Raw genomic sequence first — 54,311 nt, forward strand, 5'->3', positions numbered from 1 at the left:
TCGTGCCGGTCGAGGTCTCTGATTCCGACGCGCTCGAGATCATGATCATCGAGAACGTCCAGCGCGAAGACCTCAATGCGATGGAAGAGGCGCAGGGCTATCACGCGCTCGCCGACGAGTTCAAACGCAGTCAGGAAGAGATCGCCAAGATCGTCGGCAAGAGCCGCAGCCATGTCGCCAACATGATGCGGCTGACCAAGCTGCCCGCCGAGGTGCAGGCGCTGATCTCGAAGGGTGATCTCTCCGCCGGCCACGCCCGCGCGCTGATCGGCGTGCCGGATCCGCTCGCTGCAGCGAAGCGCATCGTCGCCGAAGGCCTCAACGTCCGCCAGGCCGAGGCGCTGGCGCATGAGGAGGGCGTGCCGGAGCGCAAGCCGCAGAAGGCGCGCAGCGGCAGCGCGGCCAAGGTCGACAAGGATGCCGACACGCTCGCGCTGGAGAAACGCGTCAGCGATGCGCTAGGCCTTGCCGTCACCGTCAGCCATCGCGATCCCGGCGGCACCGTCCAGATCAGCTACCGCAATCTCGAGCAGCTCGACGAGGTGGTGCGGCGGCTGGAGGGCGGCTAGAACTTCCAGCATCTCTCCACGTCATTGCTTCGTCGCTTTCGCGCCTCGCAATGACGGCCGTACGAACATTGCGTCTCACCCCCGCCGCTTCGCATTCGCCGCGATCGAGAGCAGCGCGCGCTGCGCGATCACGGCGGCGAGCGAGGCCTGCTTGCGCATGTCGAGCGCTGCGGTGGCGAGCTGGTCGATCACGTTCACCAGCCGCGGCGGCGTGAAGTTGCGCAGCGCGATCTCGACTGCGGGTTTGCGCGAGAAATGCAGCCGCGGAAATCCGCCTTCGAGCACGGCTGACGCCGGCGTGCCGTCCGCGATCGCCAGCGCCGATTTGTGCAGCCATGCCGCCTGGCGCTGCGCGGCCGAGATGATCACGCCGGGATAGGTGCCGGCGACCATTGCTTTCGTGAACTCGCTCTCGACCAGCGCGGCATTGCCGGCGAAGGCGCCGTCGACGATCGGGTCGAGCTTCAGCTCGGAGGCGTCGGACACCACGGTCATGACGTCCTCGAGCGTGATCTCACCCTTGCCGTGCGCGAACAGCGCCAGCTTGCGCAGCTCATTACGCGAGGCCATGCGGTCGCCGCCGAGCAGCGACATCAGCACGGCGCGCGCATCTTGTGCGAGCCGCAGGTTCGATACGCGCAGCTCGTCCTCGATCAGCTTGGTGAGGTCGCGCTCGGTGTCGGGATAGCAGCCGATCGCCACCGCATTCTTGGCGCGCTCGCAGATCTTGCGCAGCGGCGATTCCGGCCTGAGCTCGCCGGCCTCGATCACGATGCGGCAATCCCTGAGCGCGGTGGTCTCGATCAGCGTCTCGACGCCACTCGAGAAGTTGCGCGAGCCGGCGCGGACGCGGATGGCGCGGCGGCCGCCGAACAGCGGCACCGTCATGGCCTCGTCGACCAGCCGCGACGGCTCGGCCGCAAGCTCGTCGCCATCGAGCCGCACCAGCGAGAACGGATCGTTGGGATCGTCGACCGCGGAGGCCATCAGCGCGTCGGCACGCTCGCGCACCAGCCCGAGGTCCGGGCCGTACAGCAGGATGATCGGACGGCCGGCGTCAGGCCGGGCGAGGAAGCTGTCGATCTCTTTTCCGCGAAGCGCGACCATCTAGCCTTGAACCGTCATTCCGGGGCGCCTCGCCAGAGGCGAACCCGGAATCTGGAGATGATGGATCGAGATTCCGGGTTCGCGCCGCTGGCGCGCCCCGGAATGACGCCAACGCATCAAGTTCCGGTGGAGAAGAAGGAGGCGAGCCGGGTCTGGATGTTGTCGGCGATCTCCTGCGCGGCGCGGTCCTCGGCGTCGCGGAAGGCGCGGGCGCGGGCGAAGCGCTGGTAGGAGCCGGGCATGTCATAGGACACGCGCGAGAAGGTGGTGCCGGTCATGACAGACTTGTTCGACGCGATCTCGACCAGGTTGAACTGGGCGTCGATGCCGTAGTTCTCGCTGGTCGGCAGCGCCGTGGCCTGGTCGATCATCAGCGAGGAGCGGCTGGTGGTGAAGCGCAGCACCAGCCGGTGCGTCGGCGCCACGCCGGTGGCGGTGCCGTAGAGCTTGAAGGCGAGGGCGTTGCGGACCTCGACGCCGACCCGGGCCTCGCGCGAGGCGTTCGGCTTGTCGACCGGCGGAACTTCGACGGCCATCAGCTTTTCGCGCAGGGCGGACGACTGGCCGTCGAGGGTGCGCTCGGCATACATCGGCTGGAAGCATCCGGCCGTCAGCGCGGCCAAGGCAGCCACGGCCACGAGCCGGGCGGCGATCCTGATCCTAGCCGACAACATTGACGATCCTCATGGGCACCACGATCACCTTGCGGACGGGTTTGCCGCCCAAGGCGGCTTTTACCGCATCGAGCGCCAAAACGGCAGCCTCTATATCCGCATTTTGGGCCGCCCGTGGCACGGTAACATCACCTCGTTTTTTACCGTTGACCTGGACGACCAGGGTCACGCTGTCTTCAACCAGTAAATCGCGCTCGATTTGCGGCCAATCGGCCTCGGAAACCAGCCCGGTCTGGCCGAGAACCACCCAGCACTCCTCGGCCAGATGCGGCATCATAGGCGAAAACAGCTGCACCAGGATGGTCGCCGCTTCCTTGACGGCCCAGGCCAGGTCCGGCGCCGGCTTGTCGCCTTTCGCCAGCACCTCGGACAGCGCATTGGCGAACTCGCGGATATGGGCGAGACACACGTTGAAATGCAGCCGCTCGATCCCGGACGACACCTTGTCGAGCGCGCCATGGGCGGCCTTGCGCAGCGCCAGCGCCTCGGGCCCGAACGTCTCCGGCCGGGCCGCTGGGGCGGCCTTGTTGCCGGCGATCTTGGCGATCTCGGCCGATTCGTTCACCAGCCGCCACAGCCGCTGCACGAACCGCGAGGCGCCCTGCACGCGTTCGTCGCTCCAGATCACGTCGCGGTCCGGCGGCGAGTCCGAGAGCATGAACCAGCGCGCGACGTCGGCGCCGTAGCTCGCGATGATGTCGTCGGGGTCGACGGTGTTTTTCTTCGACTTCGACATCTTCTCGATCGGGCCGATCTCAACGTCTTCGCCGGTCGCCATCAGCACCGCGCGGCGGCCATTGCCGGCAACCTCGATCTTCACCTCGGCCGGCGTGACCCAGCTGCCGTCGGCCTTCTGGTAGGTCTCGTGCACCACCATGCCCTGGGTGAACATGCCGGCGAACGGCTCGCTCATGTCGACGTGGCCGGTGGCCTTCATCGCGCGGGTGAAGAAGCGGCTGTAGAGCAGATGCAGGATCGCGTGCTCGACGCCGCCGATATACTGGTCGACCGGCATCATCCGGTTGGCGACCGCGGGCGTGGTCGGTGCGGTCTCGTTCCACGGGTCGGTGAAGCGCGCGAAGTACCACGACGAGTCCACGAAGGTGTCCATCGTGTCGGTTTCGCGCACCGCCTTGCCGCCGCACTTCGGACAAGTGACGTGCTTCCAGGTCGGATGATGGTCGAGCGCGTTGCCCGGCTTGTCGAAGCTTACATCCTCCGGCAGCGTCACCGGCAACTGGTCGTCGGGCACCGGCACCACGTCGCAGGTCGGGCAGTGGATCACCGGGATCGGGCAGCCCCAATAGCGCTGGCGCGAAATGCCCCAGTCGCGCAGCCGGAAATTCACCTGCCGCTCGCCGACCGGCGCCAACCTTCCTTCCCCTGGCAAGGCGCGCAGCTCGGTCTCCAGACGCTTGGCAACCTCTTCCTTGGCCGCTTCGATCGTCATGCCGTCGAGGAAGCGCGAATTGATCATGCGGCCGTCGCCGTCATAGGCAACGTCGGTGATCACGAACGTTTTGGGGTCCTGGCCCTCGGGGCAGACCACCGGCACGTTGCCGAGATCGTACTTGTTGACGAAGTCGAGGTCGCGCTGGTCGTGCGCCGGGCATCCGAAGATCGCGCCGGTGCCGTATTCCATCAGCACGAAGTTCGCGACATAGACCGGCAGCTTCCAGTTCGGATCGAACGGATGCACCGCCTTGATGCCGGTGTCGAAACCCTGCTTCTCGGCGGTGTCGATGATCGACTGCGCGGTGCCGATCTTCTTGATGTCGGCGATGAACTCCGCGAGCTTCGGATTCTTCGCGGCGGCCGCCTGCGCCAGCGGATGATCCGCCGAGATCGCCATGAACTTGGCGCCGAACAGCGTGTCCGGCCGCGTGGTGAAGATCTTCAGCTCGCTCTCGCCGGCCGGCGTGGTCGCCGCATCCAGCGCGAAGCGGATCAACAGGCCCTCGGAGCGGCCGATCCAGTTGCGCTGCATCAGCCGCACCTTGTCGGGCCAGCGGTCGAGACCATCCAGCGCTTCCAGGAGCTCCTGCGAGTACTTCGTGATCTTGAAGACCCACTGGCTCATTTCGCGCTGCTCGACGACGGCGCCCGAGCGCCAGCCGCGGCCGTCGATCACCTGCTCGTTGGCGAGCACGGTCATGTCGACCGGATCCCAGTTCAGCTTGCGCTTCTCGCGCTCGGCGAGGCCGGCGCGCAGCATGTCCAAAAACATCTTCTGCTGATGCTTGTAGTAGCTGGGGTCGCAGGTCGCGAACTCGCGCGACCAGTCGAGCGACAGCCCGATCGACCGCAGCTGCTTTTTCATCGCGGCGATGTTGTCGTAGGTCCAGGCCTTCGGCGCCACCTTGCGTTCGATCGCGGCATTCTCCGCCGGCAGGCCGAACGCGTCCCAGCCCATCGGGTGCAGCACATTATAGCCCTTGGCGCGCATGAAGCGCGCCAGCACGTCGCCGAGCGTGTAGTTGCGGACATGGCCGATATGGATGCGCCCCGACGGATAGGGGAACATCTCGAGCACATAGTATTTCGGCCGCGGATCGTCGTTCTTGGAGGCGAAGATCGCCTTTTCGTCCCACAGGCGCTGCCAGCGGGGCTCGGATTCACGGGCGTTATAGCGTTCGGCGGTCATGAAATCGCAAGGATTTGGGGTGGCTTTGGGTGGTTTTCGGGTCCCGTCCGGGGACGGCGGACTAGGCCACAAAAGCGCCTGCGCGGTCAACGGCTTGGGGCCTCCAAACGCCCCATCCCCTCGCGCAGCCGCCCTGCCGCCGTCGCAGGGGCGCCGTCCGCAGCCTCCTCGTCGTCCTGGCCTTCGGCCAGGACGACGCTGAATATGCGGCGTCGCCGATGGTCATGGTTTCGCGCTCATCGCGCCGCTCGACCAGGCACGATCTCAGCTCGCCAGCGCCATCCCGGCTTCGTCCAGCGTCTGCAGGAAGCCGTGCTCGATTACGGCATTCCTGCCGCGGCGTTTGGCGGCGTAGAGGGCGGCATCCGCGGCTTCGATCAGGTCGCCGGGGCGCTGGGTCTCGTTCGGCCTGGTCGTCGCGACACCAACGCTGACGGTGACGACGCAATGGCTCGAGGATGCATGCGGCACGGCGAGGCCGAGCACGGCGGTGCGCACGGTCTCGCCGATCGCGAGCGCATGCGCGGCGTCGGTGTTCGGCAGTAAGAGGCAGAATTCCTCGCCGCCATAGCGGCCGGCGAAGCCCATGGTGTCGGCGGCGATCCCGGACAGCACTTCGCCGATCCGGGTCAGGCAGGCATCGCCTTCGGGATGGCCGTAGGTGTCGTTGTAGAGCTTGAAGTGATCGACATCGATCATCATCAGCGACAGCTCGCATTCATATTGCTGCGCCCGCATCCATTCGAAGTCGAGCCGGCTCTGGAAGCCGCGGCGGTTGGCGAGGCCGGACAGCGCGTCGATCGAGGCCATCACGGTGAGACGATCGTTGGAGGCGACGAGCTCGCGCTCGCGCTGGCTGAGCTGCGCCGCCATCGCGTTGAAGGCGCGCGCCAGCGGCACGAATTCCGCCGGCAGCTTGTGCTTGGCGACCCGCGCCGACCAGTCGCCCTCGCCGAACCGTCGCGCCATGCCGGTCATCAGCTCGATCGGATGGATGACGAGCCGCTCGGCGCCGACCAGCGCACCCAACAAGACGAACAGGCAGACGAATCCGAGCTGCAGATAGGCGGTGCGGATCTCGCGGTTGATCGCCGCCGTTACCTTGGCCTCGTCCATGCTCACGATCAGCCGGGACTGCGTGCCGGCGATGCGCGCGAAGCTCAGCGTGCGCTGTGCGCCGTCGGACGCAGTGAACGACACCGAGCCGGACGGCTCATCATAGCTCAGCGCCTTCTCGGCGATCGCCGCCACCAGCGGGATGGTGTCGAGCGAGCGGCCGATCAGGCTCGCATGATCGGCGGGTGCGGCGATCACGACGCCGGTAGAGTCGACCAGCACGGCCGACATGCCGGGCTGGCCGCCGAGATTGGCCATGATCTGCGACAGCCAGTCGATATTGATGCCGGCGACCACGACGGCATCCTGCTCCGGATTGATCGCGGCCACCGGATAGGCGGCCATCATCATCGGGCGGCCATTGGTCCTGCCGCGCAAATAGTCGCTGAACACGAAGCCGCGGTTGTCCTGCGCCTTCTTGAAATATTCGCGGTCGCCGACATTGAGGCCGACCTGGACGTTGAGGGTCGAGCACTGCACCAGCCCGTCCCTGGAGACGAACATGATGCTGCGGATCCAGGGCAGCACCGTCGGCAGGCTGGCGCGCAGCACCTCGCAGCTCTGCGCGATGCCGCCGGAAGCGCGGATGTAGGCTGCGGATTTCAGCATGGTCTCGACCGAGGAGACCACCTCGCGCTGGGTTTCCGCGGCATGCGCGGTGAGGCTGGCATAGCCGGCCGCGGCCTGCGCGATCTGCTTGCTGCGGGAATCCTCCAGCGTGCGGACGCGGTCCAGCATCAGGGGCGCGACCAGCATCAGCGCAAGCAAGGCCAGCCGGGCACGAATTCCCAGAACCTTCTTGAGCCTGACCCGGTTGCGGTTGAAAGTGACGCCCGACATTCTGTTCCCTTGCCCGTGCGCAAGGTAGAATGCAGGGCTTCAAAAAGCCTTTCCCGAATTTGGTAAAATTCGAGCCAACCCCCCGCACCTGTCAGAGAACGGCACAAGCATGACGCAAAGCCCGACCACGCCGTTACCGGCCGATTCACCACATGGCCTAGCCGCCGTCGAACGCGAGATCGCGCATGCCTGCAAGGAAGCGCGGCGCGATCGTGCGTCGGTGACCTTGATCGCGGTGTCGAAGACGTTCGCGGCCGACGCAATTTTGCCGATTATCGGCGCCGGACAGCGCGTATTTGGCGAAAATCGCGTGCAGGAGGCCAAGGGCAAGTGGCCGGCGCTAACCCAGGCTCATCCGGGACTGCAGCTGCATCTGATCGGACCGTTGCAGTCGAACAAGGCCAAGGAGGCGGTTGCGCTGTTCGATGCGATCCATTCGGTCGATCGCGCCAGCATTTGCGAAGCGTTAGCCAAGGAAATCAAAAATCAAGGCAAGCACCCGGAACTGTTCGTCCAGATCAATACCGGTGAGGAGCCGCAGAAGGCCGGCGTCGCGCCGCAGGATGCGGATACCTTCATCGCGGCATGCCGTGACACCTACGGCCTGTCGATCTCGGGACTGATGTGCATCCCGCCGGTCGACCAGGCGCCGGCGCCGCACTTCGCGCTCTGCGCCAAGATCGCCGCGCGCAACGGCTTGACGAATCTCTCGATGGGCATGAGCGCGGATTTCGCGGTGGCGATCCAGATGGGCGCCACCCATGTGCGGGTCGGGTCGGCGATCTTTGGCACGCGGACGGTGCCGCATAACTGACTGTCGTCCTGGCCAAAGCCAGGACCCATAACCACCGTTGTCGCTTGCAGGATGAATGTCTCGCCGCGCGCCCTTTTCTGAGGCCGCGGTGTATGGGTCCTGGCCTTCGCCAGGACGACATTGGTGCATGTGGCGGGTGCGCAGCCTACGCGAACTTCACCGACACATTTCCGATCGCGCCGAAATCGGCCGCGAATTCATCGCCGGCGGCAATCGGCAGCGGTGGGTGGCAGGTGCCTGTGGTGACGACCTCGCCTGCCCGTAAGGTCAGCCCCAGCGCGCGCAGCTCGTTGGCGCACCAGGCGAGCGCTGCGCGGGGATCGCCGAGCACGTTCTTGCCATGGCCGATATAGCGCTCGCCGCGCAGCGTGATGACCGGGCGGTCCTCGACCAGGTCGATCGCACGCCAGTCGGCTGTCGTTGCGGGTCCGAGCACGAACAGATGCGCACAGGCATTGTCGGCGATCAGCTGCGCCTCGCCAGCGGCGACGAAATCGGCGAAACGCGAATCCGGAATCTCGATCGCCGGATGCAGCGTCCCGACGGCCTCCAACACCTCCTGCACGCTGTAAGGCGTCGTGCGCGGCGCGAGATCGCGCGCCATGCGGAAGGCGTATTCCGGCTCGCCGACGCGCATCTCGTTACCCTGCATCGACGCGGTGCCGCCATCCGGTATCACCGTCTCGGCAAGGATGCGCCCGGCGAGCGGTCCGGTGACATTGATGTGCTTCTGGCCGGCCGCGCTGGTCGCCGCGATCTTCCAGCCGAACAGTTTTTCGCGCGACGTCTTTTCCAGCTCGGCCTGCACCGCATAGCCCTCGGCGCGATCGCGCGGCCGAATTGCGCCATCGAGCGCTGTGAGCTTGGTGCCGGCGTGCCAGTGATCGTGCAGGACCTTCGAGGCGGCGGCGATCCGGTTGTTGTCGAGCATGCTGTTTCGTTCCCCGCGGGAATTATTCTCTGTTGTGCAGGATCTCAGCACAAACGCGTCGCGTCTGTCGCGTGGGAAAAGCGATGTTCGGCCATTCGACAGCTCTAGCCGATGATGATCCTGGTCTGCGGCGACATCCGCCGCAACAGCCGCAGCATCGAGGCCTTCGTCATCGAGACGCAGCCCGCGGTAGGCGAGAAATTCGGCCGCGCCAGATGCAGGAACACAGCGCTGCCGCGGCCGGCGACGCGCGGTGCGGCGTTGTGATCGATCTCGATAATGAAGTCGTAGAGATGGTCCTCGCGAGTCAGGCGGTCGCCGCCCTGCGCGCGATCGAGCCGGATCGGCTGGTTGTAGTGACGGTCGGCGGGGTCCTCGCACCAGGCGTCCTCGCGGCGGATCGGCCGGGTCGGCAGGAAAGTCGTCGGACGCTGGTGCCGGTCGGCGCGCCACCAGAGCTGGCGCGGATGGAAGACGCCGCGCGGCGTGCCGCCGTCGCCCTCGCGCTTGTTGGCGATGATTCCGCCGCGTCCGAGCGCCACCGGCACGGTCCAGCCGTCGGCCGACAGCCAGCCCAGGCGCGGGTCGCCGGCGGCTGCTCGGACCTCGATGATGGAGAGCGGGCGATCACGTTTAACTTTCATATAAGTGATTGAAATAGCTGACCTTCCCTTAAGAATCGTTCCAAACTGAGCTTGCCTTGGAGGTTCAGAACATCCTATCTCCCGGCATTACAGGACATTCACGTCCTGCCCCGCCGGATTTGAGGTAGACTGCGTTGCCTTGTGAATCGGTAACAATCGCCTACCTGAGCACATATCTAGCCGATGTTACGGCCATAAGCGTCCTCCGCTTCTGACCGCCCCGCCCCCGAAGGATTGTACCTATGGCCAATGCCCGCAAGATCTTGATCGTGGATGACGATACCGATCTGCGCGATACGCTGGTCGAGCAGCTGTCGCTGCACGAGGAATTCGAAGCCTCCGCAGTCGACACCGGCGCCAAGGGCGCCACTGCCGCCAAAGCCAATTCCCCCGATCTGGTCCTGATGGACGTCGGCCTGCCCGACACCGACGGCCGCGAAGTGGTTCGCTCGCTCCGCAAGGGCGGCTTCAAGGCTCCGATCATCATGCTGACCGGCCACGACACCGATTCCGATACGATCCTGGGGCTCGAATCCGGTGCCAACGACTATGTGGCGAAGCCATTTCGGTTCGCGGTGCTGCTGGCCCGGATCCGGGCGCAGCTCCGCCAGCACGAGGCCAGCGAGGACGCGGTGTTCTCGGTCGGCCCCTACTCGTTCCGGCCCGGCTCCAAGATGCTGACCGGCGCCAATGCCAGGAAGGTGCGGCTGACCGAGAAGGAAACCGCGATCCTCCGCTTCCTCTACCGCGCCGGCCAGATGCCGGTGTCGCGCGAGACCCTGCTCCAGGAAGTCTGGGGCTACAATTCCGGTGTCACCACCCACACGCTGGAAACCCACATCTACCGCCTCCGCCAGAAGATCGAGAAGGACGCCGCCAACCCGGAAATCCTGGTGACGGAAGCCGGTGGCTACAAGCTGGTGCCGTGATACGCTTTGCGCTCAACGATTCGTGAAATCGAGGCGCACCGCGGTTACCGGACCTGAATGTCGATCGATGATGACGTAGCCCTGCTCGAGCGGGTCCCGACAATGCGTCTGTTGGGCGAGAGTTCCTTGCGCATGCTGGCGATCGGCTCCGAGCAACGTGATTTCAACGCAGGCGACGTGCTGTTCAAGGCCGGCGACGCTGCGGACGCCGGCTATGTCGTGCAGCGCGGCACCTTCCGGGTCGAGGAAGGCGGCGCCGAGATCATCGCCGGCCCCGGCGCGCTGATCGGCGAGCTCGCCTTGATCGTCGCGATGAAGCGGCCGTCGACCGCCACCGCGCTGGAGCGCGGCTCGGTGATCCGCGTCGCACGCAGCCTGTTCCAGCGCGTGCTGGAAAGCGATCCCGCCGCGGCCCGCCGGCTGCGCGACGAGCTCGCGCTGCGCACCAGCCAGCTGGCAAGCGATATCCTGATGGCGGGCGGGAAGCTGAGTACGTAGTACCTCGTCGTCCCGGACAAGCGAGCATCGCGAGCGCGATCCGGCACCCATACGTTGCGGCCCATCCTTGGGCATACGGGCCGACGGCTTTGCCAGGTCCCTGCTTTCGCAGGGACGACAACCCTAAACCTCCATCACCGCCGTCACCGGCACGTGATCCGACGGGCGCTCCCAGCTGCGGGCGTCGCGGGTGATCTTGAAATCGCTGACCTGGTCCTTCAGCGCGCGCGAGACCCAGATGTGATCGAGCCGTCGGCCGCGATCGCCGACGGTCCAGTCCGCCGCGCGGTAGCTCCACCAGGTGTAGACCTTTTCCGACATCGGGATCCGCTCGCGCGCGATGTCGAACCATTCGCCATGCGCCTGCGCGGCGAGCAGCTTCTCGGTCTCGACCGGCGTGTGCGAGACCACCTTGAGCAGCTGCTTATGCGACCACACGTCGTTCTCATGCGGCGCGACGTTGAGGTCGCCGACCAGGATGTGGCGGTCGTCGCCGCGCGGATGCAGCGGCTCGCAGGCCTTCATCTCGTCGAGGAATTGCAGCTTGTGCTCGAATTTCGGATTGAGCGCGGGATCGGGAATGTCGCCGCCGGCCGGCACGTAGAAATTATGCAGCACCAGCGGCTTTGACAGCTGCGCCTTCTCGCCGAAGGACACCGAGATGTGTCGTGAATCGATCTTGTCGCAGAACGTCCTGATGTCGGTCGTCTCGAACGGCAGGCGCGAGACGATGGCGACGCCGTGATAGCCCTTCTGTCCGTTCAGCGCGACGTGCTCATAGCCGAGCCGCTTGAAGCGCTTGAGCGGAAACGCATCGTCGATGCATTTGGTCTCCTGCAGGCACAGCACGTCCGGCCGCGTGCTCTTGATGAACTTGGCGACGGTGTCGATGCGCAGGCGCACCGAATTGATGTTCCAGGTGGTGACGGAGAACCGCATGAGGACCGCGTCTTAGCATGGTTCTCGGTGCGGGTTGGCGCTTTGTCCACAAGCAAGCGCTTGTGGGATGGGTAGAGCGAAGCGAAACCCGTCATTGACGCGGCGCGCCGTGATCGCGATGGGTTTCGCTGCGCTCTACCCATCCCACGCAACTACGCAGCGCGCCTACCCCGGCGAGGTGCCGGGATAGGTCGTGAAGTCGATCTTGAACAGTGCCGGATCGGGCTTCTGCGTCGCGTCGAGATTGTAGACCGCAACGGTCGTGTCGTAGCCCTGCGGGTCGGTGACGGTCCACTGCTTGAGCTTGCCGTCCTTGGCGCCGATCATCAGCAGGAAGCGGCTGGTGCCGACCAGCGCCTGCTTTTCCTCGATCGTGATGCTGACGAACACGTCGTCGGCGGTGACGCTGATGACGTTGGTGTCCTTCATCAGGTCGATGCGGTCCGACAGCAGATAGCGCAGCGGGGTCTGCGACAGCGGATAGACGTCCTGGGTGGCGAGCCTGCGGTCGCGCACCGCGACCGAGGAGCCGTCGGCGATCACCTCGATCGGGCTCGGATCGTCATATTCGAAGCGCAGCTTGCCGGGCTTCTGGATGTAGAAATCGCCCTTGGTCTTGGTGCCGTCGGGGCCGACCTGGACGAAATTTCCGACCAGCGTTTGCAGCGACGAGAGATAGGCCGAGACCTTGGCCGCCTGCGCCTTCTGGTTGGCGTCGAAGGTCTGGAAGATGTTGGCGGGCACGTTGCGGCGCGGATCGGGAATCACCGGATTCGGCGGTGCCTGGGTGGCGCCGGTCGTCGTCGGGCCCTTGTCCGCATTGGTCTGCACGCCGGCGTCCTTCTTTGGCGCAGCCTTGGATCCGGCGTTGGGCGCGGGCTTCGGGGGCGGCGCATTCTGCGCAGTCGCCGAGCCGGCGATCGCGGCGGTGACGAGAAGAGCCAGCGCGGTGCGCGTGCCGCGGTCAATGAGGTGTTTTGCCATCAGATATGTCAGGTCTCTGTTCGACGCTCGTCCCGCTGCGCCGGATTTTATCCCGCCTCTTCCGAGGGAGATATGGTTTTTACGTGATGATCGCCCCCGATCAGAACTGGCCTTCTTCCTCCCCGACCAGGATTTCGCGCTTTCCGGCGTGATTCGCCGGACCGACGATGCCCTCAAGTTCCATCCGCTCCATCAGCGAGGCCGCGCGGTTATAGCCGATCTGCAGCCGGCGCTGAATGTAGGAGGTCGACGCCTTGCGGTCGCGCTTGACGATCGCCACCGCCTGCGTGAACAGATCGCCGCCGCCGTCGCCACCCATGCCGGTGGCATCGAACACGGCGCCGTCCTCGTCGGTCGGCTCTTCCGCGGTGACGGCTTCGAGATATTCCGGTGCGCCTTGCGTCTTGAGGTGACGCACGACCTTCTCGACTTCCTCGTCCGAGGCGAACGGGCCGTGCACGCGGCTGATGCGGCCGCCGCCCGCCATGTAGAGCATGTCGCCCTGGCCGAGCAGCTGCTCGGCGCCCATCTCGCCAAGGATGGTGCGGCTGTCGATCTTCGACGTCACCTGGAAGGCGATCCGGGTCGGGAAGTTCGCCTTGATCGTGCCGGTGATGACGTCGACCGACGGACGCTGCGTCGCGAGGATGACATGCAGGCCGGCGGCGCGCGCCATCTGTGCGAGGCGCTGCACGGCGCCTTCGATATCCTTGCCGGCGACCATCATCAGGTCGGCCATCTCGTCGACGATGATGACGATGTAGGGCAGCGGCTCGAGGTCTAGCTTCTCTTCCTCGTAGATCGCCTTGCCGCTCTCCTTGTCGAAGCCGGTGTGGACGGTGCGCGTCAGCTCTTCGCCCTTGGCCTTGGCTTCGACGAGGCGCGCATTGTAGCCGTCGATGTTGCGCACGCCGAGCTTGGCCATCCGCTTGTAGCGCTCTTCCATCTCGCGCACGGCCCATTTCAGCGCCACCACCGCCTTCTTCGGATCGGTGACGACGGGCGTCAACAGATGCGGGATGCCGTCATAGACGGAGAGTTCGAGCATCTTCGGATCGACCATGATCAGGCGGCACTGATCCGGCCGCAGCCGGTAGACCAGGCTCAGGATCATGGTGTTGATCGCGACCGATTTGCCGGAGCCGGTGGTGCCGGCGATCAGCATGTGCGGCGTGCGCGCCAGGTCGATGATGACGGGGTCGCCGCCGATCGTCTTGCCGAGGCACAGCGGCAGCTTCGCAACCGAATCGACGCTTTCCTTGGCGACCAGAAGCTCGCGCAGATAGACCTTCTCGCGATGCGCGTTCGGCAGCTCGATGCCGATCGCGTTACGACCGGCGACGACCGCGACGCGGGCCGACAGCGCGCTCATCGAGCGCGCGATGTCGTCGGACAACCCGATCACGCGCGACGATTTGATGCCGGGCGCCGGCTCGAGCTCATACAGCGTGACCACCGGGCCGGGATTGGCCTTGACGATTTCGCCGCGCACGCCGAAGTCCTGCAGCACGCCTTCGAGCGAGCGCGAATTGGTTTCGAGCTCGGCCTTGCTCAGCGGCTGGCGGTCGCTGGCCTTCGGCGCACTGAGCACGGAGACCGAGGGCAGCTCGAACTTGTCGGAATTCTTCTTCTTCGGCTTCGGCTCGGCCTTCTTGCGCGGGGCGCGCGCGGCGGGAGCTTCTTCCTCCTCGTCCTCCTCTTCCTCATCGTCGTCGAAAGCTTCCGCCTCGTCCTCATCATGGTCTTCATGCGCGGGCGCGATCGAGGGCGCCGAGCGGCCGCCGCCGATATTCGGCTCCTGGCGCTCGAACGCAGCGCTGCGACCCTGGGCTCCGCTCGAGACCAGCGATTTGTAGGCGGTGGTCAGCAGCCAGCCGAGCCGCGCTTTCGCGCTCATCAGCGCATGGAACAGCCAGCCCAGCGAAACCGAGCTGCGGTCGTTGTCTTCGTCCTCGACGAAAGGCTCGTCATCGTCGGAGATCGGCGTCAGCTCGTCGTCCTGCTCCTTGGCGCCCCAGCCGCAGGCGAACAGGAAGCTTGCCGCCATCGCGACGAACAGGATCAGGCCGAGCACGACACGATAGATGAAGCCGGGCGGGCCGAACACGACGGCCGGCGCACGCAGCAGCGCGTCGCCGACCACGCCGCCGAGCCCGGTCGGCAGCGGCCACGCAGTGTTATGCGGCCAGCAGCTGGCGAAGCCCGCCGCGATCACCGTGCACAGGATCCAGCAGCCGAGCCGCAGCGCCTCGCGATCGAACGGGCGATGCGTCAGCATCCGCCAGCCCCACACCGCGACCGGCAGCACCAGCATGATCGCGCCGAGGCCGAGAATCTGCATCAGGAGGTCGGCGCCGATCGCGCCGGGATAGCCGAGCACGTTGCGGATCGCGCGCGAGGTGGCGTGGCTCAGCGACGGATCCTGCACCGACCAGGTCATCAGCGCCGCCGTGATGGCGCCGGACAGCGCGATCAGGCCGAGCCCGGTGAGTTCGCGCAGCCGTCGCGTCAGCGCCTCGCGGAGCGAGAGCGGCAGATGGCCGACCAGGGGGATGACACGTTCGATCGCTGGCATACTCAATCTTCGCGCTTCGCGATTAACCCAGGGTTTCGACCAGGCGATGCATCGCCTCGGCCGTCGATTCACTGTCGGAGACGAGCGCAAGGCGGATATAGCCCGCGCCCGGATTGGAACCGTCGTTCTGCTGGCGCGCCAGATAGCTGCCGGGAATCACGCGCACGCCGGCGTCGCGATAGAGCCGGACCGCCGCGGCCTCGTCGCCGCCGCGCTCGGAGACGTCGAGCCAGACGCAGAAGCCGCCGGCGGGACGCTTGTAGCCGTAGCGGTTGCCGAGGATCTGGTCGGCGAAATCGAACTTGATGCGATAGAGCCTGCGGTTCTCCTCGACATGCGCCTCGTCGCTATAGGCGGCGACCGCGACATGCTGCAGCGGCACCGGCACCTGCGGTGCGGCGACATTGCGCAGCTCGTGGAATGCGGCCAGAAACTTTCTATCGCCCGCGGCGAAGCCGACGCGCATGCCCGGCAGGTTCGAGCGCTTCGACAGGGACTGGAACGCCACCACATTGCTGAAGTCGGGACCGGCGCATTCGAGAATGCTGCCCGGTGCCTCGCGGGTGTAGATCTCCGAATAGCACTCGTCGCTCAGGATGATGAAGCCGAAGCGATCGGCGAGCTGCTTCAGCCGCGTGAAATAGGCGCGCGAGGCGACCGAGCCCTGCGGATTGGCGGGCGAGGCGATGAAGAACGCGACGGTGCGCGCCAGCGTCGCCTCGTCGATCGAATCAAGGTCGGGCAGGAAACCGTTGCCGAGCGTCGTCGGCAGGTAGATCTGCTCGCAGCCGGCCGCGCGGGCGCCGGCGCCATAGGCCGGATAGAACGGGTTCGGCATCAGGATCGCCGGCCGGCCCTTGCGCGGCGCGACGTAGCGCGAGGCTGATATCGCGGCAAAGAACAGCCCCTCGCGGCTGCCGTTCAGCACCATCACCTCGCTCTCGGGATCGACCGGCCGCGGCAATTGGAACCGGCTTCCCAGCCAGCTCGCCACGGCGCGGCGGAACGGTTCGATGCCCTTGGCGATCGGGTAGCGGCCGAATTCGGCGGTATGCCTTGCCAGCACCGGTCCGACGAAATCGGGCACCGGGTGCTGCGGCTCGCCTAATGACAGCGTAATCAAGGGCTTGGCAGGCTGATAGGGCGCCAGCAGCTCGGTGGTACGCAGGAAAGGGGAACGCTCGGCCTGGCCGGCGGATGCGACATCGCCGGCGCCCTGCGCCAAGCCGGATGAGGCGGTCATTGCCATGATTGAAATGCCAGCACTTTCACTGCGGTCGGAGGGTAAGGGCGCCGACCGTAAACCGATCAAGTCACCATAGATAGGGCGAGGTTAAGACGCGATTAACCATCGGCGGTGCGGCACGATCGGCCGTCGCGTGATATCAGCGCTGACGCCAGAAAACCGCATCGAACTTGCTCCGAGACATGATCCACCGCCGCGCCGTCCGGGCGCTCATCATCACCGGCGAGCGCGAAGTCCTGCTGATGCGGATTCGCCCGCCCCACGGCGGCGACCGTTTCTGGATCGCGCCCGGTGGCGGCATCGAGGGCGACGAGATGCCGGAAGTGACGCTGCGGCGGGAACTGGCCGAGGAACTGGGACTGCTCGATTTCGAGCCCGGGCCCGCCGTCTGGCGGCGTCACCACACCTTCAACTGGGGCGGCCGGCGGATTTCCCAGAAAGAGGAATACCGGATCGTTCACACGGATCGCTTCGCGCCCGTGATGGCCGACGAGGCCGAGGCGCGCGTGCTCGATTGCTTCCGCTGGTGGCCGATCGCAGATCTATCCAGCGCACAGGAGCGCCTCACGCCGCTGTCGCTTGCCGACATCCTCGAACGCTATTTGCGCGACGGCGTACCGAGCGAACTGCCGGATGAGGAGGTCCTGATCGACTGACGCTCGACTATCTTAACCTCCCCTTGAAAAGGGGAGGTCGCTTTGCTCGCGGGAGCAAAGCGGGTGGGGATCTGCTCTCTCCGCTTGCAGCGTCGCCCGCGGCTGACCCCCATCCCGACCTTCCCCCTTTCAGGGGAAGGAGAAGCGGGACCCGTCAGCTCGATCTGTGCTTCGGCCTCGATGTCTACCGCGCCGGCAGCTTCTCGAACGACGGCTTGCCTTCGGGCAGGTGGTGGAAGGTCTGCTTGTCGCAGGTGTAGATCGTCATCTGCGGGGTGAACACCGAGGGGTCGTCGAAGGTGCCGACCTTCAGGATGGTGGCGGGCAGGCCCGGCACCTTGGTCACGAGATGCGTGCCGCATTCCGGGCAGAACTCGCGCGTCACGGCGCGGTCGAGATCCTTGCGGGTGAACTGCTTGGGCTCGCTGGCGGTGTATTTGAAGCCGGTGGTCGGCATCGCCATGAACATGTTCGGTGCGCCGCCCGTGATGTACTGGCATTCCCGGCACAGGCACTGCGCCGCCATCATCGGCTCGCCCTCGGCCTCATAGCGCACGTTGCCGCAATAGCACCTGCCTTGCACCTTCATGACGTCCTCCCGTTTTCGTTGTTTGTAGCCTGTCATTCCACAATGGCAGGCAATTCCGACAATATTTTCTCAAGCTGCGGAAAAAAGAAAGGGGCCCCAGCTTGCGCTGGAGCCCCTCAACGGCCCGGACATTGCCGGGTATGTGTCCGGACCGTAGTTCTGGGAACGACCGCTTTGGGAGGTCGTGCCCCGGGAGAACCCAAATTAACGGCCTTCAAGGGCCGTTAACTTTACATATTGTAGGCGCGCTCCGTGTGCTCGGTGATGTCGAGGCCTTCACGCTCGGTCTCGACGTTGGCGCGCAGGCCGACGATCACGTCGACGATCTTGTAGAGGATCGCCGAACCGATGCCCGACCACACCAGCGTGGTGGAGACGCCCCAAACCTGCGAGATCATCTGCGCGGCGAAGTCGTAGTCGGCGACCTTCGGCGGGATCGCGGTGTAGTCGATGATGCCAGCGCCACCGAGCGCCGGGTTGACCAGGATGCCGGTGCCGAGCGCGCCGACGATGCCGCCGACGCAGTGGACGCCGAACACGTCGAGCGAGTCGTCATAGCCGAGCGCGTTCTTCACGACCGTGCAGAAGAACAGGCAGACCACGCCGACCACGAGGCCGAGCACGATGGCGCCCATCGGACCGGCATAGCCGGCCGCCGGGGTCACCGCGACGAGGCCCGCGACCGCGCCCGAGAGCGCGCCGAGCAGCGAGGGATGGCCCTTGATGATCCATTCCGCAAACATCCACGACAGCGCCGCCGCGGCGGTCGCCACGAAGGAGTTGGTCATGGCGAGCGCCGCGCCGCCATTGGCTTCGAGGTTGGAACCGGCGTTGAAACCGAACCAGCCTACCCAGAGCAGCGAGGCGCCGATCATGGTCATGGTCAGCGAGTGCGGAGCCATCAGCTCCTTGCCGTAGCCGGTCCGCTTGCCGATCAGCAGCGCGCCGACCAGGCCGGCGATGCCCGCGTTGATGTGCACGACGGTGCCGCCCGCGAAGTCGATCGCGCCCTTCTTGAAGATCCAGCCGGCATCGGCGTTGATCTCGTCGAGCTTGGCCTGCGCCGCGGTCTTCGCCGCGCCGTCAGCCGCAGCGGCGAGCGCCTTGGCGGCATCCTGGATCGCATCCGGGCCCGGCCAGTACCAGACCATGTGCGCGATCGGGAAGTAGATCAGGGTGACCCAGAGCGGGATGAACAGCGCGATCGCCGCGAACTTCATGCGTTCGGCGAAGGCGCCGACGATGAGGGCCGGCGTGATCGCCGCGAACGTCATCTGGAAGCACATATAGATGAGCTCCGAGATGTTGGCGTCGACCGAGAAGGTCGCCGCCTTCGAGTCCGGCGTGACGCCCATCAGGAACGCCTTGGAGAAGCCGCCGATGAAGTCGGAGCCGCCGGTGAAAGCGAGGCTGTAGCCGTAGAGGGCCCAGAGCACGGTGACGAGGCAGACCGTGTAGAACACCTGCGCCAGCACCGAGAGCATGTTCTTGGAGCGGACCAGGCCGCCATAGAACAGCGCGAGGCCCGGGATGGTCATCAGCAGCACCAGCACCGTCGAGGTCAGCATCCAGGCGTTGTCGCCCTTGTTGACGGTCGGCTCGGCGTAGGCGGCGGTCGCGGCGAACAGGCCGACTGCAAGGGCCGCCAGTCCCGCGCCATAGGGACGCTTGAACGTCATGTTATTTCACTCCTGAGGTCTTAAGGTTTGAGCGCGAAATCAGAGGGCCGCGGCATCGGCCTCGCCGGTGCGGATGCGCACGGCGTGTTCGAGGCTGATGACGAAGATCTTGCCGTCGCCGATCTGGCCGGTCTTGGCGGCGGAGGTGATGGCGTCGATGGTCTTGTCGACCTGATCGGAATTGACCGCGACCTCGATCTTGATCTTCGGCAGGAAGCTCACGGCATATTCGGCGCCGCGATAGATTTCCGTGTGGCCTTTCTGACGGCCGTAGCCTTTGACTTCCGTCACCGTGAGACCGTGAACGCCAATGGCGGTCAGGGCGTCACGGACCTCTTCGAGCTTGAATGGCTTAATGATCGCCATAACAATTTTCATGAGTCCTATCCCCGCTTGGGCCCGGTGCGAATCAACACCGGGAGTTTCGACTGAGGTTCACCACGCGGAGGACATCCACTACGCGGGCACAGCCTGGCCCCTTAGAATCAAATGCCGTGCCAAACGGCCGGAGTTCGCTAATGGATTATGAATCCGGACCTTTTCCCGCTTTGCGGGAGGGGGTTGCCCCTGCGCTATTCCGCCGCGCCTAAAATATGGTCAGGCCTGTCTAGAACGCAGGCAGGGCTAACTCCGGACACAATTCTGCTCAGCCGCGGTGCAGTAGGCGGTATCCGGCGAGGGCTTCCGGGCCCGGCCCGCGATCCGCGACCACCCTCTCGATCATGTCGCCATTCGCGTCTGCCGGACGGTTGCGCGATGGGAATTTGATGTTGGGTTTCATCGGCTTGTTTGGGTTCCCACCCGAAACAGGACCGGCGCGAAGACATTTGCGGGCACCTCGCCGCGTCGTCCTGCGCGAAGCGGACAAGGGCTCGCATCAGGCGCGCCCGCCAAGACGGCAAATGCCCGACTTTTGCCGACGCTCGTTACGGATCGTTAGCTGTCTGTAGCATTGTAGTTCCGGCGTTAACGCCGCCGTTGCCGTCGTTGCGCTATTGCCGCCGCATAAGAACTTCAATGACAGGTGGGGCAACCAATGATCGATCGTATCCGCGCGCTGCTCGAGCAGCAGCCGATGATTTCGCTGGATTTCAACACAATCACCGACGACACGAATCTCTATGACGCAGGGCTGACATCCTTCGCCACGGTGCAGGTGATGCTGGCGCTTGAGGAAGAGTTCAACATCGAATTTCCCGAGGCGATGCTCACGCGACGGACCTTCTCGTCGCTCGCCAACGTCGCGGACGCCGTTTCACTGCTGACACAGCGGGCGGCGTAAAACCATGAGCGTGGTGAGAAAGATGGAGCCCGTGCCGGCCTCTGCCGCCACGCCGGCCGAGCGCATGCGTCGGGTCGCCAAGGTCGCGGCGCAGCAGGTCGATGCGGTAGACCGTGAGGGCCGCTTCCCGGCCGATACCATCGAAGCATTGAAGCGCGAGCGCCTGCTCGGCGTCGCGATTCCCGTCGAGCATGGCGGGGAGGAATTGGGCACGATGGAGATCGCGGAGCTGATCGTTCAGCTCGCCCAGGCGTGCGGCTCGAGCGCCATGATCTACGCCATGCACCAGATCAAGACGTCGAGCTTCGTCAGCCATGGCGGCGCCAGCGACTGGCATCTGGCCTATATGCGCCGCATTGCGGCGGAGCAGTTGCTGATGGCCTCGGCGACCACGGAAGCCGGCATCGGCGGCAATTTGCGCAATTCGATCTGTGCGGTCGAAGTGGCAGACGGCCGCTTCTCGCTGACAAAGGAAGCAACCGTTATTTCCTACGGCCGCCACGCCGACGCGATTCTTGCCACGGCGCGGCGCGCTCCCGACGCGGCAAGCTCCGATCAGGTGATGGTTGTCATTCCCGCGGACCTGAACCGCACGCTGGAGCGCACCTCCGTATGGGATACGCTCGGAATGCGCGGCACCTGTTCGGACGGTTTCCATCTCCTCGCGCATGGCGACGCGGCGCAGATCTTCCCCAAGCCGTTCTCGGAGATCGCGGCACAGTCGATGCTGGCGAGCTCGCATATCTTCTGGGCGGCGACCTGGTTCGGTATCGCCACCGACGCCTTCAATCGCGCGCAAGCATTCGTCAAGGCAGCGGCGCGCAAGCAGGCGGACGGAAATCTGCCGCCGGGCGCGCTTCGGCTCGCCGAGGCGGCCGCCCTGCTTCAGGAGATGAAGGGTCATCTCACGGCCGCGATTGACCGCTTCGATGCGGCCAAGGGCAATGACGACGCGCTCTCCTCGATTGGCTTTACCGCCGAGATCAACGCGTTGAAGGTCGCTGCGAGCGAGAAGGCTGGGGCGATCGTGCGGCTCGCCATGCTGGTCAACGGCATCGTCGGCTACAAGAACGGCACGCCGTTCAGCGTCGGCAGACACCTGCGCGATGTGAGCTCAGCGCCGCTGATGATTTCGAACGACCGTATTCTTTCCAACACCGCGACGCTCCTGCTGATGAGCCGCTTTGACACCAGCCTGAGAGGTTGAGATGGACGCCAAGACGTTCGATGCCAAGAGCCTGCTCGACACCCTGTTCGACAAGAGCATCCTGTTCAAGACCGGAGTAGACGGGCTTTATGGCCGCTCCGGCGTTTTCGAAGACGTGATCGAGCGCTTTGAGCGGCTCGTGACCAGCATCGGAGCGCCAGACAAGGCAACCCGCATCCACTTCCCACCGGGCATGAGCCGCGCCACGCTTGAAGGCAGTGGCTATATGAAAAGCTTCCCGCAGCTTGCAGGCTGCGTGCATTCCTTCATGGGCGGTGAGCGCGAGCATGCGCAGCTTCTCGGCATGATGGCTGCGGGGGAGGACTGGACCGAACTGCAGCAGGCGACGAACGTCGTGCTGACGCCAGCCGCCTGCTATCCGCTCTATCCGACCGTTGCCGCGCGTGGTCCGGTGCCGGATGACGGTGTGCTATTCGAGCTTTCCTCTTATTGCTTCCGTCATGAGCCTTCCAAGGATCCCGCGCGCATGCAGCTGTTCCGCATGCGCGAATTCGTCCGCATCGGGACGGCCGAGCAGGTGTGCGCCTTCCGCGAAAGCTGGCTGGAGCGCGGCAAGGCGATGATCGAATCCCTCGACCTGCCCTGCGAGGTTGATCTCGCCAACGATCCGTTCTTCGGTCGCGGCGGCAAGATGATGGCCAACAACCAGCGCGACGAGGGACTCAAGTTCGAGCTGCTGATCCCGGTAACCAGTATCGAGAAACCGACGGCCTGCTTGTCCTTCAATTATCATCGCGACCATTTTGGCCAGACCTGGGGCCTCAAATTCGCGGATGGCAGCCTGTGCCACTCGGCCTGCGTCGGCTTCGGGCTGGAGCGCGTGGCGCTCGCGCTGTTCCGCCATCACGGCCCTGAGGTCGAGGCATGGCCGGCTTCCGTGCGCGACACGCTTTGGGGCAACTGAAATGCAGAGTGCCATCGCCGGGCTCGATCCGGCCGACTACAAACCGCACCTGCTCCACGACGCGGAGCGGCGATGGCCGCAAACCAACTGCTATGTCGATCTTCTGATCGAGGTCATGCATGCGAACGGGAATGACCCGGTCGCTGCGCTCGGCTTCACCGTGGCGCAGGATTTCGAAGGCGACCAGTTCACGTTCTTCAAGTTCCCGACGGCCGACCTGCAGCGATTGGCCGGCCTGGATATCCAGGAACTGTCCGTGTTCGATCGTCTGGAGGCGCACGTTCTCAATCAGATCGAGCGCGGGCGGCTGCCGCTGATCGAGGTCGATGCTTTCTACCTGCCCGACACGAAGGGCATCACCTATCGCAGTGGCCATTCCAAGACGACGATCGGCGTCAACGTGCTCGTTCCCGGGCGCCGCCACATCGCCTACTTCCACAACGACGGCTACTTCGCCCTGGACGGCGAGGACTATGACGGCATTTTCGAGCAGCGCAACGGCGCGCCGGCCGGCGGCCTGCCGCTGTTTCCCTATGCCGAGTTCGTCAAGTTCAACGCCACGCGCCCCTCGCGCGAGCCGGTCAGTGCGGCCACGGAAATCCTCGCGCAGCATCTGCGGCGGAGGCCGAAGCGCAATCCGCTCGATGCCTATGCGGCCGTGTTCGGCGGCCATGCCGAGGCACTGGCCGCCCGATCACCGGAGTATTTTCACGTCTACGCCTTCAACACGTTGCGGCAGGTGGGCGCCAATTTCGAACTCCTCTCCAGTCATCTGGAATGGCTGGGACGGCACGGCGAGACCGGTCTGGCCGAGGCGATCGAAGCCGCCGCGGCAATCGCCGAGGGCGCCAAGGTCATGCAATTCAAGCTCGCCCGCGCCATGGCCCGGCATCGGTTCGATGGCCTCGCGGACGCCATCGGGCCGATGGCCAAGGCCTGGCAAACGGTGATGAACGCTCTGGACGGTCGCATGGCGGATCTCGCCAGCAAGGCAGCGTAGGACCGGCCTGCCGGTCATGGGAATGCATGTGTATGGACGCTTTGGTGTCGACGACCGACACGGCCGAGCCTCTGGACAGCGGCTGGTGCATGGTCGTCTCGCCGGCCGGCGCGTGGGCGTCTCCGGCGGCGATCGACGGCAGCGCCGAATGGCTGGAGGCGGCGTGCCCCGGCACGGCCGCTGCTGCGCTGGAACGGCTTGGCCGCTGGGACCGCAACCATCCCACTCCGCTGCACGACCAGGACGTCTGGTATCGTCGCCGGCTCGATGTCACCGGCCCGGCCCGTCTCGTATTTGACGGCTTGGCGACGGTTGCAGAGGTCTGGCTCGACGATCGCCTCGTGCTGTCCTCGACCTCGATGTTCGAGCGCCATGATGTCGCCCTGACGCTTGCCGGCGGCGAGCAACTGGCCATCGCATTCCGCAGCCTCGACCGCCATCTGGAAACCCTGACTGGTCCGCGTGCGCGCTGGCGGCCGCGCATGATCGACGATCAGCGGTTGAGGCTCGTACGGACCACGCTGATCGGCCATATGCCGGGTTGGTCCCCTGGCTTCGACATCGTCGGACCATGGCGACCGATCAAGCTGATCCGCGATACCAACCGGCAAGGCGTGCGCGATGTGCAAATGCAGGCCGACCTCGCCGGCACAACAGGGCATCTTTCCATCGCGATCACGCTGGTCGAGCCGTTTGATGACGCGCCGGCCACGGTCGCCTGTGCGGGCGCTGTCGCCGCACTGATCTCAGAGACAGCGACGCGGCTGACGGCGAAACTGGATATTGCGAACGTTGCGCCATGGTGGCCGAGCAGCCATGGCGATCCGGCGTTGCACGAGGTTGTCGTCACGCTCGGCTCGATGCGAGTAGCGCTCGGCCGCGTCGGCTTCCGGCATATCGAGATCGATCGCGGCACCGACGGACGCGGCTTTCGGCTGGTCGTCAACGGCGTATCCGTCTTTTGTCGCGGCTCGGTGTGGACGCCGTCCGACCTGGTGCGGCTGCCGTCCTCACGCGAAGAGATCGCGCGCGACCTCGATCTTGCACGACGGGCGGGCGTCAACATGCTCAGGGTCGGCGGCACGTTCGTCTACGAGGGCGACGCATTTCACGAGCTTTGCGACGAGATGGGCATCCTGGTCTGGCAGGACCTGATGCTCGCCAATTTCGACTATCCGGCGAAGGACGGAGCCTGGCAGGCGTCGCTCTCGCGCGAGGTCGGGAATTTGCTCGGGCGGCTCAGGCATTCGCCGTCACTCGCCGTTCTGTGCGGCGGCAGCGAGGTGGCGCAGCAAGCGGCGATGATGGGCTTGCCGATGTCGATGGATCCGACGCCCTGGTTCGACAAGGTGGTGCGCCCCATCGCCGAAGCGAAGCGTCCCGACCTGGTGCTTGTGACGTCATCGCCATCCGGCGGCAACCTGCCTTTCACGGCTGATGGCGGGCCGATGCATTATTACGGGGTCGGCGCCTATTGCCGCCCGCTGGATGACGCGCGCCGGGCCGAAGTGCGCTTCGCGAGCGAATGCCTTGCCTTTGCCAATGTGCCTGACCAGGCAACGCTGGATGCGCATCTGCCGGTGCCGCCGGTGCACGATCCGCGCTGGAAGGCGGGTGTGCCGCGCGACGTCGGCGCGTCGTGGGACTTCGAGGATGTGCGCGAGCACTATCTGGAAACGCTTTTTTCCGTCGACGCGCGCCGGCTGCGCATCGAAAATACCAGACGCTATCTCGAACTCTCCCGTGCGGTGACGACCGAGGTGGTGGAGCGCACCATCGACGAATGGCGCAGACCTTGTTCGCCGACGGCAGGAGCGCTGCTGTTCTTCTGGAAGGACTTGCGGCCGGGCGCGGGTTGGGGCGTGGTCGATTCGACCGGCCGGCCGAAGCCCGTCTGGCACGGGCTGAGGCGCGCATTTGCCCCGCTACGGCTGATCCTGAGCGACGAGGGCGTCAACGGGCTGACCGTCCATGCCGTCAACGATACCGCGAAGACCGTTCGGGCGACATTATCGCTGACCTGTCTGCGGGACGGCGTCACGCCGGTGGTGTCAGCGCGCCGACCGGTCAGCGTGCCGGCGCACGGCGGCCTGTCGCTTTCGGCCTTCTCGGTGCTCGGGGCCTTTTTCGATATCTCCTACGCCTATCGCTTCGGGCCGCCCGGACATGAAGTCACCGTTGCAAAACTGGAAGGCGATGACGGCAAGGTCTTTGCCGAGGCCTTCCATGTGCTGCCGGATGTCATGACCGCGCGGCGCGACGTCGGCCTGACTGTGAGTTTGGTGCGTCGGAAGGACGCGTGGCGGCTGCGGCTGGCCTGCAAACGCGCGGCCTACCACGTCTCCATCCAGGATGATCGGTTCGTTCCGACGGAGAACAATTTCCACCTGATGCCGGGCATCGAGCGGGAGGTCGGCCTTGACGGTCCGCCCCTGGCGACCCCTGGCGGCGCGGTGACGGCGCTCAATGCCGATCGCGACGCGAGCTACGAGGTGCCGAGAGCGGAAGAATTGGAAGTCGTGCGGACAAAGGAGTCCGCCGGGAGCATGACATGAAACCAGTTGTCTTTGCCGATACCATCGGCTGGCTGAACGGAGCGAAGGGGCGGCGGGGCGTTGTCATCGCCGGCGCGCATGGTCATGAGGATCTGTGCAGTCGCCGATTCCTGAAGCTGTTGTCCGACAAGGCGGCCGCGGCGGGCCTGCCTGTCCTGCTGTTTGACTATCCCGGCTGCGGCAACGCCGCCGGCGACCATTCGGCGCCGGGCCGGGTGATGGCCTGGACCGCAAGCATCGGCGCGGCGATCGACCGGTTGAAGCGGGATTGCGGCGTGGAGGATGTCATCCTCGCCGGCTTCCGTCTCGGCGCGCTGCTGGCCCCGCTCGCTGCGGCGGGGCGGGACGACGTGGCAGGCCTCGCGCTGCTCGCGCCACCGAGTTCCGGCAAGACCTATGTGCGCGAAATCACCGCGATGTCGCGCGTGATCGATGGGTCGCTCGCGAAGAGCGCCGCAAGCGACGCGACGTTCGCCGAGGGACGCGAGGCCGTCGGCTTCCGGCTTTCGCATGAGACGCTCGCCGATCTGTCGAGGCTGGATTGGCGGCGGGCCGTCGCGGCCCTTCCGCCCCTGCCGATGCTTTTGATCGCGAACGGAAAGCCGTTGGCAGGCTCTGACATCCGCGACGGTCAAACTTCTTTCGAAGGCGCGACAATCGCGGAGTTCAAGGACTATCACCTGCTCATGTGCGACCCGACCGCGAACCGGATCCCGGCCGACGTTGTCGATTGCTGGGCGGATTGGTTGTCCGACCGGGCCGTGGCCGGCGTAGCTCAGGGCGTCGTATCCTTGACCGGCCGCGAGCTATTGGAGGGATCGCACTACACGGAGGAACCGGTTGTGATCAGGCAGGCGCCATTGATCTGTGGCGTGCTGACCCGGCCACGTGACAGCGATGCTGCGGCCGATCCGGTCATCTTCCTCAACTCCGGCGGCGTGCCGCATGTCGGTTGGGCGCGCGGCACGGTCGAGGCGGCGCGCGAGCTTGCCGCCGCCGGCGTGGCGTCGCTACGCATTGACCTGCCGGGCCTCGGCCTGAGCGACGATCCCGGGAGCAATCGTCTGTTCCTCTACGATTCCCGCACCCGCTTCGACGTCGGCGCGGCGATTGACTGGATGCAGCGGGCGGGCTTTGCCAAAGTCGAGCTTGTGGGCACATGCTCGGGCGCCTTCCAGGCTCTTCACACGGCGCGCGCGGACCGCCGCGTCCGGGCCCTGACCATGATCAACCCGCTCTGCTTTGCCTGGAACAGTTCCTACGCGCTGGAGCTTACGGCCTGGAAAGCATACGAAGCCTCCAAGGCGAATCGCGGAAGCCAGCAGCAGATCGGTCCGGCGGAGGGGTCTGCGATGACGACCAAGTCCGCCTGGAAGCTGCCAGTGTCAGGTAGCGCCAGGCGGCTGGTGCGGCGCGGATTGGAAGCCGTCAAGTCGACGCTGTCGGCGATGCATCCGTCCGCATTGCTTGGTCGTAACCGTGTCGAGCGCTGGATGCGCGAGCTTTGCAGCCGCGGCGTGCGCGTCCTCATGGTCACCTCGGACGGCGATCTCAGCCTGCAGGAGATCGCACGGCATTTTGGTCAGGACGGCAAACGGCTCACAAGCATCCCTGGAGTGACGCGGTTGACGCTGCCGAACGCCGACCATTCGCTGACGCCTCGTCATGCGCGGCGCGCTGTCGTCGCGCGCCTGATCGACCACCGCGGCGGCGGCAGGCGCGGAGGATCGAGCCGTCCCGATGCCGTGCGGGTCACGGTGCAGCATGCCGAGGTGAAGCCTAAATCGATGGCGCTGTCATGAACGGTTTGGCCGCTCCAGCGACGAAGATCAGCGCGGCACCGGATCACGTTTTTCGGCGGCGTCGCGTTCGGCGAAGACCTTGTCGATCAATCCCCATTCGAGCGCCTGCTGCGCGGACATGAAGTGATCGCGATCCAGGGTCCGTTCCACGTCGGCTTCGGTGCGCCCGCAGTGCTGCGCATAGAGCCGGATGATGCGCCGCTTGGTCTCCTGCATCTCGGTGGCATGGATCAGGATGTCGGACGCCTGACCCTGGAAGCCGCCGAGCGGCTGATGCACGTGGAGGCTTGCATTCGGCAGCGCGGCGCGGTGACCGGGCTCGCCGGCCATCAAAAGGAACGATCCCATCGAGCGCGCCGTGCCCATGCACAGCGTGTGCACCGGTGCCTTGATGAACTGCATGGTGTCGTACATTGCAAGCCCGCTAGTGATCACGCCGCCATAGGAGTTGATGTAGAGGTTGATCGGCTTGTTGGGGTTGTCGGCTTCGAGGAACAGCAGCTGGGCGCAGACCAGTCCGGACATCGCATCATTGACCTCGCCGTTCAGGAAGATGATGCGCTCGCGCAGGAGCCTGGAATAGATGTCGAAGGAACGTTCGCCGCGGCTCGACTGTTCGACGACCATAGGGACGAGTTGCATCATGTCGCGCATCGGCGACCTCCATTGCTGCAGGTGATGAAGTTTCAGGGGGTGACGAGGTTTGTGATCAGGCCGCGCGCATCAGGCGGTTGTTGCTGTTGGCCGGTTGCGGCTGCTTTCCCCTGATGTCGCAGGCCTGCTGGATGATGCGAAAGCGGGTGCCGCCGGCCTCGTTCGGCTCGATCCGGAAGATGACATGGCTCTCGCGAAACGGCGGCTCGGACTCGCGGAGCCGGAAGCGCACCTCTTCGCCAGCGATCGATGAGAGAGGTTCAGCGTCCGCCAGATCGCAATCCGGGAGCCAGCGTTCGCGCAGGGCCGGAATGGTCACCGCGCGCCACACTTTTTCAGGCGGTGCATCGAGCTCGTATTCGAGCACCAGGTCGGCGTCGGCATGATCAGGCTCAACTGCGTCGCTCATTGATCCATGTCCTTCAGCAGATCGGAGAGCGCTTCGATGCGCTTCGGCCAATACGCGCGGTAGCGGGCGAGCCAGGTGCCGATGCTGGCGATGCCGTCCGGGTCGACCTCATAATTCACGAAGCGGCCCTGCCGCTGCTCGCGCACCAGCCCTGCCGCGCGCAGCACCGCCAGATGCTGCGACATCGCCGGCTGGCTGATCTCTAGTCCGTCGCGCAAGGCGCTGGCGTTCAGGCTGCCGCCGGCCAGCTTCTCAAAGACCTTGCGGCGGGTCGGATCGGCCAGAGCCTTGAAGATATCGGTGTCGACCATGACGACACATAAGCATACACTTATGTGTCGCGCAAGCCAGAACTGGCTCGACGTTCGGAACGGGGCGAGCCGGACGGCTTACTGCAGCGCCTCGCCGTGCTGGGAGATGTCGAGACCTTCGAGCTCCTGCTGCATCGAGACGCGCAGCGGGACGAAGGCGCTGACCAGCTTGAGCAGCACGAAGGTGACGCCGCCGCACCAGACAAAGGTGACCGCGACGCCGTAGAGCTGGATCAGCAGCTGCCTCGGATTGCCCTCGAGCAGGCCGGACGTGCCGCCGATCGCCGAGGCCGCGAACACGCCGGCAAGCAGCGTGCCGGTCAGGCCGCCGATGCCGTGCACGCCGAACACGTCGAGCGAGTCGTCATACTTGAAGCGATGCTTCAGCCAGGTGCAGGCCCAGAAGCAGACCAGGCCGGCAATGATGCCGATGACGACGCCGTGCCACGGCGCGACGAAGCCGGATGCCGGGGTGATGGTGCCGAGCCCCGCGACCGCACCCGAGATCATGCCGAGCACCGACGGCTTGCGGCGCGTCGCCCATTCGATCGCGCCCCAGGTCAGCGCACCGGCGCAGGCCGCAAGATGGGTGGCGGTGATCGCCATCACCGCGCGCGAATTGGCCGCGAGCGCCGAGCCGCCGTTAAAGCCGAACCAGCCGACCCAGAGCAGGCCGGTGCCGACCACCGCGAGCGACAGGTCGAACGGCGACAAATTGTCATGGCCATAGCCGTGCCGGTTGCCCATCACCTTGGCCGCGACCAGGCCGCTGATGCCGGCGGAGAGATGCACCACGAGACCGCCGGCGAAATCCAGCACGCCCGCTGAAGCGAGGAAGCCGCCGCCCCACACCCAATGCGCCAGCGGCACATAGGCGAAGATGAACCAGCCGATCGAGAACAGTACATAGGCGGAAAACCGCATGCGGTCGGCGACCGAGCCTGCGACCAGCGCCACCGTGATGATCGCGAACGTCATCTGGTACAGCATGAACAGCGCTTCGGGGATGGTCTTCGCCGCCGGATTGATGCTGTCCATGGTGATGCCGGCCAGGAACCAGCGATCGAGCGAGCCGAGCCAGGGACCGTCGCCGACGAAGCTCAGCGAATAGCCGAAGGTGACCCAGAGGATCGAGACGAGCGCAACGGCAGTGAGGCTCTGCGCCATCGTCGCCAGCACGTTCTTCTTGCGCACCATGCCGGAGTAGAACAGCGCCAGTCCGGGGATCGTCATCATCAGCACCAGCGCGGTGGCGACGATCATCCAGGCGGTGTCGGCGGCGTTGACGCCGGCGCTGGATGCCGAGTCTTGCGCGAAGGCCGGCGTGGCTTGCGCGAACAGGATTGCAGCAGTGATCGGCGCAGCTGATATCGCTGCACGAAGAGCTCGTGCCCCCATCATCATTCCCCGGCGGTCGTGGTTTCTTGGTGTGCGGTTGTGGCGTGCGCCGGCGTCGTTGCCGGCGATGATCTCGATCGTTTTGTTTGGGCATGATCTCCGCGCAAACGCTTTCCGCGTTTGTCGCGAGGGATCATGCTCCAGGGTTCAGAGCGCGTCGTTGTCGGTCTCGCCGGTGCGGATGCGCAGCGCATGATCGATCGGCGTCACGAAGATCTTGCCGTCGCCGATCTGGCCGGTGCGGGCGTGCTCGGTGATGACGCTGACCGCCTTGTCGGCGAGCTCGGTATCGACGGCGATCTCGATCCGAAGCTTGGGCAGGAAGTTCACGACATATTCGGCGCCGCGATAGATCTCGGTGTGGCCCTTCTGGCGGCCATAGCCCTTCACCTCGGTCACCGTCATGCCGTGGACGCCGATCGCGGTCAGCGCCTGGCGTACCTCATCGAGCTTGAACGGTTTGATGATCGCGACGACGAGTTTCATGGTTCAGGCCTTCATTCCCTTGAGGTTTTCCGTGTGCGCCCGTCCCGGAGCGGCACTTGCCGTCCCGTGAGCCGGCACCTGCTGCCTCCCGGAGCGGCAATTTGCCATCCCCGAGCGGCACTTCGCGTCCGCCAAATCTGGCAGCTTTCTGGGCAAATGGCATAAAAAACTTGCAGGTTGAAGCGGAAAACATGCGCAGCGCGTGCGCTCCCTCACTGTACGGAATGGAAACGCTCGGCCACAATGTGGCTTTCCCGCCCCGGCCAGCGCTCTTGCTGGTTCGTTTCGCCTATCGCGCGTCCCTGCGCGCGCGCCTGAGGAAACAAGAAATGTCGAACCGAAACTGGTTTTATGCATCCGAAGGCCAGCAAAAGGGCCCCTTGCCTGAAACCCAGCTCCGCGACCTGATCACCCGGGGCATGGTGGGGGCCGACACCCTGGTGTGGACCGAGGGCATGGCCGGCTGGCAAAAGGCCGGGGAGATTCCGGGCCTCGTCCCGAGCGCCGGCGCGCCGCCGGCATTTCCGCAGGCCGGCGGACCGCCGCCGGTGGTGGCGTCTGGAAGCTATAGCGGCGGCACGCTGTCCGCCGACTTCCCGATCTGGGGCCTGTTCGGCCGCAGCCTCCTGATGTTCATCGGCCAGATTCTCGTCATCCCGGCGCCGTGGACCGCGACCGGCCTGTACCGTTTTGCGATCCCCTATATCCGCGTGCCGGGCCGGCCGCATTTCGCCTTCACCGGGCAGCCGCTCGACATCTGGTGGGTCTTCATCGTGCTCGGCCTTCTGACCTATGCCGGCGCGGCCAACAGCAACATCGTGACGCTGCTCTCGCTGCTGTTGCAGGGCTTCCTGAGCTGGATGATCGTGCGCTGGATCATCGGCCATCTCAGCTCGAGCGGCCAGGATCTGCCGATCTCGTTCAGGGGCAGCCCGGTCGCCTATGTCGGCTGGTACGTGGCGATGGTGGTCTCGGCCATCACCATCATCGGCTGGGCCTGGGTGCTGACCGCCTGGATGCGCTGGATCTGCCGCAACATCGACGGCACGCGCCGCGAGGTCAGCTTCAATGCGTCCGGCATCGAGGTGCTGTGGCGAACCATCGTGTTCACGATCGCCTGCGGCTTCCTGATCCCGATTCCGTGGGTGCTGCGCTGGTACGGCAACTGGTTCGTCTCGCAATTCGCGCTGACCGAGCGCGGCGCCTACGCCGGCCAGTAAGCGCGATCGCATCGTGCCGACCGGCTCTGTTCGAGCGTGAGCTCTACGCCTTTCGCTCGCGCACCGAACCTTCTTGCGCGACGGATGCTACCAGCGTGCCGTCGGGCTTGAAGATCAGGCCGCGTGTCAGGCCGCGGCCGGACTGCGCGCTCGGCGAATCCTGGGCGTAGAGCAGCCATTCGTCGGCGCGGAACGGGCGGTGAAACCACATCGCGTGATCGAGGCTCGCCGGCATCATGCGCTTGTCGAACAGCGTGCGGCCGTAGCGCGCCATCACGGCATCGAGCAGCGAGAAATCCGACGCATAGGCGAGCGCGCACAGATGCAGCGCGGGATCGTCGGGCAGCTTGGCTGCGGTGCGGATCCAGACATGAATGCGGCCGTCGTCGATCTTCTGGCCGAAATAACGGCCGAGCTCGACCGGGCGCAGCTCGATCGGCCGGTCGCTCTCGTAATAGCGGCGGATGAACTCCGGCATCTCCTTGAACATCGGCTGCTTCGACACTTCCTCCGCGGTCAGCTTCTCCGGCGGCGGCACGTCGGGCATCTTCTCCTGATGATTGAAGTTGCTCTCCTCCTCGGCATGGAACGACACCATGATGGAGAAGATCGCGTTGCCGTGCTGGATCGCGGTGACGCGGCGGGTGGTGTAGCTCTTGCCGTCGCGCAGCCGCTCGACCTGGTAGATGATCGGGATTTGCGGATCGCCGGGCAGGATGAAGTAGCAATGGATCGAATGCGGCAGGCGGCCCTCGACGGTGCGGCAGGCCGCCACCATCGCTTGGCCGATCACCTGGCCGCCGAACACGCGCTGCCAGCTCGTCTTCGGGCTGTTGCCGCGGAACAAATTCACCTCGAGCTGCTCGAGATCGAGGATGGACAGCAGGTCGATCAGGCTCTTGGACATGGATAGGCCCCGGAATGACGATTGGGGCTGTTAGCCGCCCTTGTTTCTAAACTCTGTTTCGCCCAGCTAATATCAGGTAGCAAGTCTCCTTTGATGGCGTAATCGAGTAAGGATCGCATGCCGGCACAGCGAAGTATTGTCATCTGCGGGGGTGCATTTGCAGGGTTGGCGCTGGCCGTGGCGCTGCGCCAGGGGCTTGGGCCCGACATCCCGGTCATCGTGGCCGATCCGGCGCTGAGCCAGCGCCCGAGCCGCGATCCGCGCGCGACCGCGATCGTGGCGGCCTGCCGGCGGCTGTTCGAGACCCTCGGCGTCTGGGGCCAGGTGGCGCCGACGGCGCAGCCGATCACGGATATGGTCGTGACCGACTCCAAGCTGGAGGACGCGACGCGCCCGGTGTTCCTGACCTTCGCCGGCAATGTCGCGCCCGGCGAGCCGTTCGCCCATATGGTCGAGAACCGCTATTTGATCGATGCGCTCGCGAGCCGTGCCGAAGCCGAGGGCGTCGAACTGCGCGCCGCCGCGGTGTCGAGCTTCGCGTCGCGGCCCGACGGCGTCAGCGTTACGCTGGCCGGCGGCACCGTGATCGATGCGAGCCTGCTGGTTGCCGCCGACGGCGCCCGCTCGAAGCTGCGCGAGCGCGCCGGGATTGCGACCCATGGCTGGGACTACGACCAGTCCGGCATCGTGGTCACGGTCGGGCACGAGCGTGAACATCAGGGCCGCGCCGAGGAGCATTTCCTGCCCGCGGGGCCGTTCGCGATCCTGCCGCTGACCGGCAATCGCTCGTCGCTGGTGTGGACCGAGACGCGCAACGATGCCGCGCGCATCGTCGCCTTGAACGAAGAGCAATTCCACGCCGAGCTCGAGCAGCGCTTCGGCCTGCATCTCGGCGAGATCAAGCCGCTCGACAAGCCGCGCGCCTTCCCGCTCGGCTATTTCGTCGCGCGCTCGTTCATCGCCGAACGGCTGGCGCTGATCGGCGACGCCGCGCATGTGATCCATCCGATCGCGGGGCAGGGGCTCAATATGGGCCTGAAGGACGTCGCTGCGCTTGCCGAGGTCGTGGTCGATGCGGCGCGGCTCGGCATGGACCTCGGCCAGGCCGACGTGCTCGAGCGCTACCAGCGCTGGCGGCGCTTCGACACGATGGCGATGGGCGTCGCCACCAACTCGCTGAACTTCCTGTTCTCCAACGAATCGACGCTGCTGCGCACCGTGCGCGACATTGGCCTCGGTCTCGTCGATCGCGCGCCGCCGTTGAAGGAGATGTTCATCCGCCAGGCGGCGGGACTGTCAGGCGAGGTGCCGCGGCTGCTGAAGGGCGAGGCGCTTTAGCCCTCGTAGCCCGGATGAAGCGAAGCGAAATCCGGGGCAGACTATCCGCGGTGAGACTTTCCCGGATTGCGCTGCGCTTCATCCGGGCTACGCTTACATCAATCGATCTTCCTCGCCTCTTCCGGCAGCATGATCGGAATGCCGTCGCGGATCGGATAGGCGAGCTTGGCCGAGCGCGAGATCAGCTCCTGCCGCGCGGCGTCGAATTCCAGCGGCCCCTTGGTGATCGGGCACACCAGGATTTCGAGCAGTTTTGGGTCGGCGGTGCTCTCGAGATGGTCGGTCGTGGAATTCATTGCGGTCTCCGACTGGAGCGTTTTCGAGCGAAGTGGGCACCGGTTCGCGTGAAGAAAACGCGTCAGAATGAACTGGCCGTGATGTAGCACATCCAAATGTCAGCTGTCAGCGCCTGGCCATCCGCAGCAGCTCGTCGATCGCGGCCTGCTGACGCGGCTTCGGCAGCGCCTGCTCGGACAGCGCGTAGCCGATAAACGCCCAATAGAAGATCTGCGCGCGGCCGCGCGCCACGTCGTCCGGGAATCCGGACTGCCGCAGCAGGCTTTCGATATAGCCGATCCGGCGCTGGTCGACCTCGAGCACGGCGGCGCGCGCTTCGGCGTCCGCGGTGGCCCAGCTGCGCACCGCGCGTTCCAGCGCCAGCCGCGCCGAGAAGGCACGGCGTAGCAACAGCGCCAGCGCGTCGCCGCCTTGTGGAATGGTCTCGAGCTCCGCGATCACCTGCTCGGCCGCGACCTCGCGCCAATGGGTGAGGATCGCCGCGCGGTAGGCGCCGATGTCGGCGAAATGCCAGTAGAAGCTGCCGCGCGAAACGCCCATGGCCTTGGCCAGCGGCTCGGCCTTGAGCGCCGTGAAGCCGCGTCGCGCCAGCGTCTTCAGGCCCTGATCGAGCCAGTCCTTGACCGAGAGCTGTTCCGCCATGGTTCCCCGTCTTGCGCCGCCCACCATACACAAGTGTATTGACAGGCGCCAGCGGCCGAGGTCATATACCATACAGTAGTGTATGGAAGCCGCGATGCGTGATCTTCTGCTGCAAGGCGCCGGCGCCGTCGCCATCCTGGTCAGTCTCATCCATGGCGTGCTCGGCGAGACGAGGATATTCGCGCGCGCCACCGTCGAGCCGCCGCGGCTGCGGCTCTTGCTTCGCCTGGTCTATCAGGCTGGTACCGTCGCCTGGATCGGCGGCGGCGTGCTGCTGATCGCCGCGCCCCTGATGGCCTCCGATGCCGCGCGGCACTGGATCGTGGCGACGCTCGGTGTCGTGTTCGGCGTCGCGGCACTCGCCAACGCGGTGGCGACCCGCTTCCGCCACTTCGGCTGGATGGCGATGAGCGCCGTCGTGGCGCTCGCCGCCGCCGGCTATTAGCGAGGACGACCATGACGACTGATCGCATCAGCCTCAGCTTTGCCGATGGCGTCGCGGACGTCAGGCTCAACCGCCCGGACAAGCTCAATGCGCTCGATCCGGCGATGTTCGCCGCGATCGCCGAAATCGGTGCGCAGCTCGCGGATAACCGCAAGCTCCGCGCCGTGGTGCTCTCGGGCGAAGGGCAGGCCTTCTGCGCAGGCCTCGACATGGAGCGTCTGGTCGCAACGACGGAGGGCGAATCCATCCTGCCCTTCGCTGATCTCGGCCGTCGGACCCACGGCATTGCCAACTTTGCGCAGCATCTGGTGTGGCTCTGGCGCGAGCTGCCGGCGCCGGTCATCGCCGCCGTCCACGGCATAGCCTTCGGCGGCGGCTTTCAGCTGATGCTCGGTGCCGACATCAGATATCTCGCACCCGGCACGCGCCTTGCGATCATCGAAGCCAAATGGGGGTTGGTGCCCGACATGGCCGGCACGCAGCTGATGCGCCATCTTGCGCGCGAGGATGTGGTCCGTGAACTCACCTACACCGCGCGCGTCTTTTCCGCGGACGAGGCGCTTGGTCATGGCTTCGCCACCCGGATCGTCGAACAGCCGCGCGAGGCCGCGCTGGAGACGGCGCGCGCAATCGCGGACCGCAGCCCGGATGCGATCCGCGCCGCCAAGCGGCTGCTCAATCTTGCAGCCGATCGCGATGCGGCGACCGGACTTGCGGCGGAAACGGCCGAACAGGCGCGTCTGCTCGGCTCGCCCAATCACATCGAGGCCGTCAGGGCGAATCTCGAACGGCGGCCCCCGCAATGGAGTTTTACATGACGACTGGCCCGGGCTTCGATCTCGAACGTCTCGTTGCGACCAACGCGTCGGCGGCCTTCAACCGGCTTGCCGGCTTCGAGGTCGTCACCGCCGGCACCGGCACGGTGGAACTACGGATGCCCTGGCGCGACGATCTCACCCAATATGCGGGACACCTGCACGCCGGGATGATCGCGGCGCTGCTCGACACCGCCTGCGGCTTTGCCGCGGCGTCGATCGCGGGTTCCGTCACCGCATCCCATTTCTCGATGAACTGCCTGAAGCCCGCGCTGGGCCGCTGCTTCATCGCCAAAGGAACCACATTGCGTGCCGGGCGCAGGCAGGTCTTCGCGCGCGCGGAACTTTTTGCGGAGAACGCGCAGGGTGAAATCTCGCTGGTTGCAACCGGTGAAACCGTACTCGTTCCGCTGGCTGGCTGAGCCGCGCGGATCGCGCATCGCTGTGAAATTTATGGAGCCATCAATTTCGGTGCGGAATCGGCTTACGCGCGGATAACCATGCTACTGAAAGTTGCAGAATATTATCGAGAAGACAATTCAATCAGCCTAGCCTGTGCGTACGGATAACCATGGACCGACGCATGTTTCGTGTTCTTACGTGCCTTTCAGGTGAGCATGACTGGCGGCTCGTTCTGCTCGCCGGGCTGGTCTGCTTCGTCGCCAGTATTGTGGCGGTCAATATTTTTCATCGCGCAATTGCATCGCAGGCGAGGACACGGCTGATCTGGATTGCGATCGCGGGCGCCGCGATCGGCTACGGCATCTGGGCAACGCATTTCATCGCCATGCTGGCCTATGAGCCGGGAATCCCCACCGGCTACGGTATCGTCCTCACCGGGCTGTCGCTCGCCGCGGCGATGATGCTGACCTCCGGCGGCCTCGGCCTTGCCGCCAGCGACTCCAGCCGCTGGCGCGCGCCGGTCGGCGGCGCCGTGATCGGAGCCGGCATCGCCAGCATGCACTATCTCGGGATGTGGGCGCTGGAAGTACCGGGTCACGTGGTCTGGTCGCTCGATCTCGTGGCGGCCTCCGTCGTGCTCGGCATGCTGTTCGGTTACGCCGCGCTGGCGATCGCGGTGCGCCATCAGGATCGTTGGATGTCGCTCGCCGCGGCGCTGCTGCTGACGCTTGCGATCGTGTCGCATCATTTCACCGCGATGGGCGCGGTCGAGATCGTTCCGGATCCGTTGCTGGCTCCGGCGGCCCTGTCGCTCTCGCCGGCCTTCCTCGCTATCGTGATCGCCGGCGTGGCGCTCTCGGTGCTCGGCATGAGCCTGGTCGGCGTGCTCGCGGATCGCCGGCTGGCGCTTCGCACCCGCCGCTTCGAGGAGATCATCAGCCAGCTTTCGTCGGCGCGACAGCAGGTCGAGGCGTCGCAGAAGGAGCTGGAGGAGCAGAGGTTCCGGCTGGATACCGCGATCAACCACATGGGTGAGGGCCTCTGCATGTTCGATGCGGAGAAGCGCCTCGTCGTCTGCAACGATCGCTACGCCAAGATGTACCGGCTGCCGCCGGAATTGCTGCTGCCCGGCACGTCCCATCGCGAGATCATCAGGCATCGGATCGCCAACGGCATTCTCAAGGGCGAGACCAGCGACAGCGCCGCCACGCAGGTGCTCGCGACATTGAACGCGCTCCCGGCCGGCGAGATCAGCAGCCGGGTCGACGAGCTCGCCGACGGCCGGCTGATCTGCGTGACGCGGCAGCCGATGCCCGGCGGCGGCTGGGTGGCGACGCATCGCGACGTCACCGAGCAGCGGCGCTCCGAGGCCAAGATCACCTATATGGCGCAGCACGACGCGCTGACCGATCTGCCGAACCGCGTGCTGCTCAAGGAATGGATGGAGCGCGCGCTGTCCGGTGCCCGGTGCGGCGGACCGAGCCTTGCGGTGTTGATGCTCGATCTCGACCGCTTCAAGGACGTCAACGACACGCTCGGGCATCCGGCGGGCGACGCGCTGCTGAAGTCGGTGGCCGCGCGCTTGCGCAGATCCGTCAGCGATACGACGCTGGTCGCGCGGCTCGGCGGCGACGAGTTCGCGGTGATCGACTATGTCGGCGATCCGGTCACGGAAGCGGGCCTGCTCGCCGAGAAGATCAGGAAGGCGCTCAGCGAGCCGATCGATCTCGGTGATCATCGGGTGACCACCACGACCAGCATCGGCATTGCGATCGCACCGCGCGACGGCACCGATTCGGACGAGGTGCTGCGCAGCGCCGATCTCGCGCTTTACTCGGCCAAGAGCGGCGGGCGCGGCTCGTTCCGCTTCTTCGAGCCGGAGCTCGATCGGCTGCTGCAGGCCCGGCGCGGCCTCGAGCGCGACATGCGCAGTGCGCTCGCCAATGGCGAGTTCGAGCTGCACTATCAGCCGTTCATCCACGTCGCGAGCGGGGAGACCTGCGGCTTCGAGGCGTTGCTCCGCTGGCACCATCCGCACCGCGGCATGGTATCTCCGGCGCAGTTCATTCCGCTGGCGGAAGAGACCGGCCTGATCGTGCCGCTGGGGGAATGGGTGCTGCGCACCGCGTGCGCGGAGGCCGCCAAATGGCCCGACGACCTCAAGATCGCGATCAACCTGTCGCCCGTGCAGTTCAGGAGTCCGGAGTTGGTCCCGGTGATCGTGCACGCGCTGGCGAGTGCCGGAATTTCGCCGGAGCGCCTCGAGCTCGAAGTCACCGAAACGGCCATCATTCAGGACAGCGAAGCGGTGTTTACCGCGCTTAGCCAACTGCACGATCTGGGGGTGCGGATCGCGCTCGACGACTTCGGCACCGGCTACTCGTCGTTGAGCTTTCTGCAGAAGTTTCCGTTCGACAAGGTCAAGATCGACCGCAGCTTCGTGTCCGAGCTCTCGGGCGCGACCGACGAGTCGCGCCGGATCGCGCGCGCGATCGTGCGCTTTGCCGTCAGCCTCGGCAAGACCACGACGGCTGAAGGCGTTGAAACCAGGGAGCAGCTCGACATCCTCCGCGCCGATGCCTGCGTGGAAGTGCAGGGCTTCCACTTCAGCCCGCCGGTCCAGAGCGAGAAAGTCGCGCAGATGATCGGCGGGCGAACCCCGGCAGCGGCCGAATGGCCTGCGGTTCGTTTCGCCATGGCGGGTGCCGCATCCTGATCGATGGGCTGCGCCGGGCGGCCCCGATACGCATGAGGCGTAAGGCCGCAGCACGCCGCCAAAACCAAACTGCGCGTGGAGCGCAAAGCGGTTTTGGCAACCGTTAGAATTCCTCTAAAGCCAGCCGTCGCGGCGCTTCCTTGACTTGGCAATCGCCTCAGCATTCTTCACGCATGTGCCCTGCGCGAAGGCGTTGTGGGTATGATTGTCAACGGAGGGGATATGCGCGTGAGAGTGATTTTGAGCGCTGCGCTTGCAGCATGCGTATTTGGGAGCGTTCTTGGGCTGACCGGATCGGCAGCGTTCGCCGACGGCTACAAGAATTGCACCAAGCTCGACAAGGCGTCGTGGAAGCCGGCAAGCGAGGCCGAAGCCAAGGCCAAGGCGCTCGGCTACGAGGTGCGCCGGTCGAAAATCGAGGGCTCCTGCTACGAGGTGTACGGCGTCAAGGAAGGCAAGCTCTACGAGCTGTTCTACAGCCCGGAAGACCTCAGCCTGAAGCACACGATCGCGAAGTGAAGCAGGCGCGATGACGAAGGCGGCGCCGGGCGCCCGCGGCGCGACCAGCGTGCAGGTCTGGGACCTGCCGCTGCGGCTGTGGCACTGGGCGCTCGCCATCCTCGTCCTGGTCGCCTGGGTGACGCCCAGCACCTATGACCGAGTGCACCGGGTGGCGGGGTATTCGGTGATCGCCCTGCTGGCATTCCGGCTGATCTGGGGCTTTGCCGGCACGCGCTACGCGCGTTTCGGCAGGCTCGGCGTTCGCCTGCGCGCGGCGCCGCGCTACATCTGGAATCTCCGCCGCGGCATCACCGGGCGCTATATCGGGCTCAATCCGGCGGGCACCGTGATGCTGGTGGCGCTGCTGTTCCTGCTTACGATCTCGACAATCACGGGCGCGATGGAGGTCACCGTGACCTTCTTCGGAGTCTGGTGGGTCGAGGACACCCACGCCTATGCCTCGGATGCGGTCATGGTGCTGGTCGGGCTGCACGTGCTCGGCGTCGTCGTGGTCGGCTTGCTGCAGCGTCAGAACCTGGTGCGTGCGATGTTCACCGGCCGCAAGCAGCTGCGCAATCGCTGATGGGTGGGAAGCTTTTTGGTTTGACGCGTTTTCTTCACGCGAGCCGGTAGCCGCTTCACTCGAAGCGCCTTACTGCACCGGCGGGTCGCCCGAGGTGCGCTTCTTGGCGAGGTCCATCTCGGTGACCGCGATCAGGATCTCGGCGCGGGTCTTCAGGTCCGGCGCCTCGAGCATCGCCTGCTTCTCGGCCGGACCATAGGGCGACATCATCGCCAGCGCATTGACCAGCGCCTCGTTGGGCGCGGACTCGATGCCTTCCCAGTCGACCTTCAGATTGTTGGCTTCCAGGAAATCGGCCAGCACTTCGAGCAGCGCCTTGCGGTCGACGGCCTCCTCGCCCTTGCGCGCGGTGAAGTCGCCGGCGAAGGAGAAGAAGTCGACCTTGCACTGCCGGTACGGCGTCTGCACGGTCAGCTCCTCGACCACCTTGAAGCGCGCGACGCCGGTCAGTTCGAGGATGTAGCGGCCGTCGCCGGATTCGGCGAGCTGGGTGATGCGGCCGACGCAGCCGATCCGGAACAGGACCGGCTTCGCCTCTTTCTGCGAATGCGTCACGTCGGGCTGGATCATGCCGATCAGGCGATGGCCGTCGCGCAGCGCGTCGTCGATCATCGCGAGATATCGCGGCTCGAAGATGTTGAGCGGCATCTGGCCGCGCGGCAGCAGTAACGCGCCGGGCAGCGGGAACACCGGGATCACCTCCGGGAGCTCGCCGGGCCCGCGATATTCGGCATTGATCGGCATCTGCGGTCCCGCTGCTGTGACGGGCGTGCTTTACGAAAACAGGATGGTCGACAACCGCTTGCGCCCCTCGACGGTTGCCTCATCGGTGCCGCCCCACGCCTCGAAGAACTGCACCAGCTGCTTGCGCGCGCCGTCGTCGTTCCACTTGCGGTCACGCCTGACGATGGCGAGCAATTGCTCGGTCGCTTCCGTGCGCTTGCCCATCGCGTTGAGCGCGGTGGCGAGATCGAATCGGGCCTGATGATCGAGCGGGTTTGCGGCGACTTTCTGTTCCAGCTCCGCGACCGGGCCGACCGCTTCCGCCTGTTCGGCGAGATCGATCGCCGCCTGCACCGCCTTCACCGCAGCGTCGTTGCGCTTGGATTCCGGAACCATCGCCAGCGTCTGCTTGGCCTGCTCCATCGCACCCGACGTGACGTAGCACTTGGCGAGGCCGGCGAGGGCCGCGATGTTGGTGGCGTCGTGCGCCAGCACCTCGGCATAGATCTGCGCGGCCTGGGCGGCGTCGCCCTCGGCAAGCACGGCGTCGGCCTCGGCCAGGATCTCGGCGAGATTAGGCTCGCCGGCGGCCGGCACGCCCTTGGTGATCTTCTCGATGAAGGCGTTGACCTGGCTCTCCGGCACCGCGCCCATGAAGCCGTCGGCGGGCTGGCCGTTAACGAAGGCGATCACGGCCGGGATCGACTGGATGCCCATCTGGCCGGGGATCTGCGGATGCTCGTCGATGTTCATCTTGACCAGCTTGACCCGGCCCTTGGCGTTACGAACCGCCTTTTCCAGGATCGGCGTGAGCTGGCGGCATGGGCCGCACCACGGCGCCCAGAAGTCGATCATGACCGGCTGACGGCGCGATTCCTCGATGACGTCCTTGACGAAGGTCTGGGTCGTCGTCTCCTTGATCAGATCGGGCGCTGCCTCGGGCGTGGGGCCGCCCTGCTCCATTATCGTCACGTTGTCCTCGCCTGCTTCTGAGGTCGGAAATCCGGGGGCGTTCTAGCACGCCCGGAACGGCACGTTCAGCCGTTCTGTCAGCTAGAGCATGATCCCGGAAAAGTGGGAACCGGTTTCCGGGATCATGCTCCGTAAATGGCAGTCAGCCAGCAAAATTCAATCGCTTGGCCGTCCGTCCCGTTCCATCGGAGATCGGGTGGGTTGGTGCCGCGGAACGGCCGATGATGGCGATCCTTCACGACAGCAGGGGAGCGCCCGTGGCAAAGGCCTATTACAGCACGGTGTTCGAGCAGCCGGCCGGCGAAGTCTGGAAAATCATCCGCGATTTCAACAATTACCCGGTCTGGGTCCATGGCGCGGGGACGAGCGAGATCGAGGACGGCAAATCCGGCGATACCGTCGGGGCCGTGCGCAATGTGCTGTACAGGGGCGGCGGATCCGGCAGCGGCTGCTCGCGCAGTCCGACGTCGAACGCTTCCAGACCTACGAATTTGTCGACACCCCGACCTTGCCGGTGACGGATTTCAGCGCGACGGTGCAGGTAACCCCGGTGATCGACGGCAACCGGGCCTTTATCGAATGGTGGGCCGAGTTCGAGTGCGACCCGCCCCGCCGCGTCGGGCTGACGCAGACGCTGACCGGGTGGTTCGAGATCTGGCTCGAATCGCTCCGGGACGAGATGGCCCTGAGGCCGGTTCCGGCGGAAATCTGAAAAGAAATCGGCGGCGCAGCCGATTTCGGCCGATTCGGGGTCAATTTTTAGAGAAGCCGTGCGATTTCGTGAGGTTCGGACCGCGCTCTTGTGTTGCATTCACAGACGGCTTTTGGCATAGGTCTGCCGTTGCCGGCGAGCGATCGCCGCCATTTCGGATGCGGGTGTAGCTCAGTGGTAGAGCACGACCTTGCCAAGGTCGGGGTCGAGGGTTCGAGCCCCTTCGCCCGCTCCAAAATTTCTCGCTGACCGAGCTGACAGTCTGATGAAGGCCCGCCATTGGCGCGGGCTTTTTGCGGTCCGGCCCGAGGCCGCATCTCCAGGCCGCGATTGCGAGGTCAAGATGCCGCGGCCCGCCGTGGCGCTTTCCGGCTTTTGTTAACCGACAAACGTTGCATTCTCAAAACTGATAGAAATCTGTGGTTGTGTTGGCGTTGGAATGGTTGCCGCCGGTTTTGCCGGCGCGGCAAACGCGTGAACGATGTCGATCAGTTGGAAGCCGGCTCCCGGATTGAATCGCCGCTTGGCTCGCGCAAACGTTGCTGCGCTGGTCGTGCTCGTCGGCGTCTGGACATGTTCGGGCGCATCAGCGCAGCAATTGCCGAGCGACTCGGCGTATGCCCCGGCGCCCAGCTTCTCTCCCATGCCTGGCTTTGGGCCGGCGCCTGACCTCGAGCCGGCCGAACGGCCGCGAGCGCGGGTCTACATCACGACGCGGTCGCACCGGGGCGGCCAGCAAAACTTCTGCGTCAGGACCTGCGACGGCCGCTTCTTTCCGCTGCCGCGCGTGAGCGAGACGGCAGACGTCAAGGCATGCGAGGCGGCCTGTCCCGCCGCCGAGGTGAAGCTGTACTCCGGCTCCGATATCGACAGCGCCAGAACCGAAGCGGGCGAGACCTACCAGACGCTCGCCAATGCATTCCGCTTCCAGCGCGAGATGGTGCCGCAATGCTCGTGCAGCGCCGGCGCGTCTACCGGCCTGTCGCCGATTGCGATCGAGGACGACATGACGCTTCGGACCGGCGACATCATCGCCGCCGATGACGGCTTCAAGATCGCGGCGATCACGAGCGGGCAGCGGCGCAGCGTGTTGTTCAGGCCGCTGTCGAAGGCCAAGGCGCAGGCGCTCGGTCTGGCGCGCCTGTCGTCGCGATAGAAACGATCACGAGCGTTAGCTTCATTCGAATATCACGCTGCGGTGCAGAATGCCTTGTTATCAGGCAGGCTGCTCAGGAAAATTTCGTCTCAAATATCGTCTCAACTAGTTTTGACGCAGCGCACACCGGCGGATGCGCTTTTCAGCGTCGATGGATGTGCTACCATTTTGCCGTCTGACCTACCTCACAGACCGCCACCATCATCTCTCAGGGCGTTCAAAATCAATAACAGGCAAGCTGCAACGGCTTGCGTAGGGGAGTGACGCGATGAAATCCGCTTTCAATCGATCAATACTTGCGTTCGCGGCGATCGCGCTGCTGGCGGGGACGACCTTCGCCAGTGCGCAGCAACAGACAGACAAGAATCGTGCGCTGAAGAAGTACGAATCGGGCACCAAGGAATTCTGGACCCATCCGCCGGATGACTGGTTCCTCGGCGACGAGACCGAAGCGCAGAAGGGCCTTGCCCCGCCGTCCGGTCCGCCGACCGGCGCGTCCGATTCCGAACTCGCGGCGATGATGAAGAAGATCAAGCTGCCGCCGGGCTTCAAGATCGAGGTCTATGCCTCGAACGTACTCGCGGCCCGGCAGATGGCCTGGGGCGACAAGGGCACGCTGTTCGTCGGCTCGTTCGGGCTCGGCAACGTCTATGCGATCAAGGACAACAACGGCAAGAAAGAGGTCAAGACCATCCTCAAGGGCCTCAACATGCCGACCGGCCTCGCCTTCCGCGACGGCGCGCTCTACGTCATCGCGGTCGACAAGCTGATCAGGTACGACAATGCCGAAGCCAATCTCGACAATCTCGGCAGCGGCAAGGTGGTGTATGACGACATGCCGTCCTACGCGGCGCATGGCTGGAAATACATCGCCGTCGACAAGGAAGGCTGGTTCTACATTCCGTTCGGACCGCCCTTCAACATCGGCATTCCGCCGACCTCGGTGTCGCAGATCCGCCGCGTCGATCCGAAGACCGGCAACGCGGAAATCTGGGCGCTCGGCGTGCGCAACTCGGTCGGCGGCGACGTCGATCCGCGCACCGGCAAGTATTGGTTCACCGAGAATGCTCGCGATTGGATCAGCGACGATCTGCCAAGCGACAAGCTCAACATGATCTCGAAGATCGGCGAGCACTTCGGCTATCCCTATTGCCACCAGGGCAACCTGCCGGACACCAAGTTCGCGATGGGTCACAAGTGCTCGGAGTTCACCCCGCCGGTGTACAATCTCGGTGCGCACGTCGCTCCGCTCGGCATGAAGTTCTATACCGGCAGCCAATTCCCGGCCGATTACAAGAACAGCATCCTGATCGCCGAGCACGGCTCCTGGAACCGGCATAAGTACCAGGGCGGCCGCATCGTGAAGATCACCGCGAGCCCCGACGGCAAGAACGCCAAGCAGGAAATCTTCGCCGACGGCTGGATCCAGGGAGACCAGGGCTATCTCGGCCGTCCCGCCGACATCCTGCTCGACAAGGATGGCTCGATCCTCGTCGCCGATGACTGGGCCGGTGCGATCTATCGCATCAGCTACAGCAAGAAGTAGCGGTTGAAACAATGCGGGGCTGCGGTGGCCGATCAGGCACCCGCAGCCCCGTTTACGTGGTTCGGCAAGCCCAACGACGGAACAGACTCGTCATGCCCGGACTTGACCCGGGCATCCATCCAAACAAAAACCCTTCTGCAAGCCAGATGGATTGCCGGGCCAGGCCCGGCAATGACCCGTGGAGAAAACTGGCAATGCGTGTTGCGTCCCTTGCAATCCTGTTCGCGGCGGCTATCGCAGTTGCGTCGTCCGCCAACGCTGCCGATGTCGCCGCCGGCAAGGCGAAGGCCGAAATCTGCGCCGCTTGTCACGGCGACAACGGCATCTCGCAGACCGAGAACATTCCCTCGCTCGCCGGCCAGCTCGACCAGTACGTTCAATGGCAGCTGGTGTTCTTCCGCGCCGGCGCGCGCAAGAACGAGCAGATGCAGCCGATCGTCGAGCAGCTCAACAACGACGACATCCGCAATCTCGGCGCTTATTTCGCGTCGCTGACGCCGTTCAAGGGCGGCAAGGACGACAATCCGGACTTGTCCGAAAAGGGCAAGCAGGCCGCCGCCGGCCGTCGCTGCGCCTCATGCCATGGCGACAACTTTGCCGGCACCAAGGCGGTGGCCCGCATCGCCGGGCAGCGCGAGGAATATCTCGTCAAGGCGCTGCACGATTACAAATCGGGCCAGCGCTCCGGCGGGGCCCAGGCCGCGATGGCCGATGTCGCCTATCCGCTGAGCGACGAAGAGATCACCGCACTCGCGCATTATCTGGCGCATTTGTAGCTGCAAGGATGCGTAGCCCGGATGAAGCGAAGCGCAATCCGGGGGCCGCTCTATCTGCCGCGAGATGACTCCCGGATTTCGCTCCGCTCCATCCGGGCTGCAAGATCACCCGGCCCGCTGCTTCTCATACGCCTTGAGATGCGTGTAGGCCGTGCGCAGCTTCGGCACCGGGATCTTGGCGGCGTCGGCGCGCACGATCAGGTCGCCGATCACGTGATCGGCCTCGACCGGCAGCCCCGCCTTGATGTCGCGGAACATCGATGCGGTCATCGGCGAGCCCTCGGTGGTCAGGAGCCCGCGGGTGCGCTGGAAGAACGGGCCGCCCGGGCCATGGCCCGCGTCGGCGGCGATCGCGCTGCATTCGTCGAGGATGCCGAGCAGGAAATCCTTGCCGCCGGGCGCGGCCAGGATGTTGCCGACCGAGGTCCGCATCAGGCTGGTGGAGGCGGCGAGCGAGGCCAGGAACACCCACTTCTCCCACATGTCCTGCATCACATGCTCGCTGGCGTTGGCGCCGTTGATCGCCGAGAAGGTTTCAGCGATCGCGCGTACCCGGTCCGACAGGCCGCCGGTGCGCTCGCCGAAGCCGAGCGACTGCATCGGCTGCAACTGCACCACCTCGCGTTTCTCGTTCAGCGTCGCCGCGATCGCGCACAGACCGCCGAGCACATGCTGAGGGCCGAACCTCTTGTCGAGCGCATCGAGATGCAGCATGCCGTTGAGCAGCGGGATGATCGCGGTCTTGTCGCCGACGGCGGGCGCAAACGACTTGATCGCATCTTCGAGGTCGAACGCCTTGCAGCTCAACAGCACGACGTCGAACTTGTCCGACAGCTTGTCGGCCTGCACGGTCGGCGGGTTGTTCAGCGTGACGTCGCCGTTCGGGCTCTTGATCACGAGCCCGGCGGAGGCGAGCTCGGAAGCGCGGCGCGGGCGCACCAGGAAGGTGACGTCGCGGCCGGCCTGAAGCATCCGGCCACCGAAATATCCGCCGATCGCACCGGCGCCGACCACGAGAACGCGCATGGGAATTTGTCCTTCTTTGTTGTTGCCCGAGGAGGCGAGCGAATAGGGAGTAGCGAATAGATAAGGATACTGCTCGACTATTCGCTACTCGCTATTGGGCATTCGCTCATCTCACTTTCCCGATACCATTTCCTCGACTTCGCGCAGCTGCTCCTTGCCGAAGAAGATCTCGTTGCCGACGAAAAAGGTCGGCGAGCCGAACGCGCCGCGCTCGACGGCGGATGAGGTATATTCGATCAGCTTGGCCTTCACATCCGCGTCCTGCGCGCGGGCGAACAGTTTTGCGGCGTCAAGGCCGGAGGAGGCGATGGCTGTGCCGGCGACCTCAGGATCGTCCATCTTCTTCGGCTCGACCCACATGTGATGGAAGGCGGCCTCGATATACTTCTCGAACACGCCCTCAAACTGGGCGGCGACCGCGGCGCGCATCAGGTTCAGCGTATTGACCGGGAAAAACGGGTTCCAGGTGTAGGGCTTGACGTTGAAGCGCTTGAGAAAGCGTTCCGTCTCGATCTTCTGAAACTCCGGCTTGTTCTTGACGCCCGCCAGCGTCTCGGCCGGCGACTTGTTGTTGGTGGCCTTGAAGATGCCGCCGAGCAGGATCGGGACATATTCGAACTTGACGCCGGTGCGTTTTTCGATCGCCGGGATCGCTTCATGGCTGAGGAAAGCGTTCGGGCTGCCGAAATCGAACAGGAATTGCGGATTTTGGCTCACGGCGGTCTCTCCCTCGGCTCGTCTCGTTTGGGCTTGTCTAGCATGGACCTGCTGTCGCAGGCGCCATCAGTAGAATATGATAATCATCATGTGAGCCGCGGCGCGCGATGTCAAATCAGCCGCTTGATGGTCTGCTTGCGCCATACCAGGGCGTAATAGGCCATCTGCAGCACGAACATGTTTGCAAAGGTGACGGGATAGGCGATCCAGATGCCGCTGACGCCGATGGCGCGGCTGAGCAGGAGCGCGACCGGCACCTCGACCACCGCGATCGCCAGGGTCGAGAGCAACAGCGGCATCCACACCGTGCCGCCGGCGCGCATCGCGCCCGAAAACACCGTCGCCATGCCGAACAGCACCATGCTCCACAGCACGATGTACAAGAGCTGCTGCGCCAGCCCGAGCACGGCACTGTCGACGATGAAGAATCCCATCAGCGGCCGCGCGAAGAGATAGCCGAGCACGACCAGCCCGCCGGTCAATACCAAGTTCAACTCGATCCCGGTCCGGACGATGGCGCCGACCCGGGCGGAATCGCCGCGGCCGATCGCCTGAGCGCCGAAGATCGACACCGATATCGCGATCGAGATCGCCGGAAACTGCACATAGCCGATCACCTGGTTGACCGCGCCATAGGCCGCGGTGGCGTCCGAGCCGAAGCCGTTGACGAGGCCGAGCAGCACCAGCTCGGCAAGCGAGACCACCACCATGCCGATCGCGGTCGGAATGCCGAGCCGCAGCACGATGCGCAGCAGCGCGCCGTTCGGCCGCATCGCGCGCAGGAACGCGGCGTCGAAGGCCAGTGCATGGCGGTGCCGCAGCATATGGACATGCAGCCAGAGCAGCGTGACCACGCCCGAGACCGCGGAGGCGATGGCAGCGCTGGCGACGCCGAGCATCGGCAGGCCGAGCCAGCCGCGGATCAGCGCCGGCGTCACCACCAGGCCGATGGCGGTCGAGACCGTCAGCGCAACCAGCGGCGTCACGGTGTCGCCGACGCCGCGCATCATCGCGGTCAGCAGCAGGAAAGCGAAGGTGATGGGCATCGTGATCATCATGATCCGCGCATAAGCCACCGCGGCGTCGAGGACGTCAGATGGCGTCGCGAGCGCGATCAAGAGCGGGCGGGCGAACAGGCCGCCGAGGACCGCGATCGCCAGCGCGAGCAGCAGCGTCACGGTCATGGTGGTGCCGGCGACCGCCTTCACCCGGTCGGGCTTGCCGGCTCCCCAGGCCTGGCCGATCATGACCGAGGCGCCGGCGCTGAGACCGATCACGAAGGAAATGAAGAAGAACATCACCGGAAAGAACACCGAGACCGCCGCGAGCGCGTCGACGCCGATCATCTGGCCGAGATAGACGCCGTTGATGGTGCCGAACAGCGACTGCAGCACGTTGCTGAGCAGCATCGGCGCGAGGAAGGCGAGGAAGGCTTTTCGTAAGGAGGCAGGCTTGGACACGTTCAAATTCCAGGAATGATACCGAGCTTGTGGAGCTCGGTGAGTAGATCAGCCAGCAAATACCGCTGTCGTCCCTGCGAAGCAGGGACCCATACTCCGCGGCCTTTGCTATGGGCACGCGGCCAGTTCGACGCGCTGCAATGCTCTTCGGTGGTTATGGGTCCCTGCTTCGCAGGGACGACATCCCGTTTGAGGTTACTCGTCCACATTATTCAAAACGCGCTAGTCCGCTTGATCGCTATGGGCGAGCCGGATCGCGTGATCGCGGATATCGGCGGGCCAGTCCGCGATCAGCGTCGCAAAGCGGCGCCGGTCGTGGGCGAACAGCGCGCGGATCGCATCTTCATAGTTCGGCCGGTTGCCGGCCATGGTCGTCATGAAGCGATAGGTGGCTTCCTGCGCGCTGCGCGTGCGGTCCTTGTCGCCGCTGGAGCGCCGCGCCTCGTCGATCAGCTTGCGGATCGCGACCGATGCGCCGCCCTTCTGCTGCGCGAGCCAGTCCCAGTGTCGCGGCAGCAGCGTGATCTCGCGCGCCACGACGCCGAGCTTCGGTCGACCGGGCCCGCGCGGCGCGGTTGGCGCCGCCGGCTCCTCGTCGCGCGCAGGCGCGGGCTGCGGCAGCCGCGCCAGCACGTCGTCGACCGAGCCGCGGAAATCGATATCGACCAGCGCCGAGGTGCGGCCGTTGAACACCAGGATCGCGGCGTCCTTGCTATGGTCGAGGTGTTGCTTGGCGGCGCGCGCAACCTCCGGGAGGTCGCCGGCGCCGATGCGGTGCTCGCCTTCGAAGGCGACATAGGCAGGATTCATGGTAGACCTCTCAGATTGCGCGACATACTGCCCGGATAATTCTTGGCAATCGCGGCGCGTGGATCTCGACTTTCTGGTTTCCCGCTGGCACCAAACGCCGCCCGATTGCGCTGATCTTTCAGAGGATGCCCATGCTGACGGTTCATCACCTCAACAATTCCCGCTCGCAGCGCGTGCTGTGGCTGCTCGAGGAATTGGGGGTGCCCTACGAGATCGTGCGCTACCAGCGGCAGCCCGATATGCGGGCGCCGAAGGAGCTGCGCGCGATCCATCCGCTCGGCAAGTCGCCCGTCGTCACCGACAACGGCCACACGATCGCGGAATCCGGCGCGATCCTCGAATACATCATCGCGACCTACGGCAACGGGCGCCTGATCCCGCAGGCCGATACCCCGGAGCGGCTGCGCTATACCTATTGGCTGCACTACGCCGAGGGTTCGGCGATGACGCCGCTGCTGCTGAAGCTCCTGTTCACGCTGATGCCGAAGCGCGCCCCGGCGCTGCTGCGGCCCTTGGTGCGCAAGGTGTCCAACACGGCGCTGTCCACGCTGGTCAATCCGCAGCTCAAGCAGCACATGGCCTATTGGGAAGGCGAGCTCGGCAAGAGCGAATGGTTCGCCGGCAACGAATTTTCCGGTGCCGACATCCAGATGAGCTTTCCGCTCGAGGCTGCCGCGGCGCGCGGCGGGCTCGAGGACGGCCATCCCAACTGTGTCGCGTTCCTCGAGCGCATCCACGCCCGCCCGGCCTATGCGCGGGCGCTGGAGAAGGGCGGGCCGTACCAGGTCGGCCGATAGTTTCGCGGTCATAACAGCGGCTCGGGCTTCGATGCCGTCTTTTTTATCCGGGTAATATCGCCTTGTCAATAATGCCCGGGTATAAATGGCGTGCCTAGACCACTGGAGCCGCCATGAAGACCGAGGACCGCAAGCTCGCCATCGCCGACTACAAGAAGCGCGCTGCTGTCGCCGGCGTGTTCGCGATCCGCTGCCGCGCGACCGGCGAGGTCTGGGTCGGGCAGGCGCTCGATCTCGACAAGATCGAGAACCGCATCTGGTTCACGCTGCGGATGGGCAGCCATCGTAACGCGGAGCTGCAGCGCGCCTGGACGGCCCACGGCGCGGATCATCTCTCACTCGAAACGCTGGAGCGGATCGAGGACGAGGAGCTCGCCTATGTGCGCGACACGCTGCTGAAGGAGCGCGTGCAGCATTGGCGCGCGGCGCTGGATGCGTTCGCGGTGTAGCCTAGTGTGACGGCAGCGGCTGCACGGTGACGCCGGGCGGCGGCACGTCGTCGTCGGGCACAAAAAAGTCCGACATCAGCGGCACCGAGGGATCGACGCGGTAGCGCTCGAAGTCGCGCACGCCATTGGCATAGAGCACCTTGTCGTCGATGCAGAAATGCCCGGTGAATTCGCGCGACGGCCGGGTGATGATCGCGTAGGCCGCATCGCCCATGATCTCGGGCGTGCGGCTCGCGCGTATCATCGCATCGCCGCCGAGCAGGTTGCCGACCGCGGCGGTCGCGATCGTGGTGCGCGGCCACAGCGCGTTGACGGCAATGCCGGCCGATTTCAATTCGCCCGCGAGCCCGAGCACGCACATGCTCATGCCGAACTTCGCCATCGTGTAGGCGGTCGAGTGCTCGAACCATTTCGTCTTCATGTCGAGCGGCGGCGACAGCATCAGGATGTGCGGGTTCTCCGCCTTCTTCAGATGCGGGATGCAGTATTTCGACACCATGAAGGTGCCGCGGGTGTTAATCCCCATCATCAAGTCGAACCGCTTCATGTCGGTCGCCTGCGAATTGGTCAGGCTGATGGCGCTGGCATTGTTGACGCAGACGTCGATGCCGCCGAACTCGGCGACGGTCTGCTCGATCGCCGCCAGCACCTGGGCCTCGTCCCTGATGTCGCAGAGCACCGGCAGTGCCTTGCCGCCGGCGGCGCGGACCTCGTCGGCGGCGGTGTAGATCGTGCCCTTCAGCTTCGGATGCGGCTCGGCGGTCTTAGCCGCGATCGCGACATTGGCGCCGTCACGTGCGGCGCGCAGCGCGATCGCCAGCCCGATGCCGCGGCTCGCGCCCGAGATGAACAGCGTCTTGCCTTTGAGCGACGTCATGGCAGGGACCTCCAGTTAGGGACGCTCCATGTCAGGCTCCCTCTCCCCTTGTGCGAGCCCGAGGCGAGCGAAGCTCGCTCTCGAGGTTGGGGTGAGGGTATCTCTCCGCCTACCCATCCGCATGCAGCACGCGGCCGCGGGTTTCCGGCAGCGCGTAGGCGGCGAGGAAGAACACGCCGTAGGCCGCCACCGCGAAGATCGCGATCGCGTTGGCGAGCGTGGTCGTGGTCGACAGCGCGCCGACCAGGAACGGGAACAGCGCGCCGATGCCGCGGCCGAAATTGTAGCAGAAGCCCTGGCCGGAGCCGCGCAGCCGGGTCGGATACAGTTCGGTCAGGAACGCACCCATGCCGGAGAAATAGCCCGAGGCAAAGAAGCCGAGCGGGAAGCCCAGCACCCACAGCACCTCGTTGGACAGCGGCAGCTGGGTGTAGAGCAGCACCACCGCGATGGCGCCGATCGAGAAGATCAGGAACAGATTGCGCCGGCCGATCCGGTCGGCGAGCCAGGCGCCGACCAGATAGCCGATGAAGGAGCCGATGATCAGCGTCGCGAGATAGCCGGTCGAGCCGACCACAGAGAGCTTGCGCTCGGTGGTGAGGAAGCGCGGCACCCAGAAGGTGATGGCGTAATAGCCGCCCTGCATGCCGGTGCCGACCAGCGACGCCAGCAGCGTGGTCTTCAGGATCGGTCCGTGGAAGATCTCCCACAACGCGGCGGGGCCGCTGCCGGAGGCCTGCGCCTGCGCCATCGTCGCGGCGGAGATTTCCGGCTCGGTGACGTAGCGGCGCAGATAGAACACCAGCAGCGCCGGCAGCGCGCCGATCGCGAACATCCAGCGCCAGGCGTTCTCCGCCGGCAGCACCGAGAACAGGATCGCCTGCGCCAGCACGGCGAGGCCCCAGCCGATCGCCCAGCCCGACTGCACCGAGCCGACCGCGCGTCCCCGGTATTGCGGGCG

56 protein-coding genes and 1 tRNA gene (2 of these 57 only partly in view) are annotated in these 54,311 nt (G+C 65.3%); 27 read left to right on the plus strand and 30 right to left on the minus strand.

Annotated elements, in window-relative coordinates; all coding sequences use genetic code 11:
* Positions 1–569: the 3' portion of a ParB/RepB/Spo0J family partition protein gene (locus QA639_RS01060; protein ID WP_157342870.1), read on the plus strand. It extends 322 nt beyond the left edge of the window; the window shows 569 of its 891 coding nt (coding positions 323–891); its start codon lies beyond the left edge, outside the window; the stop codon is at positions 567–569.
* A gap of 75 nt (positions 570–644) precedes the next feature.
* Here the strand turns inward: QA639_RS01060 and holA are convergent, their stop codons facing one another.
* The 4 genes from holA to QA639_RS01080 form a co-directional block, all read right to left on the minus strand.
* On the minus strand, positions 645–1,676 hold the full coding sequence (holA, locus tag QA639_RS01065) for a DNA polymerase III subunit delta (RefSeq protein WP_050383513.1): 1,032 nt from the start codon (positions 1,674–1,676) through the stop codon (positions 645–647).
* Between the two features lie 116 nt (positions 1,677–1,792).
* Positions 1,793–2,350 (minus strand): LPS assembly lipoprotein LptE, encoded by a 558-nt coding sequence (gene lptE / locus QA639_RS01070; protein ID WP_028335816.1) that lies wholly within the window; start codon positions 2,348–2,350, stop codon positions 1,793–1,795.
* Positions 2,337–4,994 (minus strand): leucine--tRNA ligase, encoded by a 2,658-nt coding sequence (gene leuS / locus QA639_RS01075; RefSeq protein WP_283089004.1) that lies wholly within the window; start codon positions 4,992–4,994, stop codon positions 2,337–2,339. The genes lptE and leuS overlap by 14 nt, the downstream gene beginning before the upstream one ends.
* Positions 4,995–5,258: 264 nt before the next feature.
* Positions 5,259–6,950 carry a sensor domain-containing diguanylate cyclase gene (locus tag QA639_RS01080; protein WP_157342880.1) on the minus strand — a complete coding sequence of 564 codons (1,692 nt, stop codon included), beginning with the start codon at positions 6,948–6,950 and terminating at the stop codon, positions 5,259–5,261.
* A 109-nt stretch (positions 6,951–7,059) separates the two neighbouring features.
* Here QA639_RS01080 and QA639_RS01085 point away from each other — a divergent pair, with 109 nt between their 5' ends.
* The gene (locus tag QA639_RS01085; protein ID WP_157342882.1) at positions 7,060–7,764 is read left to right on the plus strand and encodes a YggS family pyridoxal phosphate-dependent enzyme; all 705 of its coding nucleotides are present in this window, start codon (positions 7,060–7,062) and stop codon (positions 7,762–7,764) included.
* 145 nt (positions 7,765–7,909) lie between these two features.
* Here QA639_RS01085 and QA639_RS01090 read toward each other — a convergent pair whose 3' ends face one another.
* Positions 7,910–8,695 (minus strand): 2-keto-4-pentenoate hydratase, encoded by a 786-nt coding sequence (locus QA639_RS01090; protein WP_028335820.1) that lies wholly within the window; start codon positions 8,693–8,695, stop codon positions 7,910–7,912.
* A gap of 104 nt (positions 8,696–8,799) precedes the next feature.
* Complete coding sequence (locus QA639_RS01095) at positions 8,800–9,339, minus strand: L,D-transpeptidase family protein (RefSeq protein ID WP_157342884.1); 540 nt, start codon at positions 9,337–9,339, stop codon at positions 8,800–8,802.
* A 242-nt stretch (positions 9,340–9,581) separates the two neighbouring features.
* On the opposite strand from QA639_RS01095, the gene QA639_RS01100 reads away from it, so the two are divergent.
* A complete protein-coding gene (locus tag QA639_RS01100; RefSeq protein ID WP_016841446.1) occupies positions 9,582–10,268 on the plus strand; it encodes a response regulator transcription factor in 687 nt (228 codons plus the stop codon).
* Positions 10,269–10,325: 57 nt separating this feature from the next.
* Positions 10,326–10,766: a cyclic nucleotide-binding domain-containing protein gene (locus tag QA639_RS01105; RefSeq protein WP_016841445.1), complete on the plus strand. Its 441-nt coding sequence runs from the start codon at positions 10,326–10,328 to the stop codon at positions 10,764–10,766.
* A gap of 123 nt (positions 10,767–10,889) precedes the next feature.
* Here QA639_RS01105 and QA639_RS01110 read toward each other — a convergent pair whose 3' ends face one another.
* The 4 genes from QA639_RS01110 to QA639_RS01125 form a co-directional block, all read right to left on the minus strand.
* Positions 10,890–11,705: an exodeoxyribonuclease III gene (locus QA639_RS01110; RefSeq protein WP_157342886.1), complete on the minus strand. Its 816-nt coding sequence runs from the start codon at positions 11,703–11,705 to the stop codon at positions 10,890–10,892.
* A gap of 165 nt (positions 11,706–11,870) precedes the next feature.
* Positions 11,871–12,689, minus strand: a complete 819-nt coding sequence (locus tag QA639_RS01115) for an outer membrane lipoprotein carrier protein LolA (RefSeq protein ID WP_157342888.1) — start codon at positions 12,687–12,689, stop codon at positions 11,871–11,873.
* 100 nt (positions 12,690–12,789) lie between these two features.
* Positions 12,790–15,270, minus strand: coding sequence for a DNA translocase FtsK (locus QA639_RS01120; RefSeq protein WP_050383517.1), 2,481 nt, complete (start codon positions 15,268–15,270; stop codon positions 12,790–12,792).
* Positions 15,271–15,286: 16 nt separating this feature from the next.
* The gene (locus tag QA639_RS01125) at positions 15,287–16,513 is read right to left on the minus strand and encodes an aminotransferase class I/II-fold pyridoxal phosphate-dependent enzyme (protein WP_157342890.1); all 1,227 of its coding nucleotides are present in this window, start codon (positions 16,511–16,513) and stop codon (positions 15,287–15,289) included.
* A gap of 179 nt (positions 16,514–16,692) precedes the next feature.
* Here QA639_RS01125 and QA639_RS01130 point away from each other — a divergent pair, with 179 nt between their 5' ends.
* Positions 16,693–17,166, plus strand: coding sequence for an NUDIX hydrolase (locus QA639_RS01130; protein WP_157342893.1), 474 nt, complete (start codon positions 16,693–16,695; stop codon positions 17,164–17,166).
* Positions 17,167–17,350: 184 nt separating this feature from the next.
* Here the strand turns inward: QA639_RS01130 and QA639_RS01135 are convergent, their stop codons facing one another.
* The 3 genes from QA639_RS01135 to QA639_RS01145 form a co-directional block, all read right to left on the minus strand.
* A complete protein-coding gene (locus QA639_RS01135) occupies positions 17,351–17,755 on the minus strand; it encodes a GFA family protein (protein WP_157342895.1) in 405 nt (134 codons plus the stop codon).
* A gap of 230 nt (positions 17,756–17,985) precedes the next feature.
* Positions 17,986–19,434, minus strand: coding sequence for an ammonium transporter (locus QA639_RS01140; protein WP_028335827.1), 1,449 nt, complete (start codon positions 19,432–19,434; stop codon positions 17,986–17,988).
* Between the two features lie 39 nt (positions 19,435–19,473).
* Positions 19,474–19,812 (minus strand): P-II family nitrogen regulator, encoded by a 339-nt coding sequence (locus QA639_RS01145; RefSeq protein ID WP_024583097.1) that lies wholly within the window; start codon positions 19,810–19,812, stop codon positions 19,474–19,476.
* Between the two features lie 658 nt (positions 19,813–20,470).
* Here QA639_RS01145 and QA639_RS01150 point away from each other — a divergent pair.
* From QA639_RS01150 to QA639_RS01175, 6 genes are read left to right on the plus strand one after another with little or no spacing between them, the layout of a single operon-like run.
* Positions 20,471–20,716 carry an acyl carrier protein gene (locus QA639_RS01150; RefSeq protein ID WP_157342896.1) on the plus strand — a complete coding sequence of 82 codons (246 nt, stop codon included), beginning with the start codon at positions 20,471–20,473 and terminating at the stop codon, positions 20,714–20,716.
* A 4-nt stretch (positions 20,717–20,720) separates the two neighbouring features.
* Positions 20,721–21,923: an acyl-CoA dehydrogenase family protein gene (locus QA639_RS01155; protein ID WP_428841132.1), complete on the plus strand. Its 1,203-nt coding sequence runs from the start codon at positions 20,721–20,723 to the stop codon at positions 21,921–21,923.
* Position 21,924: 1 nt separating this feature from the next.
* Positions 21,925–22,848, plus strand: coding sequence for an amino acid--[acyl-carrier-protein] ligase (locus tag QA639_RS01160; protein WP_028335830.1), 924 nt, complete (start codon positions 21,925–21,927; stop codon positions 22,846–22,848).
* Between the two features lies 1 nt (position 22,849).
* Positions 22,850–23,848, plus strand: coding sequence for a DUF1839 family protein (locus QA639_RS01165; RefSeq protein WP_283090710.1), 999 nt, complete (start codon positions 22,850–22,852; stop codon positions 23,846–23,848).
* A 44-nt stretch (positions 23,849–23,892) separates the two neighbouring features.
* A complete protein-coding gene (locus QA639_RS01170; protein ID WP_283089005.1) occupies positions 23,893–26,403 on the plus strand; it encodes a glycoside hydrolase family 2 protein in 2,511 nt (836 codons plus the stop codon).
* On the plus strand, positions 26,400–28,205 hold the full coding sequence (locus QA639_RS01175) for an alpha/beta hydrolase (RefSeq protein ID WP_283089006.1): 1,806 nt from the start codon (positions 26,400–26,402) through the stop codon (positions 28,203–28,205). The genes QA639_RS01170 and QA639_RS01175 overlap by 4 nt, the downstream gene beginning before the upstream one ends.
* Before the next feature lie 27 nt (positions 28,206–28,232).
* On the opposite strand, the gene QA639_RS01180 is transcribed toward QA639_RS01175, so the two are convergent.
* The 5 genes from QA639_RS01180 to QA639_RS01200 form a co-directional block, all read right to left on the minus strand.
* A complete protein-coding gene (locus QA639_RS01180) occupies positions 28,233–28,859 on the minus strand; it encodes an ATP-dependent Clp protease proteolytic subunit (RefSeq protein WP_028335833.1) in 627 nt (208 codons plus the stop codon).
* A 55-nt stretch (positions 28,860–28,914) separates the two neighbouring features.
* Positions 28,915–29,268 (minus strand): SRPBCC family protein, encoded by a 354-nt coding sequence (locus tag QA639_RS01185; protein ID WP_283089007.1) that lies wholly within the window; start codon positions 29,266–29,268, stop codon positions 28,915–28,917.
* Positions 29,265–29,579, minus strand: coding sequence for an ArsR/SmtB family transcription factor (locus QA639_RS01190; RefSeq protein WP_016841428.1), 315 nt, complete (start codon positions 29,577–29,579; stop codon positions 29,265–29,267). Before QA639_RS01190 ends, QA639_RS01185 begins: the two co-directional genes overlap by 4 nt.
* A gap of 78 nt (positions 29,580–29,657) precedes the next feature.
* Complete coding sequence (locus tag QA639_RS01195) at positions 29,658–30,977, minus strand: ammonium transporter (RefSeq protein WP_283089008.1); 1,320 nt, start codon at positions 30,975–30,977, stop codon at positions 29,658–29,660.
* Between the two features lie 147 nt (positions 30,978–31,124).
* Entirely contained in the window at positions 31,125–31,463 is a 339-nt protein-coding gene (locus tag QA639_RS01200; RefSeq protein WP_028335836.1) for a P-II family nitrogen regulator, read from the minus strand.
* A gap of 329 nt (positions 31,464–31,792) precedes the next feature.
* On the opposite strand from QA639_RS01200, the gene QA639_RS01205 reads away from it, so the two are divergent.
* Complete coding sequence (locus tag QA639_RS01205) at positions 31,793–32,683, plus strand: DUF4339 domain-containing protein (protein ID WP_157342905.1); 891 nt, start codon at positions 31,793–31,795, stop codon at positions 32,681–32,683.
* Positions 32,684–32,726: 43 nt separating this feature from the next.
* Here the strand turns inward: QA639_RS01205 and tesB are convergent, their stop codons facing one another.
* A complete protein-coding gene (gene tesB, locus QA639_RS01210; protein WP_016841424.1) occupies positions 32,727–33,590 on the minus strand; it encodes an acyl-CoA thioesterase II in 864 nt (287 codons plus the stop codon).
* A gap of 117 nt (positions 33,591–33,707) precedes the next feature.
* On the opposite strand from tesB, the gene QA639_RS01215 reads away from it, so the two are divergent.
* A complete protein-coding gene (locus QA639_RS01215) occupies positions 33,708–34,928 on the plus strand; it encodes a ubiquinone biosynthesis hydroxylase (protein WP_157342907.1) in 1,221 nt (406 codons plus the stop codon).
* 98 nt (positions 34,929–35,026) lie between these two features.
* Here QA639_RS01215 and QA639_RS01220 read toward each other — a convergent pair whose 3' ends face one another.
* Positions 35,027–35,224, minus strand: coding sequence for a Trm112 family protein (locus tag QA639_RS01220; RefSeq protein ID WP_018269337.1), 198 nt, complete (start codon positions 35,222–35,224; stop codon positions 35,027–35,029).
* 106 nt (positions 35,225–35,330) lie between these two features.
* Positions 35,331–35,867 (minus strand): TetR/AcrR family transcriptional regulator, encoded by a 537-nt coding sequence (locus tag QA639_RS01225; protein ID WP_283089009.1) that lies wholly within the window; start codon positions 35,865–35,867, stop codon positions 35,331–35,333.
* Between the two features lie 94 nt (positions 35,868–35,961).
* Here QA639_RS01225 and QA639_RS01230 point away from each other — a divergent pair, with 94 nt between their 5' ends.
* From QA639_RS01230 to QA639_RS01255, 6 genes are all read left to right on the plus strand, one after another.
* Positions 35,962–36,312, plus strand: coding sequence for a hypothetical protein (locus QA639_RS01230; RefSeq protein ID WP_283089010.1), 351 nt, complete (start codon positions 35,962–35,964; stop codon positions 36,310–36,312).
* Positions 36,313–36,323: 11 nt separating this feature from the next.
* Positions 36,324–37,130, plus strand: a complete 807-nt coding sequence (locus QA639_RS01235) for a crotonase/enoyl-CoA hydratase family protein (RefSeq protein ID WP_283089011.1) — start codon at positions 36,324–36,326, stop codon at positions 37,128–37,130.
* A complete protein-coding gene (locus QA639_RS01240; protein WP_283089012.1) occupies positions 37,127–37,549 on the plus strand; it encodes a PaaI family thioesterase in 423 nt (140 codons plus the stop codon). The genes QA639_RS01235 and QA639_RS01240 overlap by 4 nt, the downstream gene beginning before the upstream one ends.
* A 161-nt stretch (positions 37,550–37,710) precedes the next feature.
* The gene (locus QA639_RS01245; protein WP_283089013.1) at positions 37,711–40,245 is read left to right on the plus strand and encodes a bifunctional diguanylate cyclase/phosphodiesterase; all 2,535 of its coding nucleotides are present in this window, start codon (positions 37,711–37,713) and stop codon (positions 40,243–40,245) included.
* A 222-nt stretch (positions 40,246–40,467) separates the two neighbouring features.
* Entirely contained in the window at positions 40,468–40,764 is a 297-nt protein-coding gene (locus QA639_RS01250) for a PepSY domain-containing protein (protein WP_152977450.1), read from the plus strand.
* Positions 40,765–40,774: 10 nt separating this feature from the next.
* Positions 40,775–41,329 (plus strand): cytochrome b/b6 domain-containing protein, encoded by a 555-nt coding sequence (locus QA639_RS01255; RefSeq protein WP_028335845.1) that lies wholly within the window; start codon positions 40,775–40,777, stop codon positions 41,327–41,329.
* A gap of 69 nt (positions 41,330–41,398) precedes the next feature.
* On the opposite strand, the gene QA639_RS01260 is transcribed toward QA639_RS01255, so the two are convergent.
* Both QA639_RS01260 and trxA read right to left on the minus strand, forming a co-directional pair.
* Complete coding sequence (locus QA639_RS01260) at positions 41,399–42,073, minus strand: LON peptidase substrate-binding domain-containing protein (protein WP_028335846.1); 675 nt, start codon at positions 42,071–42,073, stop codon at positions 41,399–41,401.
* A gap of 30 nt (positions 42,074–42,103) precedes the next feature.
* Positions 42,104–43,024, minus strand: a complete 921-nt coding sequence (trxA, locus tag QA639_RS01265; protein WP_028352287.1) for a thioredoxin — start codon at positions 43,022–43,024, stop codon at positions 42,104–42,106.
* Positions 43,025–43,245: 221 nt separating this feature from the next.
* On the opposite strand from trxA, the gene QA639_RS42135 reads away from it, so the two are divergent.
* From QA639_RS42135 to QA639_RS01280, 3 genes are all read left to right on the plus strand, one after another.
* Positions 43,246–43,542 (plus strand): SRPBCC family protein, encoded by a 297-nt coding sequence (locus tag QA639_RS42135; RefSeq protein WP_283090721.1) that lies wholly within the window; start codon positions 43,246–43,248, stop codon positions 43,540–43,542.
* Positions 43,461–43,736, plus strand: a complete 276-nt coding sequence (locus QA639_RS42140) for an SRPBCC family protein (RefSeq protein ID WP_283090711.1) — start codon at positions 43,461–43,463, stop codon at positions 43,734–43,736. The genes QA639_RS42135 and QA639_RS42140 overlap by 82 nt, the downstream gene beginning before the upstream one ends.
* Positions 43,737–43,896: 160 nt before the next feature.
* Positions 43,897–43,971 (plus strand) — tRNA-Gly (locus QA639_RS01280).
* Positions 43,972–44,114: 143 nt separating this feature from the next.
* Here the strand turns inward: QA639_RS01280 and QA639_RS01285 are convergent.
* Positions 44,115–44,381, minus strand: a complete 267-nt coding sequence (locus tag QA639_RS01285; protein WP_244978481.1) for a hypothetical protein — start codon at positions 44,379–44,381, stop codon at positions 44,115–44,117.
* On the opposite strand from QA639_RS01285, the gene QA639_RS01290 reads away from it, so the two are divergent.
* The 3 genes from QA639_RS01290 to QA639_RS01300 all read left to right on the plus strand — a co-directional run bounded on the left by QA639_RS01290 (position 44,380) and on the right by QA639_RS01300 (position 47,214).
* The gene (locus tag QA639_RS01290; protein ID WP_283089014.1) at positions 44,380–44,892 is read left to right on the plus strand and encodes a DUF2865 domain-containing protein; all 513 of its coding nucleotides are present in this window, start codon (positions 44,380–44,382) and stop codon (positions 44,890–44,892) included. The two genes, QA639_RS01285 and QA639_RS01290, sit on opposite strands and share 2 nt — an antisense overlap.
* 268 nt (positions 44,893–45,160) lie before the next feature.
* Positions 45,161–46,438, plus strand: coding sequence for a PQQ-dependent sugar dehydrogenase (locus QA639_RS01295; RefSeq protein ID WP_028352288.1), 1,278 nt, complete (start codon positions 45,161–45,163; stop codon positions 46,436–46,438).
* 194 nt (positions 46,439–46,632) lie between these two features.
* Positions 46,633–47,214, plus strand: a complete 582-nt coding sequence (locus tag QA639_RS01300; RefSeq protein WP_283089015.1) for a c-type cytochrome — start codon at positions 46,633–46,635, stop codon at positions 47,212–47,214.
* A gap of 105 nt (positions 47,215–47,319) precedes the next feature.
* Here the strand turns inward: QA639_RS01300 and panE are convergent, their stop codons facing one another.
* The 4 genes from panE to QA639_RS01320 form a co-directional block, all read right to left on the minus strand.
* Entirely contained in the window at positions 47,320–48,240 is a 921-nt protein-coding gene (gene panE, locus QA639_RS01305) for a 2-dehydropantoate 2-reductase (protein WP_283089016.1), read from the minus strand.
* A gap of 111 nt (positions 48,241–48,351) precedes the next feature.
* Positions 48,352–48,957: a 2-hydroxychromene-2-carboxylate isomerase gene (locus QA639_RS01310; protein WP_283089017.1), complete on the minus strand. Its 606-nt coding sequence runs from the start codon at positions 48,955–48,957 to the stop codon at positions 48,352–48,354.
* A 110-nt stretch (positions 48,958–49,067) separates the two neighbouring features.
* The gene (locus tag QA639_RS01315) at positions 49,068–50,366 is read right to left on the minus strand and encodes an MATE family efflux transporter (protein WP_428841205.1); all 1,299 of its coding nucleotides are present in this window, start codon (positions 50,364–50,366) and stop codon (positions 49,068–49,070) included.
* Between the two features lie 273 nt (positions 50,367–50,639).
* Entirely contained in the window at positions 50,640–51,227 is a 588-nt protein-coding gene (locus tag QA639_RS01320) for a DUF2239 family protein (protein WP_283089019.1), read from the minus strand.
* Positions 51,228–51,358: 131 nt separating this feature from the next.
* On the opposite strand from QA639_RS01320, the gene QA639_RS01325 reads away from it, so the two are divergent.
* Both QA639_RS01325 and QA639_RS01330 read left to right on the plus strand, forming a co-directional pair.
* The gene (locus QA639_RS01325) at positions 51,359–52,024 is read left to right on the plus strand and encodes a glutathione S-transferase family protein (RefSeq protein ID WP_028335855.1); all 666 of its coding nucleotides are present in this window, start codon (positions 51,359–51,361) and stop codon (positions 52,022–52,024) included.
* Positions 52,025–52,137: 113 nt separating this feature from the next.
* Positions 52,138–52,473 carry a GIY-YIG nuclease family protein gene (locus QA639_RS01330; protein ID WP_050383542.1) on the plus strand — a complete coding sequence of 112 codons (336 nt, stop codon included), beginning with the start codon at positions 52,138–52,140 and terminating at the stop codon, positions 52,471–52,473.
* Position 52,474: 1 nt separating this feature from the next.
* Here QA639_RS01330 and QA639_RS01335 read toward each other — a convergent pair whose 3' ends face one another.
* Together QA639_RS01335 and QA639_RS01340 are read right to left on the minus strand one after the other, a co-directional pair.
* Positions 52,475–53,350 (minus strand): SDR family oxidoreductase, encoded by an 876-nt coding sequence (locus QA639_RS01335; RefSeq protein ID WP_050383543.1) that lies wholly within the window; start codon positions 53,348–53,350, stop codon positions 52,475–52,477.
* Between the two features lie 109 nt (positions 53,351–53,459).
* On the minus strand, positions 53,460–54,311 hold the 3' portion of the coding sequence (locus QA639_RS01340) for an MFS transporter (RefSeq protein WP_050383544.1). Its footprint extends 447 nt past the window's final position; the window shows 852 of its 1,299 coding nt (coding positions 448–1,299); the start codon falls outside the window, past its right edge — the gene reads right to left on this strand; it ends in the stop codon at positions 53,460–53,462.

Origin of the sequence: Bradyrhizobium pachyrhizi (assembly GCF_029714545.1) — a bacterium.
Lineage (GTDB): Bacteria > Pseudomonadota > Alphaproteobacteria > Rhizobiales > Xanthobacteraceae > Bradyrhizobium > Bradyrhizobium pachyrhizi.

Excerpts from the sequence above, each read along its gene's own strand:
- holA (WP_050383513.1), bottom strand. The coding sequence starts at position 1,676 with ATGGTCGCGCTTCGCGGAAAAGAGATCGACAGCTTCCTCGCCCGGCCT.
- lptE (WP_028335816.1), bottom strand. The coding sequence starts at position 2,350 with ATGTTGTCGGCTAGGATCAGGATCGCCGCCCGGCTCGTGGCCGTGGCT.
- leuS (WP_283089004.1), bottom strand. The coding sequence starts at position 4,994 with ATGACCGCCGAACGCTATAACGCCCGTGAATCCGAGCCCCGCTGGCAG.
- QA639_RS01080 (WP_157342880.1), bottom strand. The coding sequence starts at position 6,950 with ATGTCGGGCGTCACTTTCAACCGCAACCGGGTCAGGCTCAAGAAGGTT.
- QA639_RS01085 (WP_157342882.1), top strand. The coding sequence starts at position 7,060 with ATGACGCAAAGCCCGACCACGCCGTTACCGGCCGATTCACCACATGGC.
- QA639_RS01090 (WP_028335820.1), bottom strand. The coding sequence starts at position 8,695 with ATGCTCGACAACAACCGGATCGCCGCCGCCTCGAAGGTCCTGCACGAT.
- QA639_RS01095 (WP_157342884.1), bottom strand. The coding sequence starts at position 9,339 with ATGAAAGTTAAACGTGATCGCCCGCTCTCCATCATCGAGGTCCGAGCA.
- QA639_RS01100 (WP_016841446.1), top strand. The coding sequence starts at position 9,582 with ATGGCCAATGCCCGCAAGATCTTGATCGTGGATGACGATACCGATCTG.
- QA639_RS01105 (WP_016841445.1), top strand. The coding sequence starts at position 10,326 with ATGTCGATCGATGATGACGTAGCCCTGCTCGAGCGGGTCCCGACAATG.
- QA639_RS01110 (WP_157342886.1), bottom strand. The coding sequence starts at position 11,705 with ATGCGGTTCTCCGTCACCACCTGGAACATCAATTCGGTGCGCCTGCGC.
- QA639_RS01115 (WP_157342888.1), bottom strand. The coding sequence starts at position 12,689 with ATGGCAAAACACCTCATTGACCGCGGCACGCGCACCGCGCTGGCTCTT.
- QA639_RS01125 (WP_157342890.1), bottom strand. The coding sequence starts at position 16,513 with ATGGCAATGACCGCCTCATCCGGCTTGGCGCAGGGCGCCGGCGATGTC.
- QA639_RS01130 (WP_157342893.1), top strand. The coding sequence starts at position 16,693 with ATGATCCACCGCCGCGCCGTCCGGGCGCTCATCATCACCGGCGAGCGC.
- QA639_RS01135 (WP_157342895.1), bottom strand. The coding sequence starts at position 17,755 with ATGAAGGTGCAAGGCAGGTGCTATTGCGGCAACGTGCGCTATGAGGCC.
- QA639_RS01140 (WP_028335827.1), bottom strand. The coding sequence starts at position 19,434 with ATGACGTTCAAGCGTCCCTATGGCGCGGGACTGGCGGCCCTTGCAGTC.
- QA639_RS01145 (WP_024583097.1), bottom strand. The coding sequence starts at position 19,812 with ATGAAAATTGTTATGGCGATCATTAAGCCATTCAAGCTCGAAGAGGTC.
- QA639_RS01150 (WP_157342896.1), top strand. The coding sequence starts at position 20,471 with ATGATCGATCGTATCCGCGCGCTGCTCGAGCAGCAGCCGATGATTTCG.
- QA639_RS01155 (WP_428841132.1), top strand. The coding sequence starts at position 20,721 with ATGAGCGTGGTGAGAAAGATGGAGCCCGTGCCGGCCTCTGCCGCCACG.
- QA639_RS01160 (WP_028335830.1), top strand. The coding sequence starts at position 21,925 with ATGGACGCCAAGACGTTCGATGCCAAGAGCCTGCTCGACACCCTGTTC.
- QA639_RS01165 (WP_283090710.1), top strand. The coding sequence starts at position 22,850 with ATGCAGAGTGCCATCGCCGGGCTCGATCCGGCCGACTACAAACCGCAC.
- QA639_RS01175 (WP_283089006.1), top strand. The coding sequence starts at position 26,400 with ATGAAACCAGTTGTCTTTGCCGATACCATCGGCTGGCTGAACGGAGCG.
- QA639_RS01180 (WP_028335833.1), bottom strand. The coding sequence starts at position 28,859 with ATGCGCGACATGATGCAACTCGTCCCTATGGTCGTCGAACAGTCGAGC.
- QA639_RS01185 (WP_283089007.1), bottom strand. The coding sequence starts at position 29,268 with ATGAGCGACGCAGTTGAGCCTGATCATGCCGACGCCGACCTGGTGCTC.
- QA639_RS01190 (WP_016841428.1), bottom strand. The coding sequence starts at position 29,579 with ATGGTCGACACCGATATCTTCAAGGCTCTGGCCGATCCGACCCGCCGC.
- QA639_RS01195 (WP_283089008.1), bottom strand. The coding sequence starts at position 30,977 with ATGGGGGCACGAGCTCTTCGTGCAGCGATATCAGCTGCGCCGATCACT.
- QA639_RS01200 (WP_028335836.1), bottom strand. The coding sequence starts at position 31,463 with ATGAAACTCGTCGTCGCGATCATCAAACCGTTCAAGCTCGATGAGGTA.
- QA639_RS01205 (WP_157342905.1), top strand. The coding sequence starts at position 31,793 with ATGTCGAACCGAAACTGGTTTTATGCATCCGAAGGCCAGCAAAAGGGC.
- tesB (WP_016841424.1), bottom strand. The coding sequence starts at position 33,590 with ATGTCCAAGAGCCTGATCGACCTGCTGTCCATCCTCGATCTCGAGCAG.
- QA639_RS01215 (WP_157342907.1), top strand. The coding sequence starts at position 33,708 with ATGCCGGCACAGCGAAGTATTGTCATCTGCGGGGGTGCATTTGCAGGG.
- QA639_RS01220 (WP_018269337.1), bottom strand. The coding sequence starts at position 35,224 with ATGAATTCCACGACCGACCATCTCGAGAGCACCGCCGACCCAAAACTG.
- QA639_RS01225 (WP_283089009.1), bottom strand. The coding sequence starts at position 35,867 with ATGGCGGAACAGCTCTCGGTCAAGGACTGGCTCGATCAGGGCCTGAAG.
- QA639_RS01230 (WP_283089010.1), top strand. The coding sequence starts at position 35,962 with ATGCGTGATCTTCTGCTGCAAGGCGCCGGCGCCGTCGCCATCCTGGTC.
- QA639_RS01235 (WP_283089011.1), top strand. The coding sequence starts at position 36,324 with ATGACGACTGATCGCATCAGCCTCAGCTTTGCCGATGGCGTCGCGGAC.
- QA639_RS01240 (WP_283089012.1), top strand. The coding sequence starts at position 37,127 with ATGACGACTGGCCCGGGCTTCGATCTCGAACGTCTCGTTGCGACCAAC.
- QA639_RS01245 (WP_283089013.1), top strand. The coding sequence starts at position 37,711 with ATGTTTCGTGTTCTTACGTGCCTTTCAGGTGAGCATGACTGGCGGCTC.
- QA639_RS01250 (WP_152977450.1), top strand. The coding sequence starts at position 40,468 with ATGCGCGTGAGAGTGATTTTGAGCGCTGCGCTTGCAGCATGCGTATTT.
- QA639_RS01255 (WP_028335845.1), top strand. The coding sequence starts at position 40,775 with ATGACGAAGGCGGCGCCGGGCGCCCGCGGCGCGACCAGCGTGCAGGTC.
- QA639_RS01260 (WP_028335846.1), bottom strand. The coding sequence starts at position 42,073 with ATGCCGATCAATGCCGAATATCGCGGGCCCGGCGAGCTCCCGGAGGTG.
- QA639_RS42135 (WP_283090721.1), top strand. The coding sequence starts at position 43,246 with ATGATGGCGATCCTTCACGACAGCAGGGGAGCGCCCGTGGCAAAGGCC.
- QA639_RS01290 (WP_283089014.1), top strand. The coding sequence starts at position 44,380 with ATGCCTGGCTTTGGGCCGGCGCCTGACCTCGAGCCGGCCGAACGGCCG.
- QA639_RS01285 (WP_244978481.1), bottom strand. The coding sequence starts at position 44,381 with ATGGGAGAGAAGCTGGGCGCCGGGGCATACGCCGAGTCGCTCGGCAAT.
- QA639_RS01295 (WP_028352288.1), top strand. The coding sequence starts at position 45,161 with ATGAAATCCGCTTTCAATCGATCAATACTTGCGTTCGCGGCGATCGCG.
- QA639_RS01300 (WP_283089015.1), top strand. The coding sequence starts at position 46,633 with ATGCGTGTTGCGTCCCTTGCAATCCTGTTCGCGGCGGCTATCGCAGTT.
- panE (WP_283089016.1), bottom strand. The coding sequence starts at position 48,240 with ATGCGCGTTCTCGTGGTCGGCGCCGGTGCGATCGGCGGATATTTCGGT.
- QA639_RS01315 (WP_428841205.1), bottom strand. The coding sequence starts at position 50,366 with ATGCTGCTCAGCAACGTGCTGCAGTCGCTGTTCGGCACCATCAACGGC.
- QA639_RS01320 (WP_283089019.1), bottom strand. The coding sequence starts at position 51,227 with ATGAATCCTGCCTATGTCGCCTTCGAAGGCGAGCACCGCATCGGCGCC.
- QA639_RS01325 (WP_028335855.1), top strand. The coding sequence starts at position 51,359 with ATGCTGACGGTTCATCACCTCAACAATTCCCGCTCGCAGCGCGTGCTG.
- QA639_RS01330 (WP_050383542.1), top strand. The coding sequence starts at position 52,138 with ATGAAGACCGAGGACCGCAAGCTCGCCATCGCCGACTACAAGAAGCGC.
- QA639_RS01335 (WP_050383543.1), bottom strand. The coding sequence starts at position 53,350 with ATGACGTCGCTCAAAGGCAAGACGCTGTTCATCTCGGGCGCGAGCCGC.